The following is a 57,671-nucleotide window of genomic DNA, read 5'->3' as shown; positions in this document are numbered from 1 at the left end:
CAGTACACAAGCCGTTCGATCACCAGGAGCAACCGATGACCGACATCACCTATCGCCTGGCGCAGAAGCGCAATATCGTGACCGCTCTGCCCGGTCCGCGATCGGCCGAGATGTCGACGCGGCGACAGGCCGCCGTCGCGGCCGGCGTCAGCTCGTCGGCACCGGTGTACGCCGCGGACGCCGACGGTGGCGTCATCGTCGACATCGACGGAAACTCGCTCATCGACCTGGGCTCGGGCATCGCTGTCACCAGCGTCGGCGCATCGCATCCCGGTGTCGCGGCAGCGGTGGCCCAGCAGGCCGCCCGCTTCACCCACACCTGTTTCATGATCACCCCGTACGAGGGTTACGTGGAGCTCGCCGAGCGGCTCAACGCCATGACCCCCGGCGATCACGAGAAGCGCACCGCCTTCTTCAACTCGGGCTCCGAAGCCGTGGAGAACGCCGTCAAGGTGGCACGGCTCGCCACCGGCCGGCAGGCCGTCGTCGCCTTCGATCACGCCTACCACGGCCGCACCAACATGACGATGGCGCTGACCGCCAAGGCCATGCCCTACAAGACGCAGTTCGGTCCGTTCGCACCCGAGATCTACCGGATGCCTGCGTCCTACCCGTACCGCGACGGACTGACCGGCGAAGCCGCCGCCAAGGCCGCCATCAGCCGCATCGAGACCCAGATCGGCGCCGCCTCGCTGGCCGCCGTGATCATCGAGCCCGTGCAGGGAGAGGGTGGCTTCATCGTGCCCGCACCGGGATTCCTTGCCACCCTTGTTGATTGGTGCAAGGCCAACGGCGTCGTGTTCATCGCCGACGAGGTGCAGACGGGCTTCGCCCGCACCGGAGCATGGTTCGCCTCCGAGCACGACGGCATCGTCCCCGACATCATCACCATGGCCAAGGGCATCGCCGGCGGCATGCCGCTGGCCGCGATCACCGGCCGCGCCGACCTGCTCGACGCCGTTCACCCCGGCGGCCTGGGCGGCACCTACGGCGGCAACCCCGTCGCCTGCGCCGCGGCACTCGCCACGCTCGACGCCATGGCCGAGATGGACCTGCCCGCCCGGGCCCGCGCCATCGAAGCCTCGGTACTGCCGAAGCTGGAGGCCCTCAAGGACACCGGAGTCATCGGCGACGTCCGTGGCCGCGGCGGCATGCTGGCCATCGAGATCGTCAAACCGGGAACCAACGATCCCGATCCGGTGCTCACGAAAGCCATTGCGGCAGAGGCATTCAAGCGCGGCGTCATCATCCTGACCTGCGGCTCGTACGGCAACATCATCCGCTTGCTCCCGCCGCTGGTGATCAGCGACGAACTGCTCGACGAGGGCATCGCCGAACTGTCCAGCATCGTGCGCGAAATGGCGGCGGCCCGATGATCGACCGCACCACGCTTCTCGAGTCCATGCCCACCGAGCTGTGGCTCGGCGGCCTGCAGGTGCCCGCGTCCACGGGCGCGCGCTTCGCCGTGCACGACCCGGCCACGGACGCCGTCCTCATCGAGGTCGCCGACGCCTCGCCCGCCGACGGCGCCCGCGCCCTCGACGAAGCGGTTGCCGCGCAAGCGTCGTGGGCCGCGACCCCGGCCCGTGAACGCGCCGAAATCCTGCGGCGTGCTTGGGAACTGGTCATGGAGCGCCGTGACGACTTCGCGCTGACCATGACCCTCGAGATGGGAAAGCCCTTGGCGGAGAGCCAGGGTGAGGTGAATTACGGCGGTGAGTTCCTGCGCTGGTTCGCCGAAGAGGCGGTCCGGATCAACGGCCGCTACACCCAGTCCCCCACCGGCAACGGCCGCATCCTCGTGACCAAGCAGCCTGTCGGCCCCACCCTGGCGATCACGCCGTGGAACTTCCCGCTGGCCATGGGCACCCGCAAGATCGGGCCCGCACTGGCAGCCGGTTGCACCATGATCGTCAAGCCCGCGGCCGAGACCCCGCTGACCATGCTGCTGCTGGGCCAGGTGTTCGCCGACGCCGGCCTGCCCGAAGGTGTGCTGTCCATCCTGCCGACCACCGATGCCGCCGGGCTGACGGGCCCGCTGCTGACGGATCCGCGGCTGCGCAAGCTGACCTTCACCGGTTCCACCGGTGTCGGCCGAAAGCTGTTGGCGCAGTCCGCCGATCGGGTGCTGCGCACCTCGATGGAACTCGGCGGCAACGCCCCGTTCGTAGTGTTCGACGACGCCGATCTCGACGCCGCGGTCGACGGCGCCATGGCCGCCAAGATGCGCAACATGGGTGAGGCGTGCACTGCCGCCAACCGCATCCACGTCGACAACGCGGTGCGCGCCGAGTTCACCGAAAAGCTCGCCGCCCGCATGGCGGCGCTCGCCACCGGCCCGGGCGACCAGGCCGGCAGCCAGGTCGGTCCGCTGATCACCGCCAAGCAGCGGGCGACGGTCGACGAACTGGTGCAGGACGCTGTCAGCAAGGGCGCGACGGTGGCCACGGGCGGCAAACCTGTTGAAGGCGAAGGCTTCTTCTACCCGCCGACCGTGCTCGCCGATGTGTCCGCCGACGCCCGCCTGCTGCGCGAGGAGATCTTCGGACCGGTCGCCGCGATCATCGGATTCGACGGCGAGCAGGCCGGCATCGACGCCGCCAACGACACCGAGTACGGCCTCGCGGCCTACGTCTACACCCAGGGCCTGGATCGTGCCCTGCGGGTCGCCGACGCGGTCGAGGCCGGCATGGTGGGCGTCAACCGCGGCGTCATCTCCGACGTCGCCGCGCCGTTCGGCGGCATCAAGGAATCTGGCATCGGCCGCGAGGCCGGCAGTGAGGGCATCGAGGAATACCTCGAGACCAAGTACATCGCGCTGCAATAACTTTCCGTCTCTCCCTCCTCCAAGTAAATAGACCGGAGTAGTCCTCCCATGCAGAATTCCTCTGCCCGGGTGTCTTTCGACGCCGACGGGCTCATCAACCACGCCCAAATCCAGTGGCCCGGGCACCCGCCGCTGCTGGCCGACGTCTGCGCGACGTTCGAGCGGTTCGGCCTGCGCGTCGCCTCCTACCACCACGCCGATGATGCCGCGCACTACTACGAGTTCGGCGATCTGTCGCTGCCCGATTCGACCCTCGCCCTCATCGCGGACGCCTTCGAGGCAGCCATCGCGGGGCGCTGGAACGTCGACCGGTACGCGATGCTCATCGCGGCGGCCGGCATCGACTGGCGCCGCGCGGTGTTGATCCGTGCGGCGTGCCGGTTCGTCCGGCAGACGGGGCTGGGATTCTCCGAGGACTACATCATCGAATCCCTCGTCGCAGCACCGGATTTCGTCAACGCGCTGCTGGCACTGTTCGACGCCCGGTTCAACCCGGACACCACCGCCGATATCGAGCAGGCTGATCGCGAGGTGGCACGCCTGGTGGATGCCGCGACCTCACTGGACGACGACCGGATCCAGCGGGCGCTGCACGCGTTCGTCGCGGCGACGTTGCGCACCAACTGGTTCCAGGTGGGCCCCGACGGCGCCCCCAAGGATTACGTGTCGTTCAAGATCGACTCGTCGCGGCTGTCCATCACCGGACCCGTCGTCCCCTATCGCGAAATCTTCGTGCACTCCGACACCGTCGAGGGCGTGCACCTGCGCAGTGGCGCCATCGCCCGCGGCGGGCTGCGCTGGTCGAATCGTGCCGAAGATTTCCGCACCGAGGTGCTCGGCTTGATGAAGACACAGGCCGTGAAGAACGCCCCGATCGTGCCGACCGGCGCCAAGGGTGCCTTCGTCTTGCGGTCGACTGCGGCCGATCCCACTTCCGTTGATCCTGCAGCGGGCTACCGCACCTTCATCCGTGGCCTCCTCGATGTCACCGACAACATCGTCGACGGCACTGTCCGTCACCCGGACCGCACCGTGTGCCCCGATGGCGACGACGCCTACCTCGTCGTGGCCGCCGACAAGGGCACCGCCACATTCTCCGATCTGGCCAATTCCGTTGCCGCTGAATACGGCTTCTGGCTGGGCGACGCCTTCGCCTCGGGCGGATCCGCCGGATACGACCACAAGGCCATGGGCATCACCGCCCGCGGCGCGTGGCTGTCGGTGCGCCGGCACTTCGCCGAGGCCGGTCACGACATCGACGTCGACCCGTTCACCGTCGCCGGCATCGGCGACATGTCGGGTGACGTCTTCGGCAACGGAATGCTGTTGTCCCGCAACATCAAGCTGGTGGCCGCGTTCGATCACCGGCACATCTTCCTCGACCCGAACCCCGACCCGGAGACCTCGTTCGTCGAGCGCGAGCGCCTGTTCGCCCTCCCCCGGTCCAGCTGGCAGGACTACGACCCGGCGCTGATCTCGGCCGGTGGTGGGGTGTGGCCCCGTACCGCCAAGTCGATTCCACTGTCGGAGCAGGCCAGGGCGAGCCTCGGCATCAAGGCCGCCGAATGCACACCCGACGAACTGATCAACGCGGTCCTGCGCGCGCCGGTCGACCTGCTGTGGAACGGTGGCGTCGGCACCTATGTCCGCGCCGACGACGAGACCGATGCCGACGCCCAGGACAAGGCCAACGACCGGGTGCGGGTCACCGCATCGCAGTTGCGCTGCAAGGTGATCGGTGAGGGCGGCAACCTCGGCCTGACCCAGCAGGCCCGTATCGCGTTCGCGCTGAACGGCGGCCGGGTCAATGCCGACTTCATCGACAACGCCGCCGGCGTCGCCACCTCGGACCTCGAGGTCAACCTCAAGATCGCGCTGGACTCCGGCAACATCGCCACCGCACAACGCAATACGCTGCTCGCCGGTGCCACCGACGACGTGGCCGCGCGGGTGCTGGCCGACAACGCCGACCAGATCCTGGCGATCAGCATGGCTGCCGCCGAGGCCGGCTCACTGCTGGACCGGCACGTCAGGCTCATCAGCAACCTGAAAGCCGAGGCCGGCGTCGACCCCGACGTCGAAGGGCTGCCGTCGAAGCAGGAACTGGATCGCCGCCGCCTCGTCGGACTCGGGCTCACCCGCCCCGAAATCGCCGTGCTGCTGGCGCAATCCAAGAACCTGGTCTCGCAGGAGCTGCTGGCCTCCGACGTCCCGGATCACGAGATGTTCGTCGGCCGCCTGGAGCAGTACTTCCCGGCCACCATTGCCGCGCAGGCACAGACAGAGATCGCGAACCATCCGCTGCGGCGCGAGATCGTCGCGACCTCGGTGGCCGGTGAGCTGATCAACCGCGTCGGCCCGGGCACCATCTACCGCATGCAGGAACGCCTGTCGGTGAGCACATCCGATGTGGCCATGGCCTACGCGACGGTGCGTGACATCCTCGATCTCGACGCCCTGTGGTCCGAGGTGCTGACCGGCAAAACCGATGAGAGCGGGCGCATTCAGGCGCTGCTGGAGATCCGGGAACTGCTCGAGCACCTGACGTCGTGGGTGGTGCGCAACGGCGCGGGCAACCGCGACCGGGTGAGCGCGGCCGTCAGCCGGTTGATGGCCGTCAGCTCTTCTTGAGCTCTTCGGCGAGCATCACGATGATGCCGCTGGGGCCACGGACGTAGGTGAGCTTGTAGATGTCCTCGTAGGTCGCCACCCCACGCAGTGGGTGGCACCCGTGCCGTGCGGCGATCTCGAGGGCCGCGTCGATGTCATCGACCGAGAACGCAACGCGGTGCATGCCAATGACGTTGGGCAGAATCGGTTCCGACTCGATGGCCTCAGGATGGATGTACTCGAAGAGCTCGACCCGGCCATGACCGTCCGGCGTCTCGAGCATGGCGACCTTGGCATGGTTGCCATCGAGGCCGACGGCCGTATCGGTCCACTCGCCGCTGACCGTGGTGCGGCCGACGACCGTGAGGCCGAGGTCGGTGAAAAATGCGATCGTCGCGTCAAGATCGCGCACGGCGATGCCGACGTTCTCGAGTTTGATGGCCATACCGTGGATGCTACCCAGCGGGGCCCTGCTCAAACCCGCTCCAGCGGATCGCCGCTACCCGTAGAGCTTGGCGACTATCGCGCCGAACTCATCGTCCTCCAGTACCGGGGTGGCTTCGATCTGGAGATACTCCTGCCACTCGGAGATGAGCTCGAAAACCGGCTTGGCGTCAGCGGCCTCGATCACCGAGCACCCGCTGCCGTTGAGACCGAACCACCGCCCGAGTTGGGTGGCGCCGTCGGGCGGCTTCGCCCCGGTCTGCAGGAAGTGTTCGGCCGTCGCCCGCATCCGAGCCGGATCGATTGCATGCCATTGCACCAGGTATTTCATGAGAAGCCGCCTTTGAAGTCATTTGTCGGGCACTGCAGGTCGCGGCCGAGGAGCCGCCGCGACCTCCCGAACAATCAGCGGCGTCCATGGGGCGATGACTTCAATAAAGCACCACTCGGGCAGCTGAGCATCAGCCAAATGGCTGAGATCAGATCACCGCGGCGACGGCTGGTGCTGTGTGATGCAGTGGATGCCGCCGCCCCGTTCGAACAGCGGCCGGGCATCGACACTGACCACCCGGCGGCCGGGGTACTGCTCGGCCAGGATCGCCGCCGCGTCGGCGTCGCGCGGATCACCGAACGCGCACGCGATGACGCCGCCGTTGACCACCAGGTGGTTGATGTAGCTGTAGTCGACGTAGCCCTCGGCATCGGTCAGCAGATCCGGCGCGGGCAGTTCGACGATGTCCCACGGCCGGCCCGCGGCGTCGCGGGTATCGGCAAGTGCTTCGCGAATCTCCTTGCACACCAAGTGATCAGGATGCGCGTCGGAGTGCTGCGCGTGCAGCAACAGGCGCCCCGGCGAAGTGATGGCGGCGACGATGTCGACGTGCCCACGGGTGCCGAAACGCTCCGAGTCGCGCGTCAGGCCGCGCGGCAACCACACGGCATGGGTGGCGCCGATGGTGCGGGCCAGTTCGGCCTCGATGTCCGCCTTGGTGGCGCCGGGATTGCGGCCGGGGTCCAGCTGGACGGTCTCGGTGACCAGCACCGTGCCCTGCCCGTCGACCTGGATACCGCCGCCTTCGTTGACCAGCTCCGAACTCACCACCGGGACGCCGGCCCAACCGGCAACCGCGGCACCGATTTTCGCGTCCCGATCCCAGCGCGCCCAGTCCTGGGCACCCCAGCCGTTGAACACCCAGTCGACCGCGGCCACCGAACCGTCGTCGGCATGCACGAACGTCGGGCCGATGTCGCGCATCCAGGCGTCGTTCAGCGGCGCCTCGACGATCTCGACCGCGGCGGACAGGTAGCGGCGCGCCACCACCATTTCGGCGGGGTCCACCACCACGGTCACCGGTTCGAACTCCAGCACCGCGTGTGCCACCGCCGCCCACGTCGAGCGGGCCTCGTGGTGTTCGGTTTCGTTGTCCCCCAACGAATAACCTTCCGACGGGAACGCCATCCACACCCGGTCCTGCGGCGCACTCTCCGCCGGCATCACGTAGTTCGTCATTTCACCACCGCGGTGGCCTCGTGCCCCGCACCGTAGGGACGCTGCACGTCGACGGGCGCGGTCAGCGTGCCGTAGCTCTCCGGCCGCCGGGTCAGCAGGAACGGGAACAGCTCCAGCCAGTCGCGACGCTGATCGAGGTCCAGATCGGCCACCAGCACGGCCTCCTCGTCGCGCGGCGCCTGCACCAGCACCCGGCCGTAGGGGTCGGAGATGAACGACGAGCCGTAGAAGGTCACGGCGCCCTCATCACCAATTCGGTTGGGCACCACCATGAACAGGCCGCTGTTGATGCCGTTGGCGACGATGACCTGTTGCCACAGCGGCTGGGTGTCGAAGGCGGGAAAGACCGGCTCGGAGCCGATGGCCGTCGGGTAGACGACGATCTCCGCGCCGCCCAGCGAGTAGTTGCGGGCCACCTCGGGGAACCATTCGTCCCAGCAGGTCGGCATGCCCAGCTTGGCGCCGAGCCCCGCCGGCTCGTAGACCGGGTACGGGTTGCCCTCGGCGGGGCCGGCGCGGAAGTAGGTGTCCTCGTAGTAGCCCGCCGAGATCGGGATGTGCATCTTGCGGGTCCGGCCCGCCAACTCGCCCGACGGGGCCACCAGAATGGCCGTGTTGAAGCCCAAACCATCTGCGGCCGGCGCCTTTTCGTACAGCGATGCGTGCACGAATATGCCGTTGGCCCGGGCTGCCTCGGCGGCCAGTGCGAACGTCGGGCCCTCGAGGAGGTCTTCGGCGGTGTCACCCGGGTTCGGGCCGGCCGGGGTGTCGGCGGGGTACCGCAGCAGGGTGATCTCGGGCAGGCAGACCAGGGTGGCACCCTCTCCGGCCGCCCGGTCGATGCCGTCGCGCAGGACCTTGGCGAGCTCGTCGGCGTCGGGGCGCCACCGGTGCTGCACCAGCCCGACGCGTACCGGCGGTCGCGTCGACTCCGTGCTGCGAGACAGCGATTCGGGCGCGGTGGCGGTCAGGGTGATCATCAGCTGGACTCCTAAAACGAATTGGATTCGTTTAATTGTGGCCCCAGGTACCCGTGCTTGTAAAGAGGTAGTAGAAAGATTCCATGGGCCGCCCCTCCAAACCGCTGCTATCCACGGATCGCATCACCGGTGCAGCAATGGATTTGGTCAACAAGACCGGCGGCTTCACCGTCCCCGAACTCGCTCGGGCGCTGAAGGTCAGTCCGTCATCGCTCTACAACCACGTCGCCGGCCGCGAACAGATCGTCGAGCTGCTGCGCGAACGGGCGATGTCCGAGGTCGCGCTGCCCGCCGACGACCCACACCGCCCGTGGACCGACGTCGTCGCCGACATCATGCGGTCCTACCGGCAGAGCTACGCCCGCTATCCGCGGCTCATCCCCCTGCTGACCTCGCACGCAGTGAACAGCGACCACGCCCTCACCATGTACAACGTGTTGGCGGTCGCGTTCGGCCGCGCCGGATTCGACCCCGCGGACACCCTGCGCGCCATCACGCTGATCGATTCGTTCGTCCTGGGTTCGGCGCTCGACGTCGCCGCACCCGACGAACCCTGGCAGGCCGGCGCCGACGTCGGCCCAGAGTTCGCGGCGGCACTCGCCACCGGCAGCTCCAAGCCCGAACGCGCCGACGACGCCTTCGAATTCGGCATCGCGGTACTGCTGCGCGGACTGGCGGGGGTCCCGTCCTAGTTACTCGGCGGCGTCGCCGTCAGGCTCGGCTTTGGCCTCGTCCTTGGACTCAGCTTCCGCCTCGACCTTTGGCAGGACCGCATCCAGCGCGGCACCGGTGATCCGGCGGAACGCGCGACGCGGCCTCTTGGCGTCGAGAATGGCCACCTCGAGCGTGGCTGCACCCAACACCCGGTCGCCGGCACCGGCGTGCAGCGCATCGATGGCGATCTTCGCCGCGTCGGCCAGGCTCGCGTTCTCCTCATAGGAGTCGTTGAGCGCGGCGATGATCGGCTCGGTGGTACCGCCCATCACGACAAAATGCGGCTCGTCCGCGATGGACCCGTCATAGGTGATCCGGTACAGCTCAGGAGCTTTCGTCTCACCGTGGTGCGCGACCTCGGCCACACACAGCTCGACCTCGTAGGGCTTGGCCTGCTCGGTGAAGATCGTGCCGAGGGTCTGCGCGTAGACGTTGGCCAGCTGGCGGCCGGTGACGTCGCGCCGGTCGTAGGCGTAACCCCGCGTGTCGGCGAACTGGATGCCGCCGCGGCGCAGGTTGTCGAACTCGTTGAACCGGCCGACCGCGGCGAAGCCGACCCGGTCGTACAGTTCGCTGACCTTCTGCAGCGACCGCGACGGGTTCTCGGCGACGAACAGCACGCCACCGTCGTACGCCAGCACGACGACGCTGCGGCCCCGCGAAATGCCCTTGCGCGCAAGCTCGGAACGTTCCCGCATCGCCTGTTCGGGCGAGATGAAATACGGAAAGCTCATCAGCCATTACCTCTCGCGCGCGTCCGGTTCGCGATGACTTCCCGGGCCAGCGCGGCGATCCGCTCCTCGGTGACCTCTTCGGCGCCGTCGGCGCCGATCAGCACCGCTGTCGGGTAGATACCGCGCGTCAGGTCGGGTCCGCCGGTGGCCGAATCGTCGTCGGCAGCGTCGTACAGCGACTCGATGGCAACCTTCAGCGCCGAATCAGCATCGGTCACATGCGAATACAGCTTCTTGATCGACGACTTGGCGAACAGCGAGCCCGAGCCCACCGACTGGTAGCCCTCGTCTTCGATGTTCCAGCCGCCGGCGGCATCGAACGAGACGATGCGTCCGGCATTACCTGGGTCGGAGTCGTCCAGGTCGTAGCCCACCAGCAGCGGCAGTGCGACGAAGCCCTGCATCGCGGCAGCGAGGTTGCCGCGCACCATGATGGCCAGCCGGTTGACCTTGCCGCGGAACGTCAGCGGCACGCCTTCGAGCTTTTCGTAGTGCTCCAACTCGACCGCGTACAGCCGCGCGAACTCCACCGCGATGGCCGCGGTGCCGGCGATACCGGTCGCGGTGTAGTCGTCGGCGATGTGCACCTTCTGCACGTCGCGGCTGGCGATCATGTTGCCCTGAGTGGCCCGCCGGTCCCCCGCGATCAACACACCGCCGGGAAACTTGATCGCGACGATCGTCGTGCCGTGGGGCAGGTCGGCACCGCTCGACCGAGCAGCATCACCCGCTGAAGCCCAATTGCTCCTCACGTCCGCGGCCGGCAGCAGGTGCGGTGCCTGCCGGCCGAGAAAGTCCGAAAACGAGGACAGGTTCAGGTGGGGTGAGGTGACATCCAGTCGATCAGAGAAAGGCCCGAACGCTGGGGTCACTGGCCGCCCTTTTGGACGTACGCGCGCACGAAGTCCTCAGCGTTCTCTTCCAGCACGTCATCGATCTCATCGAGCAGGTCGTCAGTTTCCTCGGCGAGCTTCTCGCGACGTTCCTGACCTGCGCCAGACGGGCCGGAGAGGTCGTCGTCCTCGCCGCCGCCACCGCCACGCTTGGTCTGTTCCTGAGCCATCGACGCCTCCTGATTGCTCGATATCTAACTTCACCCTACCGGTCCGCGCCCGGGTTCCCCGGGAACACAAGCAGTTACGTGGTCAGCTGTTCCACCAACTCGACCGCGCTGTCCACCGAATCGAGCAACGCACCGACGTGGGCCTTGCTTCCGCGCAGCGGTTCCAGCGTCGGGATCCGCACCAGCGACTCGCCGCCGAGGTCGAAGATCACCGAGTCCCAACTGGCCGCGGCAATGTCGGCACCGAACCGGCGCAGGCACTCGCCACGGAAGTAGGCGCGGGTGTCGGTGGGCGGGTTCTCCACCGCGTCGAGCACCTGCTGCTCGGTGACCAGCCGCTTCATCGAGCCGCGCGCCACCAGGCGGTTGTACAGACCCTTGTCCAGCCGCACATCGGAGTACTGCAGGTCAACCAGGTGCAGGCGCGGCGCGTTCCAGCTCAGGTTCTCCCGCTGCCGGAAGCCCTCCAGCAGGCGCAGCTTGGCCGGCCAGTCCAGCAGCTCCGCGCATTCCATCGGATCGCGCTCCAGCAGATCGAGGATGTGCGCCCAGGTCTCGATGACGTGGTCGGCGCGCGGGTCGGGGTCGCGGCGCTCCTGCAGCTTGGCCACCCGCTCCAGGTAGATGCGTTGCAGCGCAAGGGCAGTCAGTTCGCGGCCGTCGGCCAGGGCCACGGTCGCGCGCAGCGACGGGTCTCGGCTGATGACATGCACCGCGTGCACCGGCCGGGCCAGCGCCAGATCGGACAGCTCGATGCCCTCGGCCTGCCCGAACTCGATCAGATCGAGGACCAGCGACGTGGTGCCCACCTTGAGATACGTCGACGTCTCGGCCAGGTTGGCGTCACCGATGATGACGTGCAGCCGGCGGTACTTGTCGGCGTCGGCATGCGGCTCGTCGCGGGTGTTGATGATGCCGCGCTTGAGCGTGGTCTCGAGCCCAACCTCGACCTCGATGTAGTCGGCGCGCTGCGTCAGCTGGAAGCCCGGCTCGTCCCCGGACTGCCCGATACCGACCCGACCCGAGCCGGTGACGACCTGGCGGGACACGAAGAACGGCGTCAGTCCGGCGATCACCGAGTTGAACGGCGTCTGGCGGCTCATCAGGTAGTTCTCGTGCGTGCCGTACGACGCACCCTTGCCGTCGACGTTGTTCTTGTACAGCTGCAGCCTGGCCGCGCCGGGCACGCTGGCCACATACCGAGCCGCGGCCTCCATCACCCGCTCGCCGGCCTTGTCCCAGATGACCGCGTCCATCGGGTCGGTGACCTCGGGAGCGGAGTACTCCGGGTGGGCGTGGTCGACGTACAACCGGGCGCCGTTGGTGAGGATCATGTTGGCGGCGCCGATCTCGTCGGCGTCGACGATCGGTGCCGGCCCGGTGGTGCGGCTCAGGTCGAAGCCGCGGGCGTCGCGCAGCGGGGACTCGACCTCGTAGTCCCACCGGGTGCGCTTGGCCCGCTGGATGCCGCTGGCCGCGGCGTACGCGAGCACCGCCTGCGTGGACGTGAGGATCGGGTTCGCGGTCGGATCAGACGGCGAGGAAATGCCGTATTCGACCTCTGTTCCGATGATCCGTTGCATGGCGCCAAGACTAGACGGCCTCGATACGCGACGATTGGCCCCATGACCACATCTGGGCAAGCGAAGCGACGGGACAAGCCATCGCGAGCCGACCGGGTAGCCGCCGAGACCTGGTTTCTGCGCCGGGGCCTGCCGGCAGTGCTGCGTCCGGGTGTTCTGGTGCGACGGCTGTGGCAACGCTCCGCGCCGGCATTGGCCGGGTTCGCGGTGTTCATGATCAACTCGATCATCGTGGTGGCGGTCACCGGCCAGCACACCATCAACATCGACGGGCAACCCACGCGAACCGACTGGTTCATCCTGGCGCTGGTGCTGTTGGTGACGCCAGTGGCGACGTTCGTGGGGTGGCGGGTGTCGCTCATCTCGTCGTGGCGCAACCGGGCCACAGCGGCCGCGGTCTCGGTGGCGGTGTGCCTGGCCGGCGCGGTGTTCGGCGGACCCGGCCCGCGAGTCGGCGGCAATCTGGTCTATGTCGCGCTGATCATCGTCGTCATCCTGGCCTGCACCGCGACCGGTATCGGATCGATCCTCGGCTGGGCGCTCGACGTGACAGCGCACAGTCTTTCGCTGATGGGCACCCTCTTCGTGCGGGCGCTGCCGGTCATGCTGCTCACCGTGCTGGTGTTCTTCAACACCTACGTCTGGCTGATGGCCGCGATCGTCAGCCGGGCCCGGTTGTGGGGCGCGCTGGGCTTCCTGGCGCTCATCGCGGTGGCGTTCGTCATCGCGTCGACGGTGGACCGCGTCCGCCCGATCCTGACCGCCGCGACGCCCGACACACCGGAGGCCCAGCTCGAGGTCCTGGCGGACACCCCATTCGCTGACATGGCCGCCGTCAGCCAGCGAGTTCCCCTGTCCCGCATCGAGCGGGTCAACGTGGTGTTCGTCCTGGCGATGTCTCAGGTGCTGCAGTTGCTGATCGTCGCCCTGGTGACCGCGTTCATCTTCCTGGTGCTCGGGTTGATCCTGATCGACCCGAAACTGCTCGCCGAATGGACCCGCAACAACGGCGCTCCCGACGGCACCATCTTCGGCATGACGCTGCCGATACCGGAGTCGCTGATCCAGACGACGTTGTTCCTGGGCGCGCTGACGTTCATGTACATCACGGCGCGTACGACGACCGATGCCTCATACCGGGCCGAGTTCGTCGACCCTCAGGTCGACAGCCTGCGCCGCCGGCTGGATGCCCGCGACCGGTATCTCGCCGACCGCAAACGAGTGTGAGGGCTGTGCAGGCAATTCCGAAGTCTTGCGTGCACAGCCCTCACATTCGTCGTGACTACAGGTACTGACCCAGGTTGCTCTCGGTATCGATGGCACGGCTCGCAGACGAGCTCTTGCCGGTGACCAGCGTGCGGATGTAGACGATCCGCTCGCCCTTCTTGCCCGAGATCCGCGCCCAGTCATCGGGATTGGTGGTGTTGGGCAGGTCTTCGTTCTCGGCGAACTCGTCGACGATCGAATCCAGCAGATGCTGCACCCGCAGGCCGTGCGAACCTGTTTCCAACACCGACTTGATGGCGTACTTCTTGGCCCGGTCCACGACGTTCTGGATCATGGCGCCCGAGTTGAAGTCCTTGAAGTACATGACCTCCTTGTCGCCGTTGGCGTAGGTCACTTCCAGGAAGCGGTTGTCGTCGATCTCGGCGTACATCCGGTCCACGATCTTCTCGATCATCGCCTTGATGGTGTGCGCCCGATCGCCGTTGAACTCGCCCAGGTCGTCGGCGTGTACCGGCAGGTTCTCAGTGAGGTACTTGCTGAAGATGTCCTGTGCCGCTTCGGCGTCCGGCCGCTCGATCTTGATCTTCACGTCCAGGCGGCCGGGCCGCAGGATGGCCGGGTCGATCATGTCCTCGCGGTTGGAGGCGCCGATGACGATGACGTTCTCCAGGCCCTCGACACCGTCGATCTCCGAAAGCAGCTGCGGCACAACCGTCGTCTCCACGTCGGAGCTGACGCCAGTGCCACGGGTGCGGAAGATCGAGTCCATCTCGTCGAAGAACACGATCACCGGGGTGCCTTCGGACGCCTTCTCACGGGCGCGCTGGAAGATCAGCCGGATGTGCCGCTCGGTCTCGCCGACGAACTTGTTGAGCAGCTCGGGGCCCTTGATGTTCAGGAAGTAGCTCTTGGCCTCCCGGGCGTCGTCGCCACGGATTTCGGCCATCTTCTTGGCCAGCGAGTTGGCCACGGCCTTGGCGATCAGCGTCTTGCCGCAACCAGGAGGGCCGTAGAGCAGGACGCCCTTCGGCGGCCGCAGCGAGTACTCCTTGTACAGATCCTTGTGCAGGAACGGCAGCTCCACCGCGTCGCGGATCAGCTCGATCTGTCGCGTCAGGCCGCCGATGTCCTCGTAGCTGACGTCGGGCACCTCTTCGAGAACCAGATCCTCGACCTCGGCCTTGGGGATCCGCTCGAAGGCGTACCCGGCCTTGCTGTCGACCAGCAGCGAGTCACCCGGCCGCAGCTTGCGCGCCCGCTCGTCGGCCAGGTCGTCGACACCCTCGAGCACCTCGGCAACCTCGGGGTCGAGGAACTCGAGCGCGACCAACGGCTCGGCGAGCCAGACGATGCGCTCCTCGTCGGCATGGCCGACCACCAGGGCGCGCTTTCCGTCGTTCAGGATTTCGCGCAATGTGCTGATCTCGCCGACCGCCTCGAACGAGCCGGCCTCGACCACCGTCAACGCCTCGTTGAGGCGGACGGTCTGGCCCTGCTTGAGTTCGGACACCTCGATGTTCGGCGACACCGACAGCCGCATCTTGCGCCCGGAGGTGAAGACATCGACGGTGTCGTCGTCGTGAGCGAGCAGCAAGACGCCGTAGCCGCTGGGCGGCTGCCCAAGTCGATCGACCTCCTCGCGGAGCGCCAGCAACTGCTGTCGCGCCTCTTTGAGGGTGTCCATCAGCTTGCCGTTGCGAGTCGTCAGCGAATCGATGCGGGCTTCGAGCTGCTGCACATCGCGCGGTCCGCGGTGCGCCGCGGCCGCGTTCGTGAGCTGCTCGCGCAGTGCCGCCGTCTCGCTGCGAAGCCGCGCCAACTCGGCCGCATCAGTGCTGGACATGGGGTTCTGACGAGGTATGCCCGGGCTGCCGAAGGCGTCCGGGCGATCCATTTCAGACATCTTGCGCTCCTTTCCCGCACCGGAAGTTGGTGCGGCGGATACCTCAACGCTACCGGCCATCCGCCATTCATGGGCGTTCAAGGAATCGCGACACACGGGTGTTGCTCTGACCGCGCTGTTAACCTCATACGCAAGTCGGGCTCATCGAAAGGACCGCAGTGATCGTCAAATCCCTCGTCACCGGCATGGCAGCCGCCGCCCTCGTAGGTGCAGCAGCCGTCGGTACGACTGTGGCGTCTCAGCCGGCCGGCCTGACCGCTGGCACGTCACCGGCCGTCGCGCCGGTCGTCCGCCAGGTGCCGCTGCCCCAGGCCCCCGCGCCGGGCCTGCAGGCGTCACTGGTGTCCACGCTCAGCGGCCTGACGGCCGCCGGGAGCTTCGCCGGGTCCAAGGGCAGCTACATCCAGGGCGGCGTCGGCCGACTCGAGGCCATCACCGCCGACCGGGCGTACAGCAACGCCGTGAAGCAGGGCGTGTTCCCCATGAGCTTCGCCGTTGCCGACATCGATGACCTCGGCGACGGCACCGCGACGGCCAACGTCACAGCCACCGCCGCCACCGGAGCCACCGCAGCCCAGCCGCTGACCTTCGTCGCCGGCCCCAGCCCGACCGGCTGGCAACTGTCCAAGGGGTCTGCCATGGCCCTGCTGTCGTCGGTGAAGTAGGCGCCAGGAACAACCGGTGAAGTCAACCCGAGGGACCCTGATCGCCGTCGTCGTGGCGGCGATCGGGTTGGCCGGGTGCAGTGAACACGTCGAGCCGCCGGCCGACCCGATGCCCCGTTCGCTGCTGACCACCGACGCCAAGACCCCGGCGGCCGCGCCGCTGCCGCCACCCGATGCGCTCACCGGGGTGCTGTACAAGATCGCCGACCCGGCGGTGCCCTCGGCACAAAAGATCGGGCTGATCCAATACGGCACGGCCGAGGATCAGGCCGGGCTGGACAACTTCACCAAAGCGCTGCGCGACAACGGCTTCAATCCGATGAACGTGACCGCCACCGAGCTGTTGTGGTCGGCCGGCCAGCCGGGCGACATCATCGCCACCATCACGATCACCTCCGTCGCCGCACCGGACAACAAATTCACGTTCCCCATGGAATTCAGTCCCATCCGGGATGCCTGGCAGCTGAATCGGCAAACCGCGAATCTGCTGCTGAAACTGGGCCAGCCGGGCGGACCGAACGCCACCACGACCCCGGGTCGCTGAGCTGCCGATGTGGGTCGGTTGGTTGGAGTTCGACCTGCTGCTCGGCGATGTGCACTCGCTGAAAGAGAAGCGCTCGGTGGTCCGGCCGATCATCGCCGAACTTCGGAAGTTGTCCGTCTCTGTCGCTGAAAGCGGCAATCAGGATCTGCACCGTCGGGCATCGATCGGCGTTGCCGTGGTGGCGTCCCACCGCACTTTCGTCGTCGACGTGCTCGACGCCGCCGAACGCCAGGTGGCGGCCCGCCCGGAGATCGAGTTGTTGTCCGTACGGCGAGGTCTGGTCAGCAGCGAGGACTAAATGTTGCGCTTACGGCGCAGCGGCTGCGGCGTCACGGCGCCCGGCGCCAGCCGGCGCGCACTGATCAGGAACGCGGTGTGGCCACGCATCGAATGCTGCGGACGCACCGCGAGGCCGACGACATCCCAGCCGCGCTGCAGCGATTCCCACGACCGCGGCTCGGTCCAGCACTGCTGCTCGCGCAGCGCCTCGACCGTCTTCGACAACTGGGTGACGGTCGCGACGTAGACGATCAGCACGCCACCCGGGACCAGCGCCTTGGAGACCGTCTCCAGCACGTCCCACGGGGCGAGCATGTCGAGCACCACCCGGTCGACCTCGCCGCCGTCGTAGTCGTTGAGGTCGGCGATGACCAGGTTCCAGTTCTCGGGCCGCTCGCCGAAGAAGGTCTCGACGTTGCGCACCGCATGCACGGCGTGGTCGTCGCGGACCTCGTAGGAGGTCACGGAACCGCCCGGGCCGACGGCCCGCAGCAGCGAACACGTCAGCGCGCCGGAGCCGGCGCCGGCCTCCAAAACCCTTGCGCCCGGGAAGATGTCGCCCTCGTGCACGATCTGCGCGGCGTCCTTCGGGTAGATGACCTGCGCACCGCGCGGCATCGACAGGACGTAGTCGATCAGCAGCGGGCGCAGCACCAGGAAGGGGTCGCCGTTGGTGGATTTCACGACGCTGCCCTCGGGCTGGTCGATCACCGAATCGTGGGCGACGATGCCGCGATGGGTGTGGAACTCCCCACCCGTGGCCAGCACCATCGTGTAGTGCCGGCCTTTGGCGTCGGTCAGTTGGACACGGTCGCCGACGGTGAAGGGCCCGGTGATTCTCACCGGGCCAGCCTGCCAGCCGACCCGTCCCGGCAGACGGCCGGGGTTCGGCAACTTTGTCGTCGCCCCCACCTAAGCTGCTGATATGAGTACCGCCACCGAGGAGCCGAAGGCGGATCGCGCGTGACCGCTGCCGCCCCTGTCCGACGGCCGGCGCTGTCGCCGTCGCGGGCCGGTGACTTCAAACAGTGCCCGCTGCTCTACCGGTTCCGGGCCATCGACCGGCTGCCGGAGCCGCCGTCGACCGCCCAGTTGCGGGGTTCGGTGGTGCACGCCGCGCTGGAGCAGCTGTATGCGCTGCCCGCCATCGACCGGGTGCCGGAGACCGCCCTGTCCCTGGTCCTACCGGCCTGGGATGCCGTGGTGGCGGAGAAGCCCGAGCTGGCCGAGGAGATCGCGCCCGAGTTGCGGGAGACGTTGCTCAAGGAGGCGCGGGCCCTGCTTGCCGGGTACTACCGGCTGGAGGACCCGACGCGGTTCGACCCGCAGAGCTGCGAGCAACGCGTCGAGGTCGAGTTGTCCGACGGCACGCTGTTGCGCGGATTCGTCGACCGGATCGACGTGGCGCCGACCGGCGAGCTGCGAGTCGTCGACTACAAGACCGGCAAGGCGCCGCCGGAAGCACGGGCACTGGCCGAGTTCAAGGCCATGTTCCAGATGAAGTTCTACGCGGTGGCCCTGCTCCGCATCCGGGGCGTGGTGCCGGCGCGGCTGCGGCTGCTGTATCTGGCGGACAGCCAGGTGTTGGACTACAGCCCCGATCTGGCCGAGCTGGAGAGGTTCGAGAAGACACTGATGGCCATCTGGCATGCCATCCAGAAGTCGGGTCAGACCGGTGACTTCCGGCCCAACCCGTCCAAGCTATGTTCCTGGTGTACGCACCAAGACCTGTGCCCCGCATTCGGCGGCACTCCCCCGCCCTATCCGGGCTGGCCAGAGGATTTCGGGACCGCATGATCGACTGCTATTACCGTCGGCTCGACGCCGACGGTGATTTTCAACGCTTCGAATCGACCGAGGGCACCGGCAGTAACTGGGATTCGAGCATTCAACATGGTTCGCCGCCGCTGGCACTGTTGACCAAGACCATCGAAGAGCTCGCCGCCGGTAACGGGATGCAGGTGGGCCGGCTGACTCTCGACATTCTGGGCGCGATTCCCGTTGCGCCCGTTGCGGTTCGGGCGTGGGTGTCGCGGCCCGGTTCGCGCATCTGCATGATGACCGCGGAGATGACGGCCACCCAGCGGGACGGTTCCGAACGTGCGGTGGCTCGGATGTCGGCGTGGCTGTTGGCCACCAGTGATACCCGCGACGCCGTCATCGATCGGTATCCACCGATGACGCGCCTGCCCGATACCGGGCACCGGCATTCCTGGCAGGGTCGGCCCGGCTATCTGGAGACCGTCACCTGGGTGCCGCAACCCGACGACGCCAACGCCTCGGCGGTCTGGATGCAGCCCCTGATTTCGTTGGTCGACGACGAGGAACTGACCGACCTGCAGCGGCTCGCGATGGTCGTCGATTCCGCCAATGGCGTTGGCGCGACGCTGGATCCGGACGAGTTCATGTTCATGAACACCGACACCACGGTGCACCTGCACCGCGCCCCCGTCGGCTCGGAGTTCTGCCTGCGCGCCCGCGGCTCGATCGGACCCGACGGCCTCGGTTCGACCACGGCCGAGCTGTTCGACGAACAGGGCTTCATCGGGACGTCAGCACAGACGCTGTTGGTGCAGCGGCGCTGAATCGGGATCACCTGGCGATATCGACGACGACGCGGGCGCGTCGAAGAAAACGCGCACGGGCGGGGAATCTGCCCGCCGTCTCCATCACCGGTCAGGCCTGACCGGCTTCGAGGCGCGGAAAACTCAGTGAAACAGGCTGAGATTCAGACTAGGTAGGGACAAGCCGGGTAGACCCAGTGACAGCGGAACCGAAAGATTCACGTTCGGCGCAGGCAAGCTCGACAGGTTGATCGGCGGAAAGCCACCCAAGCTCCAATCATCGCCCCAGTCAAGACCGTTGGTGTTGTTGCGTGCGGTCTTTCCTGAATGGGCCTGGCCGGCGTGATTGTCCTGGTTTACCGTGTCGGGAGACGCCTGCGCAATGCCGACACCAGCCGCCGAAACAGCAAGCGCGGCAACTGAAATGACGGCACCTCGCGTGATCGATTTGATCGGCATGCGGCGCGGACCTCCCTCGATTGACTACTGAGTTGAGCAAACGGTAGCCACCCAATCTGGGAAAACCGTATCGACACAGTGGGAGTCGGCTATGCCTGTCCCGGGTTCCCGAGTTGCGACGACAAACAAGCCACCTTGGGAAATCTACTTCTGACGCGAACTACGCGCATCGATGAGACTGGCCGCAAATACAAACAGCAACCAGAACAGCTGCAGCACAGCGCAACTGGACTACGCAGGGGGTGCGACACGCGAGCGAACGGGAAGGGTGTGATCGCTCGCGTGTCGCATAACTGAGATGATGCCGGGGCGGTCATCACTCTTACCAACCGGCTGTCGCGGGCCGTTGGCCTATCGAGCGTATGCGCTCCGGTTATGCGCAGGCTGTCGTGCGCCTAGGAACTGTGTATGCATATATGCCCGCACCAGGGAGCGATCAATACCGCGGGGGTTGATAGCCGGCACAGCGGCAATTGATATGGAACCCATAACCCCGGCGAGGGATGACGGCAGGTTTGTCAACCAATAATGGGGCGATGGCATCGATTGCGCGTCGCAAGCCAGGCCGCCCGTCGGCGGCAACAACGGCTTCCAACCGCCAGTGCATCCTGCGCGCCGCACGAGAGTTGTTCATTGAATTCGGTTATGCCACAACTACGCTTGAGGCCATCGCAAGACGGGCCGGCTTGTCCAGGCCGGCGCTGCACTATCACTTCACCAACAAACCGCAGTTGTACCGCGACGCCATCGACCGTCCGGCGGCAGCCATGGTTGCCGCAGCGGCCACTACGGCCCGGCGCGCGGCAACGTTGCCCTCCCAGCTCGCGAACTTCATTTCAGCGACCCTTGGCGCCGATGACCCCAACCAGTGCAACGCCCAGCTTGTGGCCGCCGCAGTGCGCGAATCTGTACGCGAGGTAAAGCTGATCGACGCCGAGCACGACGTGCTGCGTGCGGCACGGGCGTTCATCTCATCGGTAATGCGCGAGGCTATCGACCGCGGCGAACTCAGTCCCGAAACCAACATCGTGGACGCCGTTGAAACGATGGTCGCGGTTCTGTGCGGCATCGCCACTTACCCCGCCGCGTTTGGCCCCGCCGAGAACCTCCCGGCCATCGTGAATGCTTTCGAACTGCTCATCACCGATAAACTTCTTGCCGGCTGATGTGATGTCGGCCAGCAATAGACCTGCCTGCACGCGTTCGACGCTTGGCATGGCTCGCGTACAAAACTCCAACGAGGACAACATTATTCACACCCACACCTCCGTCGGCCCGGAATGCTGTCTGCGGGCGCGCGGCTCGATCGGGCCCGACGGCCTCGGGTCGACCACGGCCCAGCTGTTCGACGAACAGGGCTTCATCGGGACGTCAGCGCGGACGCTATTGGTGCAGCGGCGCTGACGAACCGGGATCACCCGGCGATATCGACGGACGACGCAGGCGCGTCGAAGAAAACGCGCAATGCCGCAAGGTCGCCACTGATGTCGACGAGCGGGGCGATGTCGTCAAGCGACAACAAGCCCGCCGAGAGCCCGAGAACAATCTGAGCCTCGGCCGTCAGCACGGCCTCGAGCTTTCGCCCGTCGGGCCAGCCCACGTCGATGCCGGATTCGGTGGCGCACAGTTGGACGGTGACACCGTCCACCACAATGCCCACTGCTGTCGACCGATTTCCAGGAGTGCGTCCGGCGAACAGGGCCGGCAGAGCCACCAGAAATCCGTCGGGGCGGAAGGCATCCCCTTCGGGACCGCGGATCATCAGCGGCGTCGACCAGCGGATCAGTGCATTGATCGGCTCGCGCAGTTGGGCACCCCAGTCGGTCAGGGCGTATGTGATCGCGTTGGCCTCGTCGGACAGGCGCCGTGTCACGACACCAGCGGTTTCGAGGTCTCGAAGTCGGTCCGTCAGCAGATTCGTCGCGATCCCTGCCAGCCCCTCTCTCAGCTCGCCGAAGCGCGCCGGGCCGATCAGGAGCTGGCGGACGATCAGCAAATTCCACCGGTCACCCACCACATCTAGCGCCCGGGCGAGCCCGCAGTACTGGCCGTAATCTCGACTCATCATCTCCTACTTGTAAATTTAAAGTGCAACTGATTATATCAACCATCGAGCGGAGGTGGCTATGACAGTCGCGGACAGGCCGGTTTGGGTCGACAACGAGTTGTATCCGTTCGAGAGCCGATTCATCGACATCGACGGGCACCACATCCACTACATCGATGAAGGCTCGGGCCCCACACTGCTGTTTCTGCATGGCAATCCGACCTGGTCGTTCGACTACAGCCAGGTCATCTCATCCCTGCGCAACGAATTTCGTTGTGTCGCAGTGGACTACCCAGGATTCGGGTTGTCCCATGCGGCTCCGGGCTACCGATATCTGCCCGCTGAACATGCCCGCGCGGTCAGTAGATTCGTGGACGCGCTCGAGCTGAACGAGGTCACGCTGGTGGCCCACGACTGGGGCGGCCCAATCGGTTTGGCGGCAATACAGAAGCGCCCCGATGTCTTCAATCGGTTGGTGCTGACCAACACCTGGGCCTGGCCGGTCAGCGACCCTCTGATTCAGGTCATGTCGTATGTGATGGGCGGCCCACTTGGGCGCCTGGCGATTCGGCAGCTCAACCTCTTCGTCAACCTCATGATTCCCGTCGGGCACCGGTTGACCAAGCCCACCGCTGCGCAGATGGCCCACTACAAGCACGCCCTCGACAGCCCCGCCCGACGGGAAGGTTCCGCGGTCTTTCCCCGCGAAATCACCTCAAGCAGAACCTTTCTCGAGGAGGTCGAAGCCGGTCTTCCAGATATCGCGGCACTGCCGACGTTGATCATCTGGGGTGATGCCGACTTCGCATTCGGCGACAATGAACTACGACGGTGGAAACAGACCTTCGCCGACCCTCGGACCGTCGTCGTTGAAGGCGCCGGCCACTACGTCCCCTCCGACGCTCCCGAGCAATTCGCGGCAGCGATCCGCGACTGGCACATGTCGTCGGGGTCGTGATGGTCGCGGACCCGCTTGCTCGCATGAACCCAACGCGTCGCAAGGCCGGGATCCTGGCCGCTGTCTACGTCGCGGTCCTGGCCATCAACCTCGACGTCACAATCGTCAACGTCGCCTTACCCAGCATCGCGACCCAACTTCACGCGGATACCCGTGGCCTGCAATGGGTCGTCGACGGCTACAACCTCAGCTTCGCCGCGCTCGTACTGGCGGCCGGCAGCCTGTCGGACCGCTACGGGCGCAGGCCTGCCCTGCTGATCGGGCTGCTCGGCTTCGCTGCCACCAGCGGAATCGGCGCGCTCGCCACCACCACCGGAGCGCTGGTCGCGGCGAGATTCGGCATGGGAGTATTTGCCGCGCTGATCTTCCCCACCACCCTGTCGATCATCACCAACGCCTTCTCCGATCGCCGGCAACGCGCCGCTGCCCTCGGCGGCTGGGGTGCGGTCGTCGGCGTCGGTGTCGCCGCTGGACCGGTCACCGGCGGCCTTCTGCTCGAACACTTTTCATGGAGCAGCGCCTTCTGGGCACTCATCCCGTTGGCGCTGCTGGCAGCAGCGCTCGCAGTCATCCTGGTGCCGGAATCACGTGACCCGGGCGTGCCCCCACTAGACATTCGCGGCCTGATCACATCGATCGCCCTGCTGGGGATTCTCGTCTACACCATCATCGAAGCCCCTGTCCGAGGCTGGCACAGCCCCGCGACGCTGTTCGGCTTTGTGGCTGCCGCAGCGCTGGCCCTGGCGTTCGTAACCATCGAACAGGCAGCCGAGCATCCGATGCTCGACGTCAGGCTGTTCACCGACCGCAGATTCAGCACCGCCAGCGCATCCGTCGCCGTCGCGTTCTTCTCGCTGGCCGGCTTCATATTCATCATCACGCAGTACTTCCAAGTGCTCCGCGGATTCAGCCCGCTTTCAACCGGTGCCAGAATCCTGCCCGTCGCAGGATCCATCGCGGTCGGCTCCATCGTCGGCGGTCTGCTCGCACCACGCGTCGGTACCCGCGCGGTGGTGGTGAGCGGACTGGCTTCCTTCGGCAGCGCGATGGCCTGGATCGCCGGCAGCATTGACACCGACACCCCCTACTGGACCACGATCGTTGCCCAGATGCTGCTCATGGGCCTGGGCATCGGGCTGATCTCCACTCCCGCAACCGAATCCATCATGCTCGTACTGCCGCCGGCCCGGGCTGGTGTCGGCTCAGCGGTCAATGACGCCACGCGCGAACTCGGCTCGACACTGGGCGTAGCCATCGTCGGTTCGCTGTTCTCCTCGGTCTTCAGCGCCCGCCTCGTTGACAGTGCATTCGCGGCAACAGGGAAAGCCGGTGAGGCCGGCGACTCCGTGCCGACCGCGTTCGGGATTGCCGCCACGAACACCGAACTTCTTGCAGCCGTGCAACATTCATTCCTCAATGCCCTCACCGCGGCCTGTATCGTCGTCGCCGCCCTATGCTATGTCGCCGCTACCGCCGGAGTCATCGCGCTGCCCGGCCGACGTTTTCAACCGCCGATCACTACGACGAGCACCTCGGACGAGGAAGATGCCGCAACTTGTCAGCTCGGGCGGCCGGCCGCTATCACTCGCAGTACCTGATCGGTGCCGTCGCCCGGCCAAAAGGCGTGCATTGCCCAGGTCGCGCCGGCGCGGGCGAACTCGGCCGCATCAGTGCCCGGACGAGTCTTCACGGCGATATCGAAACCTTCACGGCTGCCGCGCAATTCGTCAATGGTGTTGGCGATCTGGGCCACCGTCGACGCGTCGCCGGTGAGCGGAAATATGCCGTCATGGCGGGCGGCTCGTTCGATGGGCTTGCCGCTGTGACGTGCGGTGCCGAACCACAACGGGATGCGCACCTGCCGCGCCGAGTCGGGTAGCGCACGCACATCTTCGGCAACCAACTGACCTCGATGCGTGACGGTTTCACCGGCCCACAGGGAAGTCAATACTCCGACACCTTCATCGAGCAAACCCCCGAGTCGCCGTGCGTCGGCATCCTCGCCGAAGGCAGAGTATTCCCGGCCCCGATCGTCGCCGGTGCCCAAGCCCACGGTCAGCCGTCCACGACTCAGCCGATCCAACGTCAGGGTTTCCCGTGCGAGTTTGACGATGCGGCGGCGCGGTAGCGGTGTCACCATCGGCCCCAACCTGATTCGACTCGTGTTGGACGCAGCAGCCGCCAATGCGACCCACGGATCGGCGATTTCCCACTGGCCGCCGATCGGGCTCAGTACATGGTCCCAGAGGAATAGGCCGTCCCAGCCCGATTCCTCGGCGGCGATCGCGATATCGACGATGGCTTGGGGGTCGGCCAATTCGCCGAACGGCGGCAGGAAGATTGCGTGGCGCACCACGACACCGTAACACCGAGCCCACGTTCAGCCTGCCGCCGAGAGCGCCGGAAAAGCCATCCGCACCCACGCTTCCTAGCGGTTCACCTGCTATCTGAATGAACTGGTGCACAAGACCTTTGACGGGTGGACCGCAACCGGATCACTCCGATTTCCGTGGATCAGTGCTGAACGGTGCAAGCAGGAATTCGTCGACGAATCTGGCGAAGGTGTCGTCGACGAAGGCGGGGTCGGGGGCGGTGAAGAACTCGATGATCAAACCCTGGAAGGTGGCCAGAGCGATGCGTGAGCGGGTTTCTGCGATGTGATCGGGCATTCCGAGCGAGAGGAGGCGCGCTTTGGAGTTGCGGGTAAGTAAAGACAAGGTGTCCCAGGTGTATTCGCGATATGGGCTGTCGAGCCCGCATGCCGCGCCGAAGATTTGCAGCACGACCCGTAGGCTGTCGCGGCGTTCTCCGCGCGTGCACTCGTACCAGTCCTCGAAACACCATTGCCTATGCGCAGCGATGGAATCCGGCAAATCGAGCTCGTCGGTTTCCGGTATCGCCGCGCGCTGCTGACGGTGCAAGACCTCGAGCATGAGCTTTTCCTTGGTGCCGAAGTAGTACACCAGCATGCGGGCGCTCGTTCCCATCTCGGCAGCGAGCTCGCGCATGGAGGTATCGACCACACCGGTGCGCGCCAAAATGGCACCGGCGCAGGCCAATAGCTCTTCACGTTTCGCATGGTCGAACGGACGCGGCACGCTTGACTGTAACAGTTGCTTCGGATACTGATGGTGAGGTGCGGTTGAACACGAGGGCGGGGGGCGCTCGGTGAGCTTGGTTCGCGATGACGCCGATTCAGCGACCGACGACGCCCAGGCTGATACGTCAACGGCCGGTGTCGGTCGGCCGGTGCGTACCACCCGATGGGTCGCGATCCTCGCCGGCCTGGTGGGAGTCGTTGCGAGCGTTCTGATCCCGGTGTTGCCGGTTGTCCAGACCACCGCGACGCTGAACTGGCCGCAAGCTGGGCAGCTGGGCAACGTCACCGCGCCGCTGGTCTCGTTGACGCCGACGTCGCTGACAGCATCGGTGCCGTGCAGTCTGATTCGCGATATGCCAGCCTCAGGCGGATTGGTTCTGGGGACGGCGCCCGCGGCCGGTAAGCAGGCGATGCTCAATGGGCTCTTCGTCACCGCTACCGCACAGCGCGTCGATGTGGTCGCGCGCAACATCGTCATTCTCAGTGTGCCGCGCAGTCGCTTGAGCGCCCCGCAATGTCAGCAACTACAGCTCTCGTCGTCGACGGCAGGCACCTTCGCCTCGATCAGCGGCCTGACCGACCCCGACACGGGCACTCAATTACGCAGCGGCTTCGCGGATCCGAACCTGCGGCCCCAGATCGTTGGAGTGTTCACCGACCTGACCGACCCCGCCCCACCCGGGCTCACCTTCTCGGCAACGATCGACACCCGATTCACCAGCTCTCCCTCGCCGTTGAAGGCGGCGGCGATGGCGGCCGGCGTTACGGGCACAATCGTTGCGCTACTGGCGTTGTGGCGCCTCGATCGCCTCGACGGACGTCGCGCCCGGCGTCTCATACCCACCCGGTGGCGTTCCTTCACCGTCGTGGACGCCACGGTGATCGCGGTGTCCGTGTTCTGGTACGTCGCCGGCGCGGGATCCTCCGACGACGGCTACCAATTCGGCATGTCCAACACGGCCAGTCACGCCGGGTACATGGCCAATTACTTCCGCTGGTTCGGCAGCCCCGAGGACCCGTTCGGCTGGTACTACGACCTGATCGCCGCAATGACGCACATCAGTCACGCCAGCCTGTGGCTACGGCTGCCGGACTTGATCTGTGCGCTGGTGTGCTGGCTGCTGCTGTCCCGAGAGGTCATCCCCCGACTCGGCCCCGCGGTGGCCACCAGCCCTGCGGCCGCGTGGGCCGCGGCCTTGGTGTTCATCGCGGCGTGGATGCCCTTCAACAACGGATTACGTCCCGAAGGACAGATCGCCACCGGCGCCCTGATCACCTACGTTCTGGTGGAACGGGCGATCATCACCCGCCGCCTCACGCCGGTCGGACTGGCGATCGTCGTGGCCGCTTTCACCTTGGGCATCCAGCCCACCGGGATCATCGCGGCCGCTGTCTTGCTGGCCGGCGGGCGTCCCATCGTGCGCATCATCGTCGCCCGCGCACGAACGGTCGGGTTCGCGCCGGTGTTGTTGCCGCTGGCCACAGCCGGATTCGTCGTGCTGACAGTCGTTTTCGCGGACCAGACCCTGGCTGCGGTGGGCGAGGCCACCGCGGTGCGGACCGCCATCGGACCCGCCCAGCCCTGGTACACCGAGAACCTCCGGTATTTCTATCTGATCTTGCCGACCACCGACGCCGCCCTGTCGCGCCGCTTCGGAATCTTGATGACCATGGCGTGCGTCTTTCCCTCGATGCTGTTGTTGTTGCGCCGCAAACGAATTCCCGGAGTTGCCACCGGCCCCGTGTGGCGGCTGATCGGTGTCATCTTCGCGACCTTGTTCCTGCTGACGTTCGCCCCGACGAAATGGATTCACCACTTCGGCCTGTTCGCCGCCGTCGGTGCCGCGATGGCAGCGGTGGCCACCGTCCTGCTCGGCCCGACGGTGCTGCGTTCCCCACGCAACCGGATGGCGTTCCTGTCGGTCGTGCTCTTCGTCCTGGCTCTGTGTTTCGCCTCCACCAACGGGTTTTGGTACGTCTCCAGCTACGGCGTGCCGTTCAACGACAGCAGCCCCCACTGGGGACCGGTCACCGTCAGCGCTGTCCTGTTCGCGCTGTGCCTGCTGGCCGCCGGCTACGCGGGGTGGCTCCACCTGGCCCCGCCCGCCCACCGGGAATCCCGCGTCACCCAGCTGCTGACCGGCGCACCGGTACCGATTGCGGCCGGGGCCATGGTGCTGGTGTGCGTCGGGTCGATGCTGACCGGAGCGATCAAGGAATACCCGAGCTACTCCAATGGCTGGGCCAACCTGCGCGAGCTCGCCGGCGGCTGCGGCCTGGCCGACGACGTCCTCGTCGAACCAGACGCCAACGCCGGATTCCTCGCGCCTGAAGCCGGGCGCTACGGGCCTTTGGGCCCGTTGGGCGGAGCCGATCCGATCGGCTTCGATCCGAATGGTGTACCCGAACACACACTGGCAGAGTCGATTTGGCAGGACCACCCCAAATCAGGAACCGACTACGACTGGGACGCTCCCACAGCCCTCGACGCACCCGGAGCCAACGGCTCCAACGTCGTTTTACCCTACGGCCTGGACCCCGCCCGAGTGCCGATCGCCGGCAGTTTCACCGACGGTCCTCAACGCGTCAGCAGGCTCACCTCCGCGTGGTATCGACTCCCCACCGCCGATGCCGCCCACCCACTGGTGGTCATCACCGCCGCCGGCACCATCACCGGCAACAGCGTCCTGTCCGGACACACTGCAGCCCAAACTGTCGCGCTGGAATACGGCACCCCCGGCCCTGACGGGACACCCACCGCCCAAGGCCGACTCACGCCGTACGACATCGGCCCACAACCAGCCTGGCGCAACCTGCGTTTCCCCCGAACCCAGATTCCCTCCGACGCCCAATACGTCCGAGTGATTGCCGAAGACGACTCACTGGACGTCGGCGACTGGGTGGCCGTCACCCCGCCCCGCGCGCCCGAATTACGTTCGCTCCAAGAGTATTTGGGCTCGACGCAGCCGATCTTGCTGGACTGGGCCGTCGGCTTGGTGTTCCCCTGCCAGCAGCCCATGCTGCACGCCAACGGCGTCACACAAGTCCCCACCTACCGCATCTCCCCGGACTACCCCGCCAAGATCGAAATGCCCGACACCTGGCAATCCGGCGAAAACGGCGGCCCACTGGGAATCACAGACCTGCTGTTGCGCGCCCACGTGATGCCCACTTACCTCTCGCGCGACTGGGGCCGGGACTGGGGATCGCTGCGCCGATTCACACCCATCGCTGATGCACCCGAAGCGCATCTCGACCTCGGCACCGCTAGCCGCAGTGGACTGTGGAGCCCCGGCCCCATCCGCATCGGACCGTAGACACAGCGAGACGCAGGAAGAAATCCCGACGATCCATTTATATTTACTTGCATCTATATAGACGTCTAGGCATACTGGCTTCATGGACGTCTTCGAAGCGGTCGCCGAACCGAATCGGCGTGCTCTGCTCGACGTACTCGCCGAGGGCGAGTGCACGGCCGGTGAACTGGTCGCCACCCTCCCGGGCCTGACTCAGCCCACGGTCTCCCGGCACCTCCGGGTGCTGCGCGAGGTGGGGCTGGTCGAGGTCCGGCCCGATGCCCAACGACGCATCTACGCGCTGCGCGCCGACGGCCTGGTCGAGATGGACCAGTGGATCGACCGCTACCGCCGCTACTGGACCAACCATCTGGACGCCCTTGAGCGTCATCTTGATTCGACATCCGAGGAGGAACATGGCAACCGATGAACTCGAGGGAGTCGTCACGATCGACGGCGACCGCGCAACGCTGACGTTCGAGCGTCGACTGCGGCACCCCGTCGAACGGGTATGGGCCGCGATCACCGAGCCCGCGCATCGCGACATCTGGATGGGCAAGACCGTCATCGACGGCCGCGAGGGCGGCTCGATCGAAACGGTCGCCTCCGGCCCACCGGTGCCACCGGACCTGAAGCGCATGACCGGGCGCATCCTGGTCTGGGATCCGCCGCACGTGTTCGAGCACGAATGGCACCAGCAGATCGTCGAACCCGGCGTGGTCCGTTACGAACTCACCGCCGACGGCAGCGGCACGCTACTCCGGATGACGCATCGCGGCCTCGGAGTGCCCAACGCCAACGGATTCCGGCCCGGCACACAGGCTTTCCTCGACCGTCTGCAGGCGCTGCTCGACGGCACTCCCCTACCCAGCTGGCTGGAGCGATACGCCGAGATCGCCGGCCACAGCCCACTCGACGCCCCACCCACAGTTCCGCCCGCCTAGGAGAAATTGATGTCGGACAACACCTTTCACGACGCCCCGTCGGTGGTCGTCGCCTACCAGTCCGGGTTCGGCCACACCGCATTCCTCGCCGAGGCAGTGGCCGCCGGAGCTCGGTCCGCGGGCGCGGCCGTCACCCCGATCCGGTTGGGTGATGTGAGCGAACACGATTGGCAGGTGCTCGACGCGGCCGACGCGATCATCTTCGGCACCGCCACCTACATGGGCAACGTGTCGGCCGCGTTTCAGACGTTCGCCGAGCAGACGGGCCGTCGCTGCCAACAGGGCACCTGGCGCGACAAGGTGGCGGCAGGCTTCACCAACTCTGGAAGCAAGAGCGGCGATAAGCTCAATGCGCTTGTCTCACTGGCGGTTTTCGCCGCTCAGCATCACATGCACTGGGTCAATCTGGGTCTGAGTCCTGGCTGGAATCACTCCACGGCGAGCGAGGACGAACTGAACCGACTGGGCTTCTGGCTGGGCGCCGCCGCAGCGACCGACGTCGACGCAAATCCCGACGAGGTACATCCCTCTGACGTCGCGACCTGCGAGCACCTTGGCCGGCGGGTCGCCGAGGTCACTCGGCAGCTGGTCGCCGGACGCACTGTCGCGCAGGCTGATATGGAAGCCGTTACTGCAGGGGCCTGAGCCCCTCGAGCATCGTGGGCACCAACTCGGCAACGGTCGGGTGGATGTGCACGGTGTGCGTCATGGTGGTGTACGGGGCTTTGGCGGACATCAGATCGAGGATGCAGTGCACCACCTCGTCGCCGCCGACGCCGAGAATGGCCGCGCCGAGAATCTGGTTGGACTCGGCGTCGACCACGACCTTCATGAAGCCCTGGGTCTCCCCTTTTTCGATGGCCCGGCCGACGCGGGTCATCGGACGCTTACCCACCAATGCTTTTCGCCCAGATGCCAGAACCTGGGCCTCGGTCATGCCGGCCCGCCCCAGCGGCGGGTCGATGTACAGCGCGTAGGTGGGGATGCGGTCGCTGACCCGGCGCGGCTCGTTGTCCAGCAGGTTGGCCGCGACGATCTCGAAGTCGTTGTACGACGTGTGGGTGAACGCGCCCTTCCCGTTGCAGTCGCCCATGGCCCAGATGTGGTCGACGGTGGTGCGCAGCTGGTCGTCGACGGTGATGTATCCCCTGGAGTCGGTTGCCACCCCGGCCTTTTCGAGCCCCAGATCGTCGGTGTTGGGCACTCGGCCGACGGCAACCAGGAGGTGTGAGCCCGATACGACGGCGCTGCCGGTGCTGACCGCCACTCCGTCACCGTCCTTGGCAACGCGAATCTCGTCGGCGCCCAAATGGATTGTGATGCCCTCGCGCTCCAGGATGTCCTTGATGGCGACGCAGACGTCGTCGTCTTCGCGGGAAGCCAGCCGTGGCCCGCGTTCGACGACGGTGACCTCGGCGCCGAACCGGCGGAACATCTGCGCGAACTCGAGGCCGATGTAGCTGCCGCCGATGATCACCAGATGCTCTGGCACGGTGTCGAGTTCGAGGATGCCGACGTTGGTGAGGTAGTCGACGTCGGCCAGACCGGGGATGTCCGGGACCGTCGCGCGGCCACCGGTGTTGAGGAAGATCTGCTTGCCCGTGATCCGTTGGTCACCGACCTGGAGCGTGTGGGGGTCGATGAACCGGGCGTGTCCGCGCAGCAGCGTGCAGCCGTCCATGCCTTCGAGCCAGCTCTCGACGCCATCGCGATCCGCAGCGACGATGCCGTCCTTGCGACCCTTGACTTTTGCCATATCGACGGTGACTTCGCCGGTGCCGATGCCGTATTCGACACCGCGGCGGGCCAGGTGTGCGGCGTAGGCACTGGCGACCAACGTCTTGGTCGGGATACAGCCGTAGTTCACGCAGGTGCCGCCGACGAGCTTGCGCTCCACGATGGCAACGGTCTGGCCGGCGTCGACCAGCCTGCCGGCCAGGGGCGGTCCGGCCTGTCCCGCGCCGACGATGATGGCGTCGAATGCGGTGGCCTCAGACGACATAGGGACCGATCGCGCTCAGAGCGACGGCCGCTACCGCGAAGCCGCCTCCGACCGCGAGCACGTCCTCGGCGAGCGCCACCGGCAGGTCCTTTCCGCCGTTGCGCGCCACGAGGATTCGACGAGCGTGGAAGCCCGCCAAGGTACCGATCACCGCGCCGATCATTCCGCCGCCCATGCCGATGAACGTGTGGTGCCATCCGGCGCCGATGACCGCGCCGGCGAACGCACCGGTGAGCAACCGGGCCCCGAACTGCGCCGGCACTGTCCGCGCCGGAGTCTTGGGCAGCTGATCGGTGATCAACTCGACCACCAGCAGGATGGTCAGCACCGTCACGGTGATCGGGTGGCCGACCCATTCGGCCCAGGTACCTGCCAACGGCAACCAGCCGAGCTTGGCAGCCCAGGCCACCACCGCGGGCGGAGTGAGGGCCCGCAGGCCCGCAACCACACCGATGAGTAAGGCGAACAACAGAACCAGCGCTTGCGTCACGTGACCCTCCAGTCGGAAGTGCAGGTTGTCGAACCTACGGGGACGCTAACACCGGCACGGGTCAGAAGCGACAGAACCGAATATCGGAAGCGAGGATTGCCTTGGCACCAATGGCCGTCAGCTCGTCCATGATCGCGTTGACCTCCCGGCGCGGCACCAGGGCGCGCACGGCCACCCAGTCGGCATCCGCCAACGGCGCGATGGTCGGCGATTCGAGACCCGGCGTGATTGCCGTCGCCTGCTCCAAAACGGTGCGGGGGCAGTCGTAGTCGAGCATCAGGTACTGCTGCCCGAAGACCACACCCTGGATACGAGCCGCGAGCTGGTCGCGAGCCTGATCGGGCGCCGCGTCGGCACGCTCGATCAGCACGCCCTCCGAATCGCACAGCGATTCGCCGAAGGCCACCAGATTGTGCAGCGCCAAGGTCCGACCGGAGCCGACGACGTCAGCGATCGCGTCGGCCACGCCGAGCTGGATCGAGATCTCCACCGCGCCGTCGAGGCGGATCACAGTGGCCTCAATCCCCTTGTCGGCCAGGTCTTTCCGCACCAGGTTCGGGTAAGCACTGGCGACGCGCTTACCGGCGAGGTCGGCGACCGACCAGTCCCGGCCCGCGGGCGCGGCGTACCGGAACGTCGACGAGCCGAAGCCCAGCGCCAGCCGCTCACGGACAGGCGCCATCGACTCAGCGGCCAGGTCGCGGCCGGTGATGCCGAAGTCCAGCTGCCCGGACCCCACATAGATCGCAATGTCCTTGGGCCGCAGGAAGAAGAACTCGACCTTGTTCACCGGGTCGACGACCGTCAGGTCCTTGGGATCGGTGCGGCGGCGGTATCCGGCCTCGGACAGGATGTGGGCGGCCGACTCGCTGAGCGCGCCCTTGTTCGGGACGGCGACGCGGAGCATGCCGTTGGTCTCGTTCGTCGCGGTGTTCACAGCTTGCCGTACACGTCGTCGAGGGTCAGGCCGCGCTTGATCATCAGCACCTGCGTCCAGTACAGGAGCTGGCTGATCTCGCCGGCCAGCTCGTCGTCGCTCTCGTATTCGGCGGCGATCCACACTTCGCCGGCCTCTTCGATGATCTTCTTGCCCAGGTGATGCACCCCGGCGTCCAACGCTGCGACGGTGCCGCTGCCGGCCGGCCGGGTCTGCGCTCGCTCACTGAGCTCGGCGAATAGCGCATCGAAGGTCTTCACGGGCTGCAATTGTTTCACGCTGCGGACGTGGGCTGTGCACGTGGCTGCCCGGGGCGCCGCGGCGGCAGCACACCCAGTCTCGAAAAAACTTTGGTCACTTTGTTTTCGCTGGTCACAGTAGGTAACTAGCGTCACATTTCCCGCGGTTTCTTGTCAGTGATTCGAACTAGTGTTCGAGTATGGACATTGCCAGCGCCGCCGCCGTGGAGGAGGTCTACGCGGACCTCGACACGGCCCAGGCTGGTGCCGCCGCGGTGGACTACATGGCCTTGTCGGTGCCGGAGTTGTTGGCGGTGCAGTCCCACCGTGAGCAGATGCGGTGTGCCGCCGAAGCCGTTGATCATGCCGTGGTGGCCGCGTTGCAGGCCCAAACCACCGCCACGGAGATCGGGGCGAAAAACTGGCCTGACGTGCTGCGTGTCCGGAATCGGCTCGGTGCCGAGGAGGCTCGCCGCCGGGTCCGGCACGCCGAACTCCTGGGCCCCCGCCGGTCCCTGACCGGGGAGGTGCTGGCGCCGCTGCGCCCGCATGTCGCGGCTGCGGTCGCTGCGGGAGCGATCAATGCTGATCATGTCGATGTCATCGAATCGTTCTTCGCCAAACTGCCCACCTGGGCGGCACTGGCCGCCCTCGATGAATCTGAACTGGCGCTGGTGGCCGCCGCCCGCAACCTCACTCCCGAAGGGTTGCGGTCGGTGGTCAAACGCAAGCTCTACGAACTCGATCAGGACGGCCCCGAACCCGATGACCGCGACCCGGAACCCGACCGCGAGCGGGGCATCGTGATGGGTAAACAGTGTCCCGATGGCAGCAGCGAGATCCGGGGTCGGCTCACCCCGCAGGCGCGGGCCCTCTACGAAGCGTTGATGGTCAAGTACGCCGCTCCCGGCATGTGCAACCCCGCCGACGAACACCCCTGCACCTCGGGAACCCCGACCCAAGAGCAGATCGACAACGACCACCGCACCCTGGCCCAGCGCCAGCACGATGCCTGGGTCACGATGGGCCGACTGCTGCTCTCCGCTGATCTGGGTGAGCACAACGGCTTCCCAGTCACCATTGTGGCAACCTGCACCCTCGAACAACTCGAGCAGCGCGCCGGGGTCGCACAGACGCACACCGGATCGGACCTGCCGGTCACGGATCTGGTGACTCTGGCCGCCCAGGCCGGGGCGTCCTGCTACCTCACGGTCTTCGACAACCATGCCGATGTTCCGCTGTATCTGGGTCGGGCACGGCGCACCGCCACCACCGGCCAACGCCTGGCCCTGTTCGCCCGCGACAAAGGCTGCACCCGCCCCGACTGCACCCGACCCGCCGCCGACTGCCAAGCCCACCACGCCGTCACCGACTGGCGTCACGGCGGACGCACCGACATCACCGACCTCACGCTGGCCTGCGGCCCCGACAACCGCCTGGCCACCGACGGCGGCTGGACCACAGAAATGCGAAACGGCCGCGCACACTGGACCCCACCACCACTGCTCGACGTCGGCCAACCAAGAACCAACACCATCTACCAACCCCAGCTCTATCCCACCGAGAGCGGAGACGACGAAGGCGGTGAAAGTAACAGTCCCGCAAACTGATACGGCGCGATGAGCTGGTCGCGCCAGGGTGGCGGCTGCCCGTGCAGGTGAGGCCGTTCCCGTCGACTGAGCCGATCCGCCGTGGCGATCCAGTGGCCCGGCAGCGGCCCCGTCAATGGCTAGGAGCCGCCCTTGTTGCCGTTGCCGGACTGGCCCGAATCACCGGACTGGCCCGCAGCACCAGGCCGACCCGCATCACCGGATCGGCCACCGCCTGACTTGCCGCTGGAGCCCGACTTCTTGTTGCGCGACAATGACTTTCCAGTGTCAGATGTTGCGGTGTCGGACTTGCCGGCGTCACTCTTCCCAGCACCCGCTTTCGCGCCGCCACTATTGCCGCGGACGCCGGGGGTGTTCAGCTGATCGGGCGCCGGACGTCCCTGCGGTTTGCCGTTGTCGGCCTCGGCGGCGGCGAAATCGGTGGTAGCAGCGGTCGGCACCACGAGTGCCGGCTTCAGGCGCCTCTGCATGAAGCCACGGGGCGCAACTGAGGGCGCCTTCACGACATCGGCGTCCACGTCGGCGCCGGTGGCCCGCGGCTGTCCTTTGCCGGCTGCGGTGGGATCTGGCGGGGCCGCCGTGGGGTCTGGCACTGCCGCAGTAGGGGCAACGGTTTTCGCCGAGACGGGCGCCGGCACCGCTGCGAACGGCAGCAAGTTGAGTATCGGGGCAGCGATGGAGTTGAAAATTGTGAGCGGCACGCCCACGACCAATCCATACAAGATGATGCCCAAGAACACGAAGGGCCCGAAGACCGCTGCCAATTCGGGCGTACTGACCAACGGCTGGGCCAACGTCAGGAACGCCGTCGACAGCGCGGACACAATCGCCTGCTCGATAACTGCGACGGCCCCAGCAGGCTGCGGCGTGGGTAGCGATGTTGACGTGGCTGCCAAAGACGTTGGAGCCGTGCCGGATCCGACCTTCGGCGTCATCGCGGCTGCGGCGCCGAGATTCGAGCCGCCACCTACCACCACGTGCGCTGCGGCCGCCATCAAGTCGGCGTGGGTGGCCACGAATTGGTCCAGCGGGGCCCATTGCGCCGACATCGACGTATTCACAGCCGCTACCCGGGCAGCACTGATGGCGACCGCGGGATCACGCCCCGGAGGGGCCGCACCCACAAAGCCGACCACCACGATCACGGCCGTGGCGACCGCGATAAGAACGTTCAGACGAGCCACACAACGAGAGCCGCCGTTGACCATTGCGCACCCCTTCCGTGAAGGAGCGTCAGAACCACGGCAGCACCAACGCTCACCGCCGATAATTATCTACAACGTCAATACCGACGGCATCAGCCATCTGACGGATATTCGCTGGATTTGGGACCCGGCTCAGTCAGTCATTTCAGTCGTACAAGACAGCCGGCGGCGTCACTTTGCCAGCAACTCGGCGTGCATATCTTCCAGCGCAACGCCTTTGGTTTCACGAACCCACTTGGCGACGAAGACCAGCGACAGCAAAGCGCACAGCGCGTAGAAGCCGTATGCGACGCCCAGCGTGCTGCGCAGTTCGGGGAAGCTGACAGTGATCGCCCAGTTGGCGACCCACTGGCCGGCCGCGGCCAGACCCAGCGCCGCGGCACGGATGCGGTTGGGGAACATCTCCCCCAGCAGCACCCACACCACCGGCCCCCAGGACATACCGAATGCCACCACGAACAGGTTGGCGGCGATCAAGGCGACGGGCCCTTCGACGCCACCCAACTGCGGAACACCGTTCACCTGCGGGGCGGTGCCGAAGATGACCGCCATGGTGGCCAGCGTCACCGTCATCCCGGCCGAGCCGACGAGCAGCAGTGGTTTGCGACCGACCTTGTCGATCAGCATGATCGCGACGACCGTCGTCAAGATGTTCACCACCGACGTGATGACGGTGATGACGAACGACGAGCTCTCGTCGAAACCTACGGCCTCCCACAGCACGTTCGAGTAGTAGAAGATCACGTTGATGCCCACGAACTGCTGGAACACCGACAGCGCCAGACCGACCCAGACGATGCCGTAAAGACTCAAGGGTCCGCCGCCGGGCTTGCACATGTCACGCCAGGTGGGCTTCGACTCGGACTCGAGCGTCCGCTGGATGCGATCGATGGTGATCTCCAGATTCTTCTCCCCCAGCAACATGGTGAGCACCTTGCGGGCTTCCGGAATCCGATGCGTGGCAACGAGATAACGCGGCGATTCGGGAATCGTGAAGGCCAGTAGGCCGTACACCACTGCGGGGATGGCCATCAGGATGAACATCCAGCGCCAGGCCTCCAGACCCAGCCACAGCACGCTGCTCGCGCCACCGGCCAAGTGCGCCAGCAGCGCGTCGACCGCCAGCGACAGGAAGATGCCGCTGACGATGGCCAGTTGCTGCAGGGACCCGAGCCGACCACGGATGCTCGTCGGCGATGTTTCGGCGATGTAGGCCGGCGCGATCACCGACGCGATGCCCACGCCAAGGCCACCGACAATGCGGAACGCGACCAGTACCTCGATGCTCGTCGCCACGCCGGCCCCGATCGCGCTGACAAAGAACAGCAGCGCGGCCAGCTTCATCACGGTGAGTCGACCGACGCGGTCCGCCAGCCGCCCGGCCGTCATGGCGCCCACCGCCGCACCGAGCAGCGCCGAGGCGACCGCAATGCCCAAGGCCTGGTCGCCGATGTCGAAGTACTGCTGAATCGACTTCACCGCACCGTTGATGACGGCACTGTCGTAGCCGAAGAGCAAACCGCCGAGCGCCGCTACCGACGCGATGCGCACGGCACTGCGGCCGGAGTCGAACTCCTCGTCATCGAAGATCGCCGATGTGTCGTCACCGATCGGGCCATGGGACATCGGACGTCCTTTCGCAGCGCTGCGTGGTGTGCGTCAACGATCGCACAGCAGACCCCACTACCGGACCAGAACTAGCGGCTACGAACACATTTCGGTGTAGATGTCACGAAGGTCCGCGACGCCGAGCCCGGCCAGCGTTTCGATGTGCCGGCGGCGTGGCCCGTCGGGCACTGCGACGTCATTGGGCACCACCAGCACGACGCAGCCCGCGGCATCCGCCGACTGCGCACCGGTCACCGAATCCTCGATCGCCAGGCAGTCCTGCGGCGCGACCCCGAGCAGTTCGGCGGCGCGCTGGTACGGAGCCGGATGCGGCTTACCGTCGGGCACCTCGTCACCGCAGACGGTGACCGTAAAGTAGTGACTACCAATGGTTTTCAGCGCCTGCTCGGTCAGCGTGCGCCGGGTGTTGGTCACGAGCGCCAGCGGAATCTCGCTGGCGGCCAACGTTTCCAACAACTCCTGCGCACCGGGCCGCCACGGCAGCCCCTGCTCGAACAGCTCACCGGTGTAGTCATGCAGCCAGTCCGCGGACTCGGCCATGGATTCCGGGGTCGGGTCCAGACCAAGATCGTCGTACACGATGCGCATGACGTTCTCCGCCGAGCCACCGACCGTCGTCTCCCGCACCGCGTCGGTCAGCACCCCGCCCTTTTGGGCGTAGAAGGCGTGCATCGCGACGTCCCACAGCTTTTCGGAGTCGACGAGCGTGCCATCCATGTCGAAGAGCACAGCTTTGAGCGTGGGGCGGGCGAAGCTGGGGCGGGAGATGGGTATCAGTCCTCCGGGTTATATCCGAGGTTGGGTGCCAGCCAGCGCTCGGCTTCTTTCAGCGTCCAACCTTTACGTCGTGCGTAGTCGGCGACCTGGTCCTGCGCCAGCCGGCCGACCACGAAGTACTGCGACTGCGGGTGCGAGAAGTACCAGCCGCTGACGGCCGCGCCGGGCCACATCGCCATCGACTCGGTCAGCTCGATGCCAGCTCGTTCCTGGACGTCCATCAGCTCCCAGAGCGTCGCCTTCTCGGTGTGCTCGGGGCAGGCCGGATAGCCGGGCGCCGGGCGGATGCCGACGTACTTCTCCCCGATAAGCGCCTCGTTGTCCAGCTGCTCGTCGGGCTGGTATCCCCAGAACTCCTCGCGGACCCGCTGGTGCATCCGTTCGGCGAATGCCTCGGCCAATCGGTCGGCGATGGACTCCAGCAGGATGGCGCTGTAGTCGTCGATGGCGGCCTTGAACTCCATGATCTTGTCCTGGCTGCCGAGCCCGGCGGTGACCGCGAAGGCGCCGACGTAGTCGGCCAGACCTGTGTCCTTGGGCGCGATGAAGTCACCCAACGACTTGTTCGGGATGCCGGCGCGGTGCTCGCCCTGCTGACGCAGGTTGTGCAGCGTGGTGAGCACCTCGGACCGCGATTCGTCGGTGTAGACCTGGATGTCGTCGCCGACCGCGTTCGCCGGGAAGAAACCGATCACGCCGTTGGCGCGCAGCCACTTCTCCTTGATCAGGGTGTCGAGCATCTCCTGGGCATCGTCGTACAACTTGCGCGCGGCCTCGCCCGACGCCGGGTTGTTGAGGATGTCGGGGAACTTGCCCTTCATCTCCCAGGCGTTGAAGAACGGCTGCCAGTCGATGTACTCGCGCAGTTCGGCCAGGTCGTAGTCGAGAAACTCCCGAACGCCGACGCCCTGGGCGGGCACCGGCGGCGTGTAGCCGTCCCATTCGATCGGCGTCCGGTTGGCGCGGGCCTTCTCCAGCGTCAGCATCGGCCGCTCGTGCTTCTGGGCGTGGCGTTCGCGCAGGGCCGCGTAGTCCTTTTCGGTGGCTTCCATCAGAGCGGGACGCTGCTTGTCGTCGAGCAGCGCGGCCGCCACCGGCACCGAGCGGGACGCGTCCTTGACCCAGACCACCGGGCCGCTGCGGCGCGGCGAAATCTTCACGGCCGTATGGGCACGCGAGGTCGTGGCGCCACCGATCAGCAGCGGGATCTCCAGGCCTTCGCGTTCCATCTCGACGGCGAAGTTGACCATCTCGTCGAGGGACGGGGTGATCAGGCCGGACAGCCCGATGATGTCGGCCTTGTGCTCCTTGGCGGCGTCCAGGATCTTCTGGGCAGGCACCATCACACCGAGGTCGACCACGGTGTAGTTGTTGCACTGCAGGACAACCCCGACGATGTTCTTGCCGATGTCGTGGACGTCGCCCTTCACGGTCGCCATCACGATGGTGCCGTTGGTCGTCTCGGCGTCACCCGGCTGCTTCTCCGCCTCGATGTACGGCAGCAGGTAGGCGACGGCCTTCTTCATCACGCGGGCCGACTTCACGACCTGCGGCAGGAACATCTTGCCCGCGCCGAAGAGGTCGCCGACGACGTTCATGCCGTCCATCAGCGGGCCCTCGATCACCTCGATCGGGCGGCCTCCCGCGGCGGAGATTTCGGCGCGCAGTTCCTCGGTGTCGGCGTCGACGTCCGCGTCGATGCCCTTGACCAGCGCGTGCGTGATCCGCTCGCGGACCGGAAGGCTGCGCCACTCGGCCGCCTTGGGGTCCTCGCTCTTCTCCGACTTGTTGAACCGTTCGGCGATCTCCAGCAGCCGCTCGGCGGCGTCCTCACGACGGTTCAGGACCACGTCCTCGATGCGGTCCCGCAGCTCGGGGTCGATCGAGTCATACGGCACCAGCGCACCGGCGTTGACGATGCCCATGTCCAGGCCGGCCTTGATGGCGTGGAACAGGAACACCGCGTGAATGGCCTCGCGGACGGGGTTGTTGCCGCGGAACGAGAACGACACGTTCGAGATGCCGCCGGAGATGTGCACGCCCGGCAGGTTCTCCTTGATCCAGGCGCAGGCCTCGATGAAGTCGATCCCGTACGTCGCGTGCTCCTCGATACCGGTCGCCAGCGCGAAGCAGTTCGGGTCGAAGATGATGTCCTCGGCCGGGAAGCCGACCTCTTCGGTCAGGATCCGGTAGGCACGTCCGCAGATCTCCTTGCGGCGCTCCAGATTGTCGGCCTGCCCCTGCTCGTCGAAGGCCATCACGACGACGGCGGCACCGTACTTGCGGCACAGCCGGGCCTCGCGGATGAACTTCTCCTCGCCCTCCTTCATGGAGATCGAGTTGACGATCGGCTTGCCCTGCACGTTCTTCAGGCCCGCCTCGATGACCTCCCACTTGGAGGAGTCGATCATCACGGGAACGCGGCTGATGTCCGGTTCGGCCGCGATCAGCTTGGTGAACCGGTCCATCGCGGCGATGCCGTCGATCATGCCCTCGTCCATGTTGATGTCGATGACTTGTGCACCGACCTCGACCTGCTGCAGGGCGACCGACAGGGCGGTGTCGTAATCCTCGGCCTTGATGAGGTTGCGGAACCGCGCGGAGCCGGTGATGTTGGTGCGCTCACCGATGTTCACGAACAGCGAGTCTTCGGTGATGTTGAGCGGCTCCAGGCCCGACAACCGGGTAGCCACGGGGATCTCGGGCAGCTCGCGAGGCGCCTTGCCCTCGACGACCCTGGCGATCTCGGCGATGTGCGGCGGCGCCGTGCCGCAGCAACCGCCCACCAGGTTGACCAGGCCGGCCTCGGCGAACTCCTCGATGTAGCCGGCCTGCCGCTCCGGCGACTCGTCGTACTCACCAAAGGCGTTGGGCAGACCCGCATTCGGGTAGCAGGAGACGAACGTGTCCGCGATCCGCGCCACCTCGGCGATGTACGGCCTCATCTCGGGCGCACCCAGGGCGCAGTTGAGGCCGACGGCGAGGGGCCTGGCGTGCCGGATCGCATTCCAGAACGCCTCGGTGACCTGACCGGACAACGTTCGTCCGGACGCGTCGGTGATGGTGCCCGAGATGATCAACGGCCAGCGGCGACCGCGCTGCTCGAAGAGCGTCTCGACGGCGAACACCGCGGCCTTGGCGTTCAGCGAGTCGAAGATCGTCTCGATGATGAGAATGTCGGAGCCGCCGTCGACCAGGCCGTTGGCGGCCTCCAGGTAGGCGGCGACCAGCTGGTCGTACGAGACGTTGCGCGCACCCGGATCGTTGACGTCGGGCGAGATCGACGCGGTGCGCGTCGTCGGGCCAAGCGCGCCGGCGACGTAGCGCGGCTTCTCCGGGGTGCTGAATTCGTCGGCGGCCTCGCGAGCCAGGGCGGCGCCCGCGTAGTTCAGCTCGTAGGCGAACGCCTCCATGCCGTAGTCGGCGAGCGAGACCGCGTTCGCGTTGAACGTGTTGGTCTCCAGGATGTCCGCGCCCGCTTCGAGGTACTCGCGGTGGATGCCTTCGATGATCTGCGGCTGCGTCAAGGTGAGCAGGTCGTTGTTGCCGATGAGGTCACTCGGCCAGTCCTTGAACCGCTCGCCGCGGTAGCCGGCCTCGTCGGGCCTGTCCCGCTGGATCGCCGTGCCCATGGCGCCGTCGATGACCATGATCCGCTGCCCCAGCGCAGCCGTGAGTTCGTCGGTGCAGTCGGGGCGGATGTTCGGCACGAAAGTCTTCACCGGGGCGGCAGTCACATGCGTTCCTTCCATTGCGGAAGGCGTCCTTAACTCTGCCGAGCGTGGCGGATACCGGGCCGACCGGATTCCGTTGCAACGCCTCTCGACGCCAAAGAGTCTACGTCGTCAGCTGACAGACGTTCGGACGCCCACGTTGGACAGTTGTTTGTCCAGTGCAGTCACATCAACATGGTAGGCCGGGCTGCCAAACCGGTTTGCCGGCCCGACCCGCCCCGGGGTAGCGCTCACAGGCGCCGATAAGGGCTTACGCTGGCGTTGTGAGCCCCGCCGACCGGCCCCTCCTCCAGGGACTTGACCTGCCCGAACTGCACGATGCCGTCGTCGTCGCTGCATTCGAGGGGTGGAATGACGCGGGGGACGCCGCCAGTGACGCCCTCGAGCACCTGGATGCCATGTGGGAGGCCCGGACCATCGTCGAGATCGACGATGAGAGCTACTACGACTACCAGGTGAATCGTCCCGTGATCCGCCAGGTGGACGGCGTCACGCGCGAGCTGGTGTGGCCGTCGATGAGCATCTCGCACTGCCGCCCGCCGGGTTCGGATCGAGACGTGGTGCTGATGCACGGCGTCGAACCGAACATGCGGTGGCGCACCTTCTGCGCCGAGCTGCTGGCGATCCTGGACAAGCTCAACGTGCACACCGTCGTCATCTTGGGTGCACTGCTCGCCGACACCCCGCACACCCGCCCGGTGCCGGTGTCCGGCGCGGCGTACTCAGCAGATTCGGCCAAGTTCTTCGGGCTCGAGGAGACCCGCTACGAGGGGCCGACCGGCATCGCCGGGGTTTTCCAGGACGCCTGCGTGCAGGCCGGCATCCCGGCCGTCACGTTCTGGGCGGCGGTGCCGCACTACGTGTCAGCGCCCCCGTGCCCCAAGGCCACCGTCGCGCTGCTGCGTCGTGTCGAAGACGCCCTCGACGTCGAGGTGCCCCTCGGCGACCTGCCGGCGCAGGCCGAGGAGTGGGAGCTGTCGGTCACCGAGATGACGGCCGACGACGAGGAGATCGCCGAATACGTGCAGTCCCTCGAGGAACGCGGCGACGCCGAGGTCGACATGAACGAGGCACTCGGCAAGATCGACGGCGACGCCCTGGCCGCGGAGTTCGAGCGATACCTGAAGCGCCGCGGACGGTAGGCCGCCGGGCGGCGCTTGGAGTTTGCCTACCGCCGATGCTCACCCGCAATGATATTCGCGCGGCTAACCACCGCGTATTGCGCGTGAAAAGTACGTCGTGTGCCACTCGACAGCGATTCGGACTGCCCTGAATCAGGCTTTCAGCAAAATCGCGTCGCGATTGTAATTGATTGAGCAATGGAATGGACAGTCTGTGCCATGAGCATTGCGACTAATGAATTCTCCGGGAAATTGCACTGGCCGAGGAGTACAAGGTAGACGGGGACAACTCGATTCTGCCGAGGAGGGCAGCTATGGCGGCGACGGATACGGATGCAGTCATGGACGTCAATAACAACGCGAATGCCATTGGCTCCCGCCCAATTTCGGCACTCGGCTCGCGGCCGGCCTGAGCCGCAGTCATCCCGATCTCGAATTCGGTATGGCAACCCAGCGGTCACGCGTGATTGATCTGCGGCCGGCGCGCGCACTCGATTGCGTACAAGAACTGCTCGACCTCGAGGACGGCTCGTCGCCGTGGCTGGCCGGTCGAATGGTCTTGTGCCGGTACGGTGCCGATCTGGCTGAGGCAAACGCCGCGGGGCACATCTGCTTTCAACGCGACGACGCTGTCGCCAACTGGTGTATTTGGCAGCGTGACTCATCGGCTTGCCCCGCCCTCGAGCGTCAGCAGGAGCAGCCGCTGCCCGACGGAAAGGACTGGTGGACGGTCAGCGCAACCAGGCGGCGCGTCTACGACGAGTTGGGCGTCGGACACCTGGCCGAGTTGCCGCTGCGCATCACGCCGTCCTCGCCGAGCCTCATGGTCTTGCGGCGCACGCAGCAGTTCGACAGCGTCGACTGCGACCTGCTCACGGCGTCTCGGTCGACGTTGCTGCTCATCGAAACGCTGGTCGACCGGCTGTTTCCGCGACTCACGACGACAGCCGGCCTGGCCGAGGACTATGCGGTGGTACTCACCGCCCGGGAACGCGAAGTACTCGAGATGCTCAGCTGCGGCCTGCTCGCACGGTCCATTGCAACGCGGCTGCAGGTCTCCGAGCGGACCGTCCACAAACACCTCGGCAGTGTCTACCGCAAGCTCGACGCGCATGACAGGCTGCTCGCCGTGAAACGAGCGCAGTCGCTCGGCTTGCTGACGCCGGCAGCGCCCGCCAGCCCGGTTCCGGCGAGGTAGTACTTCTACGCATAGGCAGGCCCACGGGGCCGGCGCACACTCGGTCCGTGAAGCACCACCTGGTGGTGAAGATGCGACGGCCCATTCCTGAGCCGCCCCGCATTGCTGACTGGATTTCGTTCATCACGGACAAGTCGAGCGTGGTGACGTCGGTCAACACCGAAGTCGACGCGGCCCTGACCACACGAGGGCTCGCGTTCTGGGTAACCCACGAATACGCCCCCGCACTCGACGGTTGGGCCGCACTCGAGATACACCACGGCCTGGATCGCACCTACCGCCTGGTGTTGCAACAGACCGAGACGCGACTGCCGGACGACGTGGTGCTGGCGGTGGCGTCGCTGCCATCTGTCGAAAGTGCCCACCAGCTCGAGGTCGGCGGTGCCGTGATACCCGACCAGCAACCGCCGCGCGTCGCGACGGGCCAGAGCCTGGCAGACGACGGCCGCAGCATGATCGGGCTGGACTTCGCGCGCGCACTCACCCGGGGACGTCGTGACGTTCGCGTCGCCGTGCTCGACACGGGGATCAATCTCGAGCACCCCGAACTGCGCGGAAAGATTGTCGCCAAAGCCGATTTCGTGGATCTCCAGGGTCTTGACACGTCGTCATTCGTGGGCGACTTCGTCGGCGCGGACGACGACCCCGAAGACGAACTCGGCCACGGCACCCATGTCGCCGGAATCATCGCCGCCGAGGGCATCCGCATGGAACCGGGCATCGCACCCGACTGCGGGCTGATGGCGGTCCGCGTCCTGGCAACCCTGGAAACCGGCGGACGCAAACAGGGTGCGGGAGTCGTCGACAACATCAACCCCGCCATCAAGTGGGCCGTCGACCAACGCGCCGATGTGATCAACATGAGCCTGGGGATCCGTCACACCGGTGGCGGCCTGCCGCACGAGGACGTCATCCGCTACGCGCTCGCACACGGCGTGAGCGTCATCGCCGCGAGTGGAAACGACGGCACCGACACCAAGTACTACCCTGGCGCGCTGCCCGGGGTGATCGCGGTCGGGGCCGTCGGCAGTGATCGCCAGGTTGCATCGTTCACGTCGTACGGCGCTCGCATAACGGTCGTCGCACCGGGCGTGAACATCTTGTCCAGCTTCGCAAAAGGGCGCTACGCCGTGGCTTCGGGCACCTCGCAGGCTGCCCCATGCGTGGCCGGCGCTGTAGCGCTGCTGAAATCCTTCGCCCGGGACAACGGGGTCGGGCTCGGCGTCGAGGACGTGGCCCGGATCCTCCGCGAAACGTCCGACCGGCCCGATCGCCAACTTCGGACACCGCACGCAGGCTACGGCGTGATCAACATGACCGACGCCTTCAAATGGCTGATGGCATCACTGAATTGAAGCCCCGGGGCCGCAGGCCCAAAGCGACACGGCACGCAGGAGATTCCCATGACGACACCGAACGGTTCCGAATTCGAGCCGAGCGTCATCGCACCCCAGGGGTTCAGACTCCGGCGGGCCAACGCCACGATGACCGGCTTCACCGCGGCCGTGGATTCCTTCGGGGAAGAGCGGCTCGACGAGCTCGACGCCTTGCTCAGGAAGCGGATCATTCCCAAGGGCGACAGGGCCAGGGACATGCTCGTCGAGTTGCTCAGGGCACCGCTGACGGCGCGACGCGCGTCGCCCGGCGTCGGCAAATGGGCGGACGGCAGTCTCGCCGACCGGCTCCGTGACCAACATCAGGACCCGGCCGAACAGACGATGCACGAGGTGATCGACGAAGACCCCGCACTGGCGCGGATGCGATACCGCTTCGACGAGAGCCTCGACGCCCGGCGCACCGGCCTGGACATCAACACACGAACGGTTCTGGACCGCACCAGTGTGCGGGACCTGCTCGTGCTGCAGGCAGCGTTGATACTCGGCATCACTTCGCAGTCCGCCCTGCTCAACTTTGTCTTCACCAATCCGGTTGGGGTGCAACAGGTCGTCCGGTATGCCGTAGTCAGCGCGGCGCGTGACCACATCCAGGACAAGCGCCTGCGGGTCCGAGGGATCGACGAAGACAACAGCGAGGTCGTCGCCGCGCTCTCGAAGCTGAGCCTGTCGGAGGAATCGCTCGGCACCGCGTCGATCGGGATAGCCACGTCCTTCATCGAAAGCTCGAAGTACGACGAACTGATCGAGGAGGGCACCAAGCTCAAGATCACCGACATACCCGCAGAGATCCGGCCGCGACTGGTGCAGTACATCAAGGAATCCACCGTCGAGGTCACCAAGCAGAACGCGCCGTTCATCCTGCCGATGTATCTGGCCAAGGCCGCGACGACGAGCACGACCTCCAGCGGAACAACGACCGACGACCCGTTCTCGGTCAGCTTCTTCGTCGAGGACAGCGCTTCGTTGCAGGTGTCCACCGCGGCCGTGAAATGCGCTGCCCAGCTCTACTACGTCATGGTGCTGGGCGAGGAACTCGGCGTGTTCGACGCAGTTCGTTACTTCACACATCGCTACCTGTTCCGCGAGGGTTTCGCGGTCGAGGACCCGCGGCTACGGCGCGACCTCGAAAACTACGTGTTCTCAGAGCAATTCCCCGGACTCGATCGCGAGACCGGACAGGACCGGACCATGCGCTGCACCCGCGACGGCGAACGGCGCTCGTTCTACCGCCAGGTCTTCAATCACGGCACGGAACCTGTTCCGGGAGAAGGGGTTCCGAACGCCGAATTCGGCCGGCTCTGGAAGATCCTGATGCTCGAATCGGCGCGCTACCTGGAGCGCGCGCAATCGAGCCCGAATCCGGACAACTATGTGTCCCGGCAGAACGTCATGCAGGCGGTGGAGGACTTGCAGTACAACCTGTCCGTCACGTGCGTCGGCATGGCGACGGTGATGACCCCGCTGATGTATGCCGAACTCGACTTCGTGGTCAACCGCATTCTCGGGCACGAGGAGGTGCGCAAGCATCTGGTGCCATCGGGTGGTTCGTGGTGGAAGGTCGTCGAGAAACTTCAGGCCGGCCAGGGCCGCAGGGGCCGAGCTTCGGTGTTGCACAACAAGGCCCGGCTCGGCTACTCGTTGCTCCGCGCGATCGCCGAGTACACCCCCTCCCGCTTCGAGGAGGACGGGCCCTTCTCGGCGTTCATCAGCAACGTCGATGCGTTCATCACCACGCAGTCGATCCTGCAGGAAGAAGCCGAAAGCCGCACCGGCACAGCCGAAACCGGTGACGGCGCTTCGTATGACGACGAATACGGCGACGCGGGCAACGGCGGCGGCCACGGTAACGGCCACCTGCCGGGTATGCCCGATGTGTCGAAACTTCCTGGCATGCCCAGCATCCCAGGCGTCAGCGCGCCGTGGCCCGGATCATCGAACGGCAATTCCAACGCAGGTACGAACGGTGCACCCGTACCGACGCATGCGTCCGGTGGGTCCGGCGACGAGTGGGACTTCTAGGGCAAATCGGCGACGGAGGCATGGAGGCGCAAATGACCGACATCGTATCCCCCGACGGCGAGATCCTCGGGCAGGCCCGCAGCATCGCGCAGAGCTGGCTGGCGAGCAGCCCGGCGTTCGCGAATCTCGCGTGGGAAGACCAGCAGCAGGTCTACTTCGACACCGTGCGGCGAGAAGCCGACAGTCTGCTCCGCCAGCAGGGGCGGCCGCCGCAGTACTCGGTGCCCACGGCCACCGATTCGGGTAAGGAGATGGGATTCAAGGGCTACGACCCCGGCTTCCAAGGGTCCACCCAGGCGTTCAACGAACTGGTCGATTCCGTCGACTTCCCGCAGTTTGTGGCCGACTTGCTCAAGGCTGTTTTCAACGCCAACTTGAAGGTGATGAAAGAGCAAACCGACGCCTACATCAAGCTGATGAAGGAGTGCACGAAGTCCACTGCCGACTTCATCAAGAAGATCAACGACGACGACACCTTCGCCAAACTCGCTGAGAGCAAGAGCGATCAGTACAACGTGACAACGGAGCAGCAGCCGGGCGGCGGCATGAAGCTCGCGCTCACCAACCCTCAAGGCGACAAGCTGGACCCCGAGGACACCGAGGTCAAGAAGGCGATCCTGGAGACCAAACTCAACATGGCCAAGGAGCACCGCGCTGCGCTGCGCGAGGTCTTGCTGATGGGTGTGACCCGGCTGGTGGTCGACAAGGGCACTGTCGAAGCGGGGGTGGAGTTCATGATCACAGCCAACCGCAAGAGCACCGCGATGCACCAGGACCAGAACATCAACACCACCACGCTGACGATGGACTACGACCCGCCGCTTTTCGGCTTGTTCGGCGGTCCCAGCGGCTCAATGTCGATGACCAACACCAACATTCAGGTCAACACCTCGCAGAAGGAGGCGACCGACACCCTCTCCGCCAAGCTGACGGGCAAGGTCAATATTCAATTCAAGACCGACTACTTCAAGCTCGACAACTTCGCGAACATGTACGCCGACGGCGGCGTCGCGGCCATCAAACCGCCTGGCACCCCAGGCGCTCCGGGCGCCGGCGCGCTGCCCGCCGGCCGTTAGCCCATGAACTGCCATGGCGCTCGCCATCCTGCGCTTGGACGACAGCGACGAAACCGGTCTCGCGTTCAGCGCCGATACGGGAACGAGCAGCTACTACCGAATCCATCTCGGCAAGGAGGTTCGACGTGACGAAGGAATCGACCTCGTCGACGGGCCTTACTGGTCGTCGCAGCTCCAGCTCAACCCGCGCGCCGGCAAGCACCTGGACACCCACACCACGATTCGGCTGCCTGCGAACGTCGTCACCGAACGCGGCACGCTCGCGCAACTCGAGACGTGCCACGGACCCGACGGCCGTGGGCCGGCGTACTCCCGGCCGGTGCGGGTGGCCGTCCCCGTCGGCGCCCCATCGCTCATCGGCGCTCGGGGCGGCTCCCGGGGGCGGGTGCTGACGATGTCCGCGCCGACGCTGACTGGACAGGAGCCGACATCCGTGCGCACCGCGGCCCTGCGGCGCCCGCGGGCCGTGCCCGTGTGCAGCGCCGAGGAGCGTTTCAGCCGGCCGGCCAGCGTTGCCGACCTGATCGGTGCCGTCGCCAAGGCCGCTACTCCGATCGTGCTCGATGTCCTCAACCGTGCCGCGCAGCCGGGCGGCCCGACGGCCGGTACCGCCGGCGGCAACGACGTTGCGGGCCTTGCGATCCCGGCGCTCCTCTCTGATGTGCTGCGGGCAGTTCTCGGTGCGCTCGCGCAACCCCCGGCCGCACCCGCACAACCCCCCGCCGCAGCCGCACAGCCTCCCGCCGCGACGGCGGCCGTTTCTCGACCGGCGTCGACGCAGATGCGAGCCACGAACCGCTTCTTCCCCGACGCGTACACCCGGCCGATGATCTTCGGTGTCGATGACGCCCTGCTGGCCGCCGTTGCGGGTCCCGCCCTCTCCGGCGTCGTCGGCCCGTTGGTGCAGGCCCTCCCGCAACTGCTCAACGCGGCCAACAAGCAGAAGCTCGATCGCCAGGCGGCGACCGACAAGCATGTCACCGACCTGCTGTCCGAGGTGAACCGCAGCATGCTGATGCAGCAGCTCATCTCCGCACAGAATCAGCCGGTGAATCCCGGCGTCACGTCATCCGATCTCGCTGCGATCGGGGCGCTGCTCCAGCAACTGGCGACCGCTCCCGCACCGGCAGGCACGCCCACAACCGCCATCGCCCGTCCCGCCAGCACTACCGATCCGACGGTGGCTCCGATCGCCAGCCGGGCGGTGCTGAGTCCGGTCACAGGCCCCGCGGTGACGCTGTTGGGTAATTCTCGCGTGGCGTTCGTGCATGACCAGGCGATCACGTTGCGCTATCGGCTCGACGTCGGTAACGGCGGACCCGTGACCGCGATCCCGCGCGCGATCCTGACCCTGTGTGCACGTGAGCCCGGCGGTGCCAGTGACTTGTGTTGGCACACGGAGAAATTGACGAACGTCGCGCCCGGCACCGAGGTCAAGATCGCACTCACCCCCGACGAAAGCAAAGCGCTGCCCGCCGACACCGACCTCGATGTACTGGCGTCTCTCCGCTGGAAGGGCGCCAAAGGCGCCTATCAAGCCACCTGCGTGCACAGACTGACACTGGCCTCCCGCGTTCAGGTCCGTGAGCGCGGCGACGTCATCGGCAACCTCGTCGAGCTCACTGATATGAACCGGTTCCGCTCGTTCTGGAACAAGGTGTGGGACTCCCCGACTCACGGCGCGGGCACCGAAGCCCTCCCGCTGTGGGGGCTGGATGCGGCACTGCGCTACTCGGTGGTGACAGTCGGCGCCACACAGGGCAACGGGCTCATGCAGGCCCGCGTTCAACAGGAACCGACGGATCAGGGCTTGCGGGCACAGACCAAGGGGCGCATCAAGAGTGGCCTCGAAGTCAGCGTCACCGAGCTCAACAAGCTGTTGCCGCTATGGGCCGGCGAGCAACCGCTCGCGGACGCGGACCTTGCTGCGTTCACGGCGCGAAATTGGTTGGCCGGACAGGGCGGCGACACCATCACCCAGGTGCGGATGTCGGGCAAGCGCGGCACCCGCGGCGCGCTGTGGGTGGTGCCTGTCCTGAAACTCCGCGCCTTCACACTCGCGACCGGGACCGAAGCCGACCCCTACGGCCAGCTCATCAGCACGCAGGACCGCACCGTTCATTTTCCGGTTATCGAAAGCGTCCGCGTCCTCGGGCTCGCCTCGCTACGCGACGGCAGCGACCCGGCGGACCCGGCTGCGGTCGATGGTGCGCAGTACCGCTTCGACGGATACGACGTGGTGCTGCAGTCATTGGTCGGGCTCGAACCCGCTCAGCCCATTTCGAAGGCGACGGGGTGAGCCCGATGGACGAATCGTTTCTTCCGTTGTCCGAGTTGCTGCCGGGGCTGTTGCCGGCACTGCCCGACCTCTACGATCCCGAGGCCGGCGTGCGCTCACGGGTCACCGGCCTCGATGTCGAGACTCCGGTCGAACTGGACATCGCCGTGGACGCCGAAGGCTTTGTCCGGCTTGGCGGAACGCCGCCGATCTACCATGTAGAGACCAGCACGCTACCGGTGTTCCACACGATTCGGTTGGTCGCGGTACGCGACGAGCAGGAAACCGGCTGATGGCAGTCCACACTCGGCCCGACGAGGTCGGCCCGCGCGGCCCCGCCAACTCCGCTTGGCGGTTGGAGGACTTCGTGGACTCGCTTGTCGTGGAGCTCGATAAAACCCGAGAAACGCTCGCGGTCAAGGCAATCAACAAACCGCTCAGCTACTCGGTGAAGGAGGTTGCGCTCGACGTGAACGCCTTCCCGACCTACGACGGTGACACGGTGCGTTTCACCACCGCTCAACCGGGCGAAGATGGTGCCTCCAAACTGACGATCCAGCTCGGCTCGATCACCGACCAACAGGTGCGCGCCACCACCAAACACCGTGCGGGCGAACCGGATCAGAAACTCACCGAGCTCGACGTGGATGACGCCACCCGATCCAAGCTGCGCAAGATCGGAGTGAACTCCGTGGATGATTTGAAAGATCTCGAGGCACGAAACGTGGACCTCAAGTCGGCGACCGGCACCGACATCGACTACAGCAGCCTGGCGCGCAAGATCAATCAGTCACGCAGGGCCAAGGCTGCGCCCGCGATCGAGGGTGTCAGCCTGTCGCAGACCGACGGCGAGCCGTGTCTGCTCATCGAGGGCCGCAACCTCGGCTTGGATCCGACCTTCCCGCCCGTTGCGGTGCTCAACGACCGACTGGCCGAGGTGTTGTCCAGTGGCCCAGGCCATCTGACCATCCGACTCGGGCCGCAGATCTCCCTCCGCGAGGACAACGAGGTTGTACTGACCTTGGATCCCTACGCGGTCGTCAAGGTGAACGTGAGGGTGTGAGATTCATGGAAAGCCAATCAGCAACTCGCGACCTCGAATTCGACTGGTTGATGCGAACGAGATACGGCTGCGCACAGGAGAGTTCGGACCAACACCCCGATCAGCGGACACGGCGATCTGTGACGATGACCGCCGATTCGGGCACCGAGGTGATCCCTCAGCCGAGCGTCAGCGCGGCCGAAGAGCTGCCTGAATACGTGGTGGACCGAGTCCCCGCTGTCGTCGCCCGGCCCGTCGACCCCGCACCCTCACCGCCGCCGCTGCAGCCGCCCGCCGCAATGCCGCCGGCAGCCTCGACTCCCCCCGAAACACTCTCCGCGCCAGCGGAACCCCCACCGCCGTCGTCCGCCCTGCCACCCTTGGCGCCGTCCCCGGCACAACCGATGCCCGCACCATCGCCGACGCCGGCCCAACCCATGCCCGCGCCCTCTCCGGCCCCGACACAACCCATGCCGGTACCGCCCACCGAATCTGCGCTGCCCGCGTCCATCGCAGGCTCGCCGTTGACGGACGCGGACCTGGCAAACGACATCCGCGCCATCCTGTCCGGCGGCGGCGCGCAGGGATCGGCCGCCGTCCCGATGTCGGACCCAGGACGTCCGGTGGACAGCCCGAATACCCAAGAGATCTTCGACAAGATCCGCGCCAGCATGGCCTACGCGAACAGTTACGACCTCGGCACCCACGATCTGCGCCGCTTCGAGCAGTTCGAACGCAATGCCGCCGCGGCTTCGCGGGTCCCGGCGCCGCCCTCGGCACCGCCGATCACCGAAACCATGTCGCAGCCCGTCATTGCGCCCGAGGTGCTTTCCGGAGTCGCCCTGGTCCCCGGCTGCGCGGGCGCCGCGCTCACCATGGCCCTGGCGCCTGAACGCAGCGTGGCGATGTACGACACCGGCGAGCACGTGCTGTCCGCGGGTGACCTCTATCCCGACCAGTTGACGGTCGGTAGCGGTGCGGGCGTGGCGTTTTCGTACGGGCAGCTGGTTGCCATGGGTGACTTCTACGACACCGTCGACGATCTGAAGAATGCCGCCCCGGCCGAACTCAGCCAGCTCAAGGCGCTGATCACCCGCAACACCGCCTTCTATCGCAAGCCGATCGGCAGCCGACCGAAGGACGATCCCGACGACATCTCGCACAAGCAGTGGAACGACGCAACGCACAAGCGCTACCTCGCGCTCGCGGACGACAACTACGCGCACTTCTCCCCGCCCGATGTGCTCGGACTCACCGACCACATCACCAGACCGACCAACAGGTCGGAATGGGAGAAGTACCACAACCGTGCGATCGAAGAGATGAAGGCCCTGGTGGCTGCACACCCGAACGCGTCGGTGGCGCCGTTCGGGCCGCTCGCGACAAACGCTTTCGGCGACCATTTCCTCACCGACGCGTTCGCATCGGGGCATATGGTGAACAAGGAAGTTGTGATCAACCGCTTCCGCCGCCAGTTCTACCAGGGCACAAGCACTTTGACGTCCGCTGCCAAGAAGTTCCTCGAAAAGCTCGCCGCCGCCGCGTGGGCGCGCCCCACGATCCGTGAAACCTTCTCGCCGCTGGAGCTGCCCACCAGAGACCTCGGCAAGCTGTTCATCCAGTGGAACATCGATACCGAGAACGCCTTCCGCAAGCTGCTGATCCAGATCGCGGAGCGGGAGCCCACGAAGGTCCAGAACCTGGTGGCGAAGACGCTCCACGACCACCTGAATGAAGTCGGCGTCGAGGTCGTCAACGACAACGGCGACGGACCGTGGAAGCTCAGGGGCGACTACTACCTCGGCGAGCCCACGTTGTCGATCATGCGCAAAGCCGTCCAGCAATCCGTCGACAACATCCTCAGCCCGGAAATCCTGGTCAGCGAAGCCGACCGAGGACCGCTGTCGGTCGCCTACCACGGCGCACAGATCGCGAAGGTCCGGAAATACCTGCCGAAACCCACCGCCGCGGGCCGCGCCCAGGTGCTCAAGGCGATCGACTTGTTCACCGACCTCAACTCGCAGACGCTGCTCACCGCCGCGGCCGACCTGCTCGAACGACAGCGAAAGCTCATCGCTGAAGAACTCATCGAGCGCAAATTCCTTTCCGACGAGCGAAGCTGAGGAGAGCCGCGATGAGCACCACGACCGTCAACCGGTTCCTCGACCGCCGCTACTACAGCACCGGCGTCCTCGATCGTCCTGGCCGCGCCCGGTCTTTCGCGGGGACTGCTTCCGCTGCCGACCGGACACTGATCGTCCTCATCGAGAACGGCGGCGTCGACCTCGGCCTGCCCGACCTCGTCGACAAGTTGATCAGCGAAATACCCGGCGCATCGTCGATCATCAGCGACGGCATGAAGACGCAGATCGTGACGTCGCTACGCGAATGGCTGCGGACCACGACGGACAACCTGATCGAGACGGCGGAACTGACGCTCAACCGCTACTCGGCGACGAAGCCGGGCAGCTACGGCGACGTCGTGATTCTGCGGGACTCCTCGGCCACTTTCGCAGAACTCAAGGCGGCCCTGTTCGCCGCGTCGCGCGCAGGCAAGGTCATCGATCTGATGATCCTCACCCACGGGCGGAGCAACTACATCTCGGCTGACAACGGCATCGACGGCGACCGAATCCGTTCACTGGCAAGGGAATACGGCGGCCCGCTGAGCATTCGCTCGGTGTACATGATGAACTGCGTCGGCTCCAGCCTCAACCAGGCGTGGCTGGATATCGGCGCCCGCACCAGCGCGGGCAGCCATGAGAACAACTACCTGCCCGAGCCGACGACGTACTTTTTCTTCTCTGCGTGGAAAGCCGGTCAGTCCTTCGAGTCGGCGGTGACGGGTGCGTACCGGAAGACCATCGATGAGATCAATGCCACGCTGCGCGCCATCGTCACCGCGATCGCCCCGCTCGCCGGTGCACTGCTGGCATCCAAGATCGATGTCAGCGGCCTGTCGTTCATCGTGGCGAGCCGTCCTGAGGTGGTAGGCGCCGGCAGCATGACGATCTCGACCGACGCCCTGCCGCCCGCATCGAGCGGGACGTCGACCGGCCAGAGCCTGGTCATCACGGTGGTGCCGCCCGGCGCGCGGGCGCTGACCAAGGGGATGTCGGTGCCTCGTTCCGTCTCGCCCAGCGGACGCACCTTCATCCTCCGGTGGGAGCAGGCCGGACCGGAACTCGATCGCCGGATCGCGGCCGTGGAGGCATTCCTCACCGACCGGATCGCGATCCCGCTGACGCAACCGCAGGTCGACGCGCTCGCCTGCTTCGGCGTCGGTATCGGCGCCACACCGCTGCTGAGGTCCACGCTGCTGAAGCTTCTCGATGCCGGCGATCTGGCCGCTGTGCCGGGCGAGATGCGCAAGTGGATACGCCTGCGTCAGGATGGCCGCATCGTCGAGAACGAGCGGCTGATGGAGCGCAGGCGCGCCGAGGCTGAGCTCTTCGGTGGCGGCACGACCGCCGTCGCCGTCCCCGCGTCACGCGAGGTGCACGAGTACTCATACCAACAGAACCCCGCGGCCGCCGCGATCGGCCTGGCCGAGGTGGTCGAGTGGGGGCTGGCAGCGGGCGCGATCGTGCAGGCAGGTGTCCAGGACGCGTCCGGATCGTTCAGCCTGACCTACGACGACGCGCACCGGTTGCTCACCCCACAGGGCAGGTTGGGTATGCCGGGCGTCGCGGCGGCGACCCAGAACTACCGGCGGCGATTCCTCGTGGTGCCGCAGTTCCGGGCAGGCACCGCGCACGCCACGATCGACGTGGTGTGGAGCGGGAATGCCTACGGCGAGATCACGTCGGTGGTCTTCGAACGCGTCCTGACCGAATCGAGCGATTGGTCGAAGTCCGACCTACGCATCACGGTCAATGCGATGAGCCGCATACCGGTGAGCCGCGACCCGCGCGAATGGCCGTTGACATTCCGCTATCAGGGCTCCTACGACCCGATGGGCAACGGGCTCTTCGAGTTCCAGGGCGAGATCGAGGTCAACGCGTTCGGCGGCATCCGCTGGATCAGCAAGCATCAGGTTGTCTCGCGGTCGCTTTCGGACTTCTTCATCACCGGCGAGCCGGAGGACCAGGTGCGGCGGGGACCCGACGTCTGGCCCGCGACGCCGGCGATCCCGGCCGAGCAGGCGAAGTTCCTGCGCGAGAACGTGCCGACCTAGACGGTCAGGCCTTGATCGGCTTCGGGGCCTTCCAGGTACCGTCGAGCGCTTCGGGTTTGGGCCAGTACAGCCGGATCGCGATGACGAACGGCCCGGCCGGGGCCGGCAGCCAGTTGGCTTCGCGGGCGGGTCCCGGTGACTTGTTCTGCAGATTCAGCGTGATGCCGCCGTCGGGATCCTTGATCAGGGTGGGCAACATGGCCGAGTTGATCAGGTACCGGTTGATGGGGTTGGGCACCAGCAGGCTCTGCGGCAGCTCGTACATCGTCACCGACCAGAAGGCGTTGAC

The 57,671-nt window shown here is 66.2% G+C and carries 52 protein-coding genes and 1 pseudogene (1 of these 53 cut by a window edge); 29 read left to right on the top strand and 24 right to left on the bottom strand.

Annotated features, from left to right (window positions below; translation table 11 throughout):
* Nucleotides 1-35 precede the first annotated feature (35 nt).
* Genes gabT through AC1U2B_RS01100 form a run of 3 tightly spaced genes read left to right on the top strand, consistent with a single transcriptional unit; the run spans nt 36 to nt 5,458 of the window.
* Nucleotides 36-1,376: a 4-aminobutyrate--2-oxoglutarate transaminase gene (gene gabT, locus AC1U2B_RS01110; RefSeq protein ID WP_480215363.1), complete on the top strand. Its 1,341-nt coding sequence runs from the start codon at nt 36-38 to the stop codon at nt 1,374-1,376.
* Complete coding sequence (locus AC1U2B_RS01105) at nt 1,373-2,827, top strand: NAD-dependent succinate-semialdehyde dehydrogenase (RefSeq protein ID WP_480215362.1); 1,455 nt, start codon at nt 1,373-1,375, stop codon at nt 2,825-2,827. Before gabT ends, AC1U2B_RS01105 begins: the two co-directional genes overlap by 4 nt.
* Before the next feature lie 48 nt (nt 2,828-2,875).
* Nucleotides 2,876-5,458, top strand: coding sequence for an NAD-glutamate dehydrogenase domain-containing protein (locus tag AC1U2B_RS01100; protein ID WP_480215361.1), 2,583 nt, complete (start codon nt 2,876-2,878; stop codon nt 5,456-5,458).
* Here the strand turns inward: AC1U2B_RS01100 and AC1U2B_RS01095 are convergent.
* The 4 genes from AC1U2B_RS01095 to AC1U2B_RS01080 form a co-directional block, all read right to left on the bottom strand.
* On the bottom strand, nt 5,445-5,882 hold the full coding sequence (locus AC1U2B_RS01095) for a VOC family protein (RefSeq protein WP_260941352.1): 438 nt from the start codon (nt 5,880-5,882) through the stop codon (nt 5,445-5,447). The two genes, AC1U2B_RS01100 and AC1U2B_RS01095, sit on opposite strands and share 14 nt — an antisense overlap.
* Nucleotides 5,883-5,936: 54 nt before the next feature.
* Nucleotides 5,937-6,212, bottom strand: a complete 276-nt coding sequence (locus AC1U2B_RS01090; protein WP_480215360.1) for a DUF3303 domain-containing protein — start codon at nt 6,210-6,212, stop codon at nt 5,937-5,939.
* Between the two features lie 153 nt (nt 6,213-6,365).
* Entirely contained in the window at nt 6,366-7,391 is a 1,026-nt protein-coding gene (locus AC1U2B_RS01085; protein ID WP_480215359.1) for an agmatine deiminase family protein, read from the bottom strand.
* Nucleotides 7,388-8,371: a nitrilase-related carbon-nitrogen hydrolase gene (locus AC1U2B_RS01080; protein WP_480215358.1), complete on the bottom strand. Its 984-nt coding sequence runs from the start codon at nt 8,369-8,371 to the stop codon at nt 7,388-7,390. The genes AC1U2B_RS01085 and AC1U2B_RS01080 overlap by 4 nt, the downstream gene beginning before the upstream one ends.
* A gap of 83 nt (nt 8,372-8,454) precedes the next feature.
* Between AC1U2B_RS01080 and AC1U2B_RS01075 the strand changes: the two genes are divergently transcribed.
* The gene (locus AC1U2B_RS01075) at nt 8,455-9,063 is read left to right on the top strand and encodes a TetR/AcrR family transcriptional regulator C-terminal domain-containing protein (protein WP_418002483.1); all 609 of its coding nucleotides are present in this window, start codon (nt 8,455-8,457) and stop codon (nt 9,061-9,063) included.
* Here the strand turns inward: AC1U2B_RS01075 and prcA are convergent, their stop codons facing one another.
* The 4 genes from prcA to dop all read right to left on the bottom strand — a co-directional run bounded on the left by prcA (nt 9,064) and on the right by dop (nt 12,465).
* Nucleotides 9,064-9,819 carry a proteasome subunit alpha gene (prcA, locus tag AC1U2B_RS01070; RefSeq protein WP_480215357.1) on the bottom strand — a complete coding sequence of 252 codons (756 nt, stop codon included), beginning with the start codon at nt 9,817-9,819 and terminating at the stop codon, nt 9,064-9,066.
* Complete coding sequence (prcB, locus tag AC1U2B_RS01065) at nt 9,819-10,691, bottom strand: proteasome subunit beta (RefSeq protein ID WP_043986629.1); 873 nt, start codon at nt 10,689-10,691, stop codon at nt 9,819-9,821. Before prcB ends, prcA begins: the two co-directional genes overlap by 1 nt.
* Nucleotides 10,688-10,882 (bottom strand): ubiquitin-like protein Pup, encoded by a 195-nt coding sequence (locus AC1U2B_RS01060; RefSeq protein ID WP_043393146.1) that lies wholly within the window; start codon nt 10,880-10,882, stop codon nt 10,688-10,690. The genes prcB and AC1U2B_RS01060 overlap by 4 nt, the downstream gene beginning before the upstream one ends.
* Nucleotides 10,883-10,956: 74 nt before the next feature.
* Complete coding sequence (gene dop, locus AC1U2B_RS01055) at nt 10,957-12,465, bottom strand: depupylase/deamidase Dop (RefSeq protein WP_480215356.1); 1,509 nt, start codon at nt 12,463-12,465, stop codon at nt 10,957-10,959.
* Nucleotides 12,466-12,507: 42 nt separating this feature from the next.
* Between dop and AC1U2B_RS01050 the strand changes: the two genes are divergently transcribed.
* Nucleotides 12,508-13,692, top strand: a complete 1,185-nt coding sequence (locus tag AC1U2B_RS01050; RefSeq protein WP_480215355.1) for a hypothetical protein — start codon at nt 12,508-12,510, stop codon at nt 13,690-13,692.
* Nucleotides 13,693-13,747: 55 nt separating this feature from the next.
* Here AC1U2B_RS01050 and arc read toward each other — a convergent pair whose 3' ends face one another.
* Nucleotides 13,748-15,586 (bottom strand): proteasome ATPase, encoded by a 1,839-nt coding sequence (gene arc, locus AC1U2B_RS01045; RefSeq protein ID WP_480215730.1) that lies wholly within the window; start codon nt 15,584-15,586, stop codon nt 13,748-13,750.
* 167 nt (nt 15,587-15,753) lie between these two features.
* Here arc and AC1U2B_RS01040 point away from each other — a divergent pair, with 167 nt between their 5' ends.
* From AC1U2B_RS01040 to AC1U2B_RS01030, 3 genes are read left to right on the top strand one after another with little or no spacing between them, the layout of a single operon-like run.
* On the top strand, nt 15,754-16,260 hold the full coding sequence (locus AC1U2B_RS01040; protein ID WP_043393137.1) for an MTB12 family secreted protein: 507 nt from the start codon (nt 15,754-15,756) through the stop codon (nt 16,258-16,260).
* A gap of 16 nt (nt 16,261-16,276) precedes the next feature.
* Entirely contained in the window at nt 16,277-16,804 is a 528-nt protein-coding gene (gene lppK, locus AC1U2B_RS01035; RefSeq protein ID WP_480215354.1) for a lipoprotein LppK, read from the top strand.
* Nucleotides 16,805-16,811: 7 nt separating this feature from the next.
* The gene (locus tag AC1U2B_RS01030; protein WP_260941338.1) at nt 16,812-17,102 is read left to right on the top strand and encodes a DUF503 domain-containing protein; all 291 of its coding nucleotides are present in this window, start codon (nt 16,812-16,814) and stop codon (nt 17,100-17,102) included.
* Here AC1U2B_RS01030 and AC1U2B_RS01025 read toward each other — a convergent pair.
* Nucleotides 17,099-17,926, bottom strand: coding sequence for a tRNA (adenine-N1)-methyltransferase (locus tag AC1U2B_RS01025; RefSeq protein ID WP_043986630.1), 828 nt, complete (start codon nt 17,924-17,926; stop codon nt 17,099-17,101). The two genes, AC1U2B_RS01030 and AC1U2B_RS01025, sit on opposite strands and share 4 nt — an antisense overlap.
* A 120-nt stretch (nt 17,927-18,046) precedes the next feature.
* On the opposite strand from AC1U2B_RS01025, the gene AC1U2B_RS01020 reads away from it, so the two are divergent.
* Together AC1U2B_RS01020 and AC1U2B_RS01015 are read left to right on the top strand one after the other, a co-directional pair.
* Nucleotides 18,047-18,880: a RecB family exonuclease gene (locus tag AC1U2B_RS01020; protein WP_480215353.1), complete on the top strand. Its 834-nt coding sequence runs from the start codon at nt 18,047-18,049 to the stop codon at nt 18,878-18,880.
* Nucleotides 18,877-19,668: a thioesterase family protein gene (locus AC1U2B_RS01015; RefSeq protein WP_480215352.1), complete on the top strand. Its 792-nt coding sequence runs from the start codon at nt 18,877-18,879 to the stop codon at nt 19,666-19,668. The genes AC1U2B_RS01020 and AC1U2B_RS01015 overlap by 4 nt, the downstream gene beginning before the upstream one ends.
* 123 nt (nt 19,669-19,791) lie before the next feature.
* On the opposite strand, the gene AC1U2B_RS01010 is transcribed toward AC1U2B_RS01015, so the two are convergent.
* Nucleotides 19,792-20,106, bottom strand: coding sequence for a hypothetical protein (locus AC1U2B_RS01010; RefSeq protein ID WP_480215351.1), 315 nt, complete (start codon nt 20,104-20,106; stop codon nt 19,792-19,794).
* 536 nt (nt 20,107-20,642) lie between these two features.
* Between AC1U2B_RS01010 and AC1U2B_RS01005 the strand changes: the two genes are divergently transcribed.
* The gene (locus AC1U2B_RS01005; protein WP_480215350.1) at nt 20,643-21,272 is read left to right on the top strand and encodes a TetR family transcriptional regulator; all 630 of its coding nucleotides are present in this window, start codon (nt 20,643-20,645) and stop codon (nt 21,270-21,272) included.
* Between the two features lie 115 nt (nt 21,273-21,387).
* A pseudogene (locus AC1U2B_RS01000) lies at nt 21,388-21,510 on the top strand (thioesterase family protein); the annotation flags it as partial.
* A 10-nt stretch (nt 21,511-21,520) separates the two neighbouring features.
* On the opposite strand, the gene AC1U2B_RS00995 reads toward AC1U2B_RS01000, so the two are convergent.
* The gene (locus AC1U2B_RS00995) at nt 21,521-22,171 is read right to left on the bottom strand and encodes a winged helix-turn-helix transcriptional regulator (RefSeq protein ID WP_480215349.1); all 651 of its coding nucleotides are present in this window, start codon (nt 22,169-22,171) and stop codon (nt 21,521-21,523) included.
* A gap of 61 nt (nt 22,172-22,232) precedes the next feature.
* Between AC1U2B_RS00995 and AC1U2B_RS00990 the strand changes: the two genes are divergently transcribed.
* Both AC1U2B_RS00990 and AC1U2B_RS00985 read left to right on the top strand, forming a co-directional pair.
* A complete protein-coding gene (locus AC1U2B_RS00990) occupies nt 22,233-23,111 on the top strand; it encodes an alpha/beta fold hydrolase (protein ID WP_480215348.1) in 879 nt (292 codons plus the stop codon).
* A gap of 23 nt (nt 23,112-23,134) precedes the next feature.
* Entirely contained in the window at nt 23,135-24,709 is a 1,575-nt protein-coding gene (locus tag AC1U2B_RS00985; RefSeq protein WP_480215347.1) for an MFS transporter, read from the top strand.
* On the opposite strand, the gene AC1U2B_RS00980 is transcribed toward AC1U2B_RS00985, so the two are convergent.
* Nucleotides 24,670-25,464 (bottom strand): LLM class flavin-dependent oxidoreductase, encoded by a 795-nt coding sequence (locus AC1U2B_RS00980; RefSeq protein WP_480215346.1) that lies wholly within the window; start codon nt 25,462-25,464, stop codon nt 24,670-24,672. The two genes, AC1U2B_RS00985 and AC1U2B_RS00980, sit on opposite strands and share 40 nt — an antisense overlap.
* 142 nt (nt 25,465-25,606) lie before the next feature.
* Entirely contained in the window at nt 25,607-26,209 is a 603-nt protein-coding gene (locus tag AC1U2B_RS00975) for a TetR/AcrR family transcriptional regulator (protein ID WP_480215345.1), read from the bottom strand.
* A gap of 70 nt (nt 26,210-26,279) precedes the next feature.
* Here AC1U2B_RS00975 and AC1U2B_RS00970 point away from each other — a divergent pair, with 70 nt between their 5' ends.
* From AC1U2B_RS00970 to AC1U2B_RS00955, 4 genes are all read left to right on the top strand, one after another.
* Entirely contained in the window at nt 26,280-29,528 is a 3,249-nt protein-coding gene (locus tag AC1U2B_RS00970) for an arabinosyltransferase domain-containing protein (RefSeq protein WP_480215344.1), read from the top strand.
* An 82-nt stretch (nt 29,529-29,610) separates the two neighbouring features.
* Nucleotides 29,611-29,937, top strand: coding sequence for an ArsR/SmtB family transcription factor (locus tag AC1U2B_RS00965; protein ID WP_480215343.1), 327 nt, complete (start codon nt 29,611-29,613; stop codon nt 29,935-29,937).
* Nucleotides 29,924-30,451, top strand: coding sequence for an SRPBCC family protein (locus tag AC1U2B_RS00960; protein WP_480215342.1), 528 nt, complete (start codon nt 29,924-29,926; stop codon nt 30,449-30,451). The genes AC1U2B_RS00965 and AC1U2B_RS00960 overlap by 14 nt, the downstream gene beginning before the upstream one ends.
* Nucleotides 30,452-30,460: 9 nt before the next feature.
* Nucleotides 30,461-31,096 carry a flavodoxin family protein gene (locus AC1U2B_RS00955; RefSeq protein WP_480215341.1) on the top strand — a complete coding sequence of 212 codons (636 nt, stop codon included), beginning with the start codon at nt 30,461-30,463 and terminating at the stop codon, nt 31,094-31,096.
* Here AC1U2B_RS00955 and AC1U2B_RS00950 read toward each other — a convergent pair.
* The 4 genes from AC1U2B_RS00950 to AC1U2B_RS00935 all read right to left on the bottom strand — a co-directional run bounded on the left by AC1U2B_RS00950 (nt 31,080) and on the right by AC1U2B_RS00935 (nt 34,158).
* Nucleotides 31,080-32,453, bottom strand: a complete 1,374-nt coding sequence (locus tag AC1U2B_RS00950; protein WP_480215340.1) for an FAD-containing oxidoreductase — start codon at nt 32,451-32,453, stop codon at nt 31,080-31,082. The genes AC1U2B_RS00955 and AC1U2B_RS00950 overlap by 17 nt on opposite strands.
* The gene (locus tag AC1U2B_RS00945; protein WP_480215339.1) at nt 32,443-32,943 is read right to left on the bottom strand and encodes a DUF4126 family protein; all 501 of its coding nucleotides are present in this window, start codon (nt 32,941-32,943) and stop codon (nt 32,443-32,445) included. Before AC1U2B_RS00945 ends, AC1U2B_RS00950 begins: the two co-directional genes overlap by 11 nt.
* Nucleotides 32,944-33,004: 61 nt before the next feature.
* Nucleotides 33,005-33,850: an ATP phosphoribosyltransferase gene (gene hisG, locus AC1U2B_RS00940; protein WP_043401054.1), complete on the bottom strand. Its 846-nt coding sequence runs from the start codon at nt 33,848-33,850 to the stop codon at nt 33,005-33,007.
* A gap of 26 nt (nt 33,851-33,876) precedes the next feature.
* Nucleotides 33,877-34,158, bottom strand: a complete 282-nt coding sequence (locus AC1U2B_RS00935) for a phosphoribosyl-ATP diphosphatase (protein WP_043401046.1) — start codon at nt 34,156-34,158, stop codon at nt 33,877-33,879.
* Nucleotides 34,159-34,319: 161 nt separating this feature from the next.
* On the opposite strand from AC1U2B_RS00935, the gene AC1U2B_RS00930 reads away from it, so the two are divergent.
* Nucleotides 34,320-35,729 (top strand): HNH endonuclease signature motif containing protein, encoded by a 1,410-nt coding sequence (locus AC1U2B_RS00930; RefSeq protein WP_480215338.1) that lies wholly within the window; start codon nt 34,320-34,322, stop codon nt 35,727-35,729.
* Nucleotides 35,730-35,848: 119 nt separating this feature from the next.
* Here AC1U2B_RS00930 and AC1U2B_RS00925 read toward each other — a convergent pair whose 3' ends face one another.
* From AC1U2B_RS00925 to metH, 4 genes are all read right to left on the bottom strand, one after another.
* Nucleotides 35,849-36,913 (bottom strand): hypothetical protein, encoded by a 1,065-nt coding sequence (locus AC1U2B_RS00925; protein WP_480215337.1) that lies wholly within the window; start codon nt 36,911-36,913, stop codon nt 35,849-35,851.
* A 192-nt stretch (nt 36,914-37,105) separates the two neighbouring features.
* Nucleotides 37,106-38,560, bottom strand: a complete 1,455-nt coding sequence (locus AC1U2B_RS00920; protein ID WP_480215336.1) for a sugar porter family MFS transporter — start codon at nt 38,558-38,560, stop codon at nt 37,106-37,108.
* Between the two features lie 78 nt (nt 38,561-38,638).
* Nucleotides 38,639-39,292, bottom strand: coding sequence for an HAD family hydrolase (locus tag AC1U2B_RS00915; RefSeq protein ID WP_480215335.1), 654 nt, complete (start codon nt 39,290-39,292; stop codon nt 38,639-38,641).
* Nucleotides 39,293-39,336: 44 nt separating this feature from the next.
* Nucleotides 39,337-43,092: a methionine synthase gene (metH, locus tag AC1U2B_RS00910; protein WP_480215334.1), complete on the bottom strand. Its 3,756-nt coding sequence runs from the start codon at nt 43,090-43,092 to the stop codon at nt 39,337-39,339.
* 245 nt (nt 43,093-43,337) lie between these two features.
* Here metH and AC1U2B_RS00905 point away from each other — a divergent pair, with 245 nt between their 5' ends.
* The 8 genes from AC1U2B_RS00905 to AC1U2B_RS00870 all read left to right on the top strand — a co-directional run bounded on the left by AC1U2B_RS00905 (nt 43,338) and on the right by AC1U2B_RS00870 (nt 53,226).
* Entirely contained in the window at nt 43,338-44,216 is an 879-nt protein-coding gene (locus tag AC1U2B_RS00905) for a PAC2 family protein (RefSeq protein WP_480215333.1), read from the top strand.
* 442 nt (nt 44,217-44,658) lie between these two features.
* A complete protein-coding gene (locus AC1U2B_RS00900; protein ID WP_480215332.1) occupies nt 44,659-45,393 on the top strand; it encodes a helix-turn-helix transcriptional regulator in 735 nt (244 codons plus the stop codon).
* Between the two features lie 47 nt (nt 45,394-45,440).
* The gene (locus AC1U2B_RS00895) at nt 45,441-46,748 is read left to right on the top strand and encodes a S8 family peptidase (protein ID WP_480215331.1); all 1,308 of its coding nucleotides are present in this window, start codon (nt 45,441-45,443) and stop codon (nt 46,746-46,748) included.
* Nucleotides 46,749-46,796: 48 nt separating this feature from the next.
* Nucleotides 46,797-48,809 carry a hypothetical protein gene (locus tag AC1U2B_RS00890; protein WP_480215330.1) on the top strand — a complete coding sequence of 671 codons (2,013 nt, stop codon included), beginning with the start codon at nt 46,797-46,799 and terminating at the stop codon, nt 48,807-48,809.
* Between the two features lie 32 nt (nt 48,810-48,841).
* The gene (locus AC1U2B_RS00885; RefSeq protein WP_480215329.1) at nt 48,842-49,885 is read left to right on the top strand and encodes a hypothetical protein; all 1,044 of its coding nucleotides are present in this window, start codon (nt 48,842-48,844) and stop codon (nt 49,883-49,885) included.
* Nucleotides 49,886-49,898: 13 nt separating this feature from the next.
* Nucleotides 49,899-52,184, top strand: coding sequence for a MotB domain-containing protein (locus AC1U2B_RS00880; RefSeq protein WP_480215328.1), 2,286 nt, complete (start codon nt 49,899-49,901; stop codon nt 52,182-52,184).
* A complete protein-coding gene (locus AC1U2B_RS00875; RefSeq protein WP_480215327.1) occupies nt 52,181-52,456 on the top strand; it encodes a hypothetical protein in 276 nt (91 codons plus the stop codon). The genes AC1U2B_RS00880 and AC1U2B_RS00875 overlap by 4 nt, the downstream gene beginning before the upstream one ends.
* Nucleotides 52,456-53,226 carry a hypothetical protein gene (locus AC1U2B_RS00870; RefSeq protein WP_480215326.1) on the top strand — a complete coding sequence of 257 codons (771 nt, stop codon included), beginning with the start codon at nt 52,456-52,458 and terminating at the stop codon, nt 53,224-53,226. The genes AC1U2B_RS00875 and AC1U2B_RS00870 overlap by 1 nt, the downstream gene beginning before the upstream one ends.
* Nucleotides 53,227-53,383: 157 nt before the next feature.
* On the opposite strand, the gene AC1U2B_RS00865 is transcribed toward AC1U2B_RS00870, so the two are convergent.
* Entirely contained in the window at nt 53,384-53,758 is a 375-nt protein-coding gene (locus tag AC1U2B_RS00865) for a hypothetical protein (protein ID WP_480215325.1), read from the bottom strand.
* Between AC1U2B_RS00865 and AC1U2B_RS00860 the strand changes: the two genes are divergently transcribed.
* Nucleotides 53,730-55,328: a hypothetical protein gene (locus tag AC1U2B_RS00860; RefSeq protein WP_480215324.1), complete on the top strand. Its 1,599-nt coding sequence runs from the start codon at nt 53,730-53,732 to the stop codon at nt 55,326-55,328. The two genes, AC1U2B_RS00865 and AC1U2B_RS00860, sit on opposite strands and share 29 nt — an antisense overlap.
* 11 nt (nt 55,329-55,339) lie before the next feature.
* Nucleotides 55,340-57,382, top strand: a complete 2,043-nt coding sequence (locus tag AC1U2B_RS00855) for a glycoside hydrolase family protein (protein ID WP_480215323.1) — start codon at nt 55,340-55,342, stop codon at nt 57,380-57,382.
* 4 nt (nt 57,383-57,386) lie between these two features.
* Here the strand turns inward: AC1U2B_RS00855 and AC1U2B_RS00850 are convergent, their stop codons facing one another.
* A protein-coding gene (locus tag AC1U2B_RS00850) for a DUF1254 domain-containing protein (protein WP_480215322.1) crosses the window boundary here: on the bottom strand, nt 57,387-57,671 show its 3' portion. The gene runs 1,143 nt beyond the window's last position; the window shows 285 of its 1,428 coding nt (coding positions 1,144-1,428); its start codon lies off the right edge, out of view — the gene reads right to left on this strand; the stop codon is at nt 57,387-57,389.

It is taken from the genome of Mycolicibacterium sp. P4_G11 (assembly GCF_056555145.1).
The sequence above is the reverse complement of the archived record's forward strand: the minus strand, read 5'-3'. Positions and strand labels throughout refer to the sequence as shown.

Bases quoted from the DNA above. Each gene is read 5' to 3' on its own strand.
- metH (WP_480215334.1), bottom strand. From the start codon at position 43,092: ATGGAAGGAACGCATGTGACTGCCGCCCCGGTGAAGACTTTCGTGCCG.
- arc (WP_480215730.1), bottom strand. From the start codon at position 15,586: ATGGATCGCCCGGACGCCTTCGGCAGCCCGGGCATACCTCGTCAGAAC.
- AC1U2B_RS00885 (WP_480215329.1), top strand. From the start codon at position 48,842: ATGACCGACATCGTATCCCCCGACGGCGAGATCCTCGGGCAGGCCCGC.
- AC1U2B_RS00930 (WP_480215338.1), top strand. From the start codon at position 34,320: ATGGACATTGCCAGCGCCGCCGCCGTGGAGGAGGTCTACGCGGACCTC.
- AC1U2B_RS01080 (WP_480215358.1), bottom strand. From the start codon at position 8,371: ATGATCACCCTGACCGCCACCGCGCCCGAATCGCTGTCTCGCAGCACG.
- gabT (WP_480215363.1), top strand. From the start codon at position 36: ATGACCGACATCACCTATCGCCTGGCGCAGAAGCGCAATATCGTGACC.
- AC1U2B_RS00990 (WP_480215348.1), top strand. From the start codon at position 22,233: ATGACAGTCGCGGACAGGCCGGTTTGGGTCGACAACGAGTTGTATCCG.
- AC1U2B_RS01085 (WP_480215359.1), bottom strand. From the start codon at position 7,391: ATGACGAACTACGTGATGCCGGCGGAGAGTGCGCCGCAGGACCGGGTG.
- AC1U2B_RS01050 (WP_480215355.1), top strand. From the start codon at position 12,508: ATGACCACATCTGGGCAAGCGAAGCGACGGGACAAGCCATCGCGAGCC.
- AC1U2B_RS00960 (WP_480215342.1), top strand. From the start codon at position 29,924: ATGGCAACCGATGAACTCGAGGGAGTCGTCACGATCGACGGCGACCGC.
- AC1U2B_RS01005 (WP_480215350.1), top strand. From the start codon at position 20,643: ATGGCATCGATTGCGCGTCGCAAGCCAGGCCGCCCGTCGGCGGCAACA.
- AC1U2B_RS00855 (WP_480215323.1), top strand. From the start codon at position 55,340: ATGAGCACCACGACCGTCAACCGGTTCCTCGACCGCCGCTACTACAGC.
- AC1U2B_RS00920 (WP_480215336.1), bottom strand. From the start codon at position 38,560: ATGTCCCATGGCCCGATCGGTGACGACACATCGGCGATCTTCGATGAC.
- AC1U2B_RS00955 (WP_480215341.1), top strand. From the start codon at position 30,461: ATGTCGGACAACACCTTTCACGACGCCCCGTCGGTGGTCGTCGCCTAC.
- AC1U2B_RS00870 (WP_480215326.1), top strand. From the start codon at position 52,456: ATGGCAGTCCACACTCGGCCCGACGAGGTCGGCCCGCGCGGCCCCGCC.
- AC1U2B_RS01010 (WP_480215351.1), bottom strand. From the start codon at position 20,106: ATGCCGATCAAATCGATCACGCGAGGTGCCGTCATTTCAGTTGCCGCG.
- AC1U2B_RS01030 (WP_260941338.1), top strand. From the start codon at position 16,812: ATGTGGGTCGGTTGGTTGGAGTTCGACCTGCTGCTCGGCGATGTGCAC.
- AC1U2B_RS01105 (WP_480215362.1), top strand. From the start codon at position 1,373: ATGATCGACCGCACCACGCTTCTCGAGTCCATGCCCACCGAGCTGTGG.
- AC1U2B_RS01100 (WP_480215361.1), top strand. From the start codon at position 2,876: ATGCAGAATTCCTCTGCCCGGGTGTCTTTCGACGCCGACGGGCTCATC.
- hisG (WP_043401054.1), bottom strand. From the start codon at position 33,850: ATGCTCCGCGTCGCCGTCCCGAACAAGGGCGCGCTCAGCGAGTCGGCC.
- dop (WP_480215356.1), bottom strand. From the start codon at position 12,465: ATGCAACGGATCATCGGAACAGAGGTCGAATACGGCATTTCCTCGCCG.
- AC1U2B_RS00890 (WP_480215330.1), top strand. From the start codon at position 46,797: ATGACGACACCGAACGGTTCCGAATTCGAGCCGAGCGTCATCGCACCC.
- AC1U2B_RS01090 (WP_480215360.1), bottom strand. From the start codon at position 6,212: ATGAAATACCTGGTGCAATGGCATGCAATCGATCCGGCTCGGATGCGG.
- AC1U2B_RS00950 (WP_480215340.1), bottom strand. From the start codon at position 32,453: ATGTCGTCTGAGGCCACCGCATTCGACGCCATCATCGTCGGCGCGGGA.
- AC1U2B_RS01060 (WP_043393146.1), bottom strand. From the start codon at position 10,882: ATGGCTCAGGAACAGACCAAGCGTGGCGGTGGCGGCGGCGAGGACGAC.
- AC1U2B_RS01095 (WP_260941352.1), bottom strand. From the start codon at position 5,882: ATGGCCATCAAACTCGAGAACGTCGGCATCGCCGTGCGCGATCTTGAC.
- AC1U2B_RS00965 (WP_480215343.1), top strand. From the start codon at position 29,611: ATGGACGTCTTCGAAGCGGTCGCCGAACCGAATCGGCGTGCTCTGCTC.
- AC1U2B_RS00880 (WP_480215328.1), top strand. From the start codon at position 49,899: ATGGCGCTCGCCATCCTGCGCTTGGACGACAGCGACGAAACCGGTCTC.
- AC1U2B_RS01015 (WP_480215352.1), top strand. From the start codon at position 18,877: ATGATCGACTGCTATTACCGTCGGCTCGACGCCGACGGTGATTTTCAA.
- AC1U2B_RS00865 (WP_480215325.1), bottom strand. From the start codon at position 53,758: ATGTCGTTTGCCAGGTCCGCGTCCGTCAACGGCGAGCCTGCGATGGAC.
- AC1U2B_RS00995 (WP_480215349.1), bottom strand. From the start codon at position 22,171: ATGAGTCGAGATTACGGCCAGTACTGCGGGCTCGCCCGGGCGCTAGAT.
- AC1U2B_RS00985 (WP_480215347.1), top strand. From the start codon at position 23,135: ATGAACCCAACGCGTCGCAAGGCCGGGATCCTGGCCGCTGTCTACGTC.
- AC1U2B_RS01075 (WP_418002483.1), top strand. From the start codon at position 8,455: ATGGGCCGCCCCTCCAAACCGCTGCTATCCACGGATCGCATCACCGGT.
- prcA (WP_480215357.1), bottom strand. From the start codon at position 9,819: ATGAGCTTTCCGTATTTCATCTCGCCCGAACAGGCGATGCGGGAACGT.